Source organism: Sphingobacterium sp. UBA6320, from assembly GCF_002440335.1.
In the GTDB taxonomy this organism is placed as follows: Bacteria; Bacteroidota; Bacteroidia; order Sphingobacteriales; family Sphingobacteriaceae; genus Sphingobacterium.
On the sequence record NZ_DJTA01000002.1, the window covers coordinates 201,121 to 252,232 of the forward strand.

Annotated in this window: 35 protein-coding genes (1 of these 35 cut by a window edge); 25 read left to right on the forward strand and 10 right to left on the reverse strand. The window is 36.4% G+C overall.

Annotated elements, in window-relative coordinates:
* The 8 genes from B3P23_RS01195 to B3P23_RS01230 form a co-directional block, all read right to left on the reverse strand.
* Positions 1-686, reverse strand: the start of a protein-coding gene (locus tag B3P23_RS01195) for a bifunctional aldolase/short-chain dehydrogenase (RefSeq protein ID WP_293923844.1). It extends 1,423 nt beyond the left edge of the window; only the first 686 of its 2,109 coding nucleotides appear in the window; it begins with the start codon at positions 684-686; the stop codon falls past the left edge of the window.
* A 16-nt stretch (positions 687-702) separates the two neighbouring features.
* Positions 703-1,779, reverse strand: a complete 1,077-nt coding sequence (gene rhaT / locus B3P23_RS01200) for an L-rhamnose/proton symporter RhaT (RefSeq protein WP_293923847.1) — start codon at positions 1,777-1,779, stop codon at positions 703-705.
* Between the two features lie 188 nt (positions 1,780-1,967).
* The gene (locus B3P23_RS01205) at positions 1,968-3,710 is read right to left on the reverse strand and encodes a RagB/SusD family nutrient uptake outer membrane protein (protein WP_293923850.1); all 1,743 of its coding nucleotides are present in this window, start codon (positions 3,708-3,710) and stop codon (positions 1,968-1,970) included.
* A gap of 70 nt (positions 3,711-3,780) precedes the next feature.
* Entirely contained in the window at positions 3,781-6,792 is a 3,012-nt protein-coding gene (locus B3P23_RS01210) for a SusC/RagA family TonB-linked outer membrane protein (protein ID WP_293923853.1), read from the reverse strand.
* Positions 6,793-7,339: 547 nt separating this feature from the next.
* Positions 7,340-9,364 (reverse strand): DUF2264 domain-containing protein, encoded by a 2,025-nt coding sequence (locus B3P23_RS01215; RefSeq protein ID WP_293923856.1) that lies wholly within the window; start codon positions 9,362-9,364, stop codon positions 7,340-7,342.
* A gap of 2 nt (positions 9,365-9,366) precedes the next feature.
* A complete protein-coding gene (locus B3P23_RS01220; RefSeq protein ID WP_293923859.1) occupies positions 9,367-10,722 on the reverse strand; it encodes a BNR repeat-containing protein in 1,356 nt (451 codons plus the stop codon).
* A gap of 12 nt (positions 10,723-10,734) precedes the next feature.
* Entirely contained in the window at positions 10,735-11,973 is a 1,239-nt protein-coding gene (locus B3P23_RS01225; RefSeq protein ID WP_293923862.1) for a DUF2264 domain-containing protein, read from the reverse strand.
* Positions 11,970-13,082: a glycoside hydrolase family 88 protein gene (locus B3P23_RS01230; protein ID WP_293923865.1), complete on the reverse strand. Its 1,113-nt coding sequence runs from the start codon at positions 13,080-13,082 to the stop codon at positions 11,970-11,972. The genes B3P23_RS01225 and B3P23_RS01230 overlap by 4 nt, the downstream gene beginning before the upstream one ends.
* A 478-nt stretch (positions 13,083-13,560) precedes the next feature.
* Between B3P23_RS01230 and B3P23_RS01235 the strand changes: the two genes are divergently transcribed.
* From B3P23_RS01235 to B3P23_RS01330, 20 genes are all read left to right on the forward strand, one after another.
* Positions 13,561-17,613 (forward strand): hybrid sensor histidine kinase/response regulator transcription factor, encoded by a 4,053-nt coding sequence (locus B3P23_RS01235; RefSeq protein ID WP_293923868.1) that lies wholly within the window; start codon positions 13,561-13,563, stop codon positions 17,611-17,613.
* Positions 17,614-17,698: 85 nt separating this feature from the next.
* The gene (locus B3P23_RS01240) at positions 17,699-18,325 is read left to right on the forward strand and encodes a 3'-5' exonuclease (protein WP_248755574.1); all 627 of its coding nucleotides are present in this window, start codon (positions 17,699-17,701) and stop codon (positions 18,323-18,325) included.
* Between the two features lie 10 nt (positions 18,326-18,335).
* Positions 18,336-20,243, forward strand: coding sequence for a DUF294 nucleotidyltransferase-like domain-containing protein (locus tag B3P23_RS01245; protein ID WP_045755700.1), 1,908 nt, complete (start codon positions 18,336-18,338; stop codon positions 20,241-20,243).
* Positions 20,244-20,495: 252 nt separating this feature from the next.
* A complete protein-coding gene (locus B3P23_RS01250) occupies positions 20,496-21,128 on the forward strand; it encodes a hypothetical protein (protein ID WP_293923877.1) in 633 nt (210 codons plus the stop codon).
* Positions 21,129-21,592: 464 nt separating this feature from the next.
* Positions 21,593-23,095, forward strand: a complete 1,503-nt coding sequence (atpD, locus tag B3P23_RS01255; protein WP_045755061.1) for a F0F1 ATP synthase subunit beta — start codon at positions 21,593-21,595, stop codon at positions 23,093-23,095.
* A gap of 156 nt (positions 23,096-23,251) precedes the next feature.
* Positions 23,252-23,500 carry an ATP synthase F1 subunit epsilon gene (gene atpC / locus B3P23_RS01260; protein ID WP_045755062.1) on the forward strand — a complete coding sequence of 83 codons (249 nt, stop codon included), beginning with the start codon at positions 23,252-23,254 and terminating at the stop codon, positions 23,498-23,500.
* Between the two features lie 973 nt (positions 23,501-24,473).
* A complete protein-coding gene (ilvE, locus tag B3P23_RS01265; RefSeq protein ID WP_094773240.1) occupies positions 24,474-25,364 on the forward strand; it encodes a branched-chain-amino-acid transaminase in 891 nt (296 codons plus the stop codon).
* Positions 25,348-27,048 carry a dihydroxy-acid dehydratase gene (ilvD, locus tag B3P23_RS01270; RefSeq protein ID WP_045752792.1) on the forward strand — a complete coding sequence of 567 codons (1,701 nt, stop codon included), beginning with the start codon at positions 25,348-25,350 and terminating at the stop codon, positions 27,046-27,048. Before ilvE ends, ilvD begins: the two co-directional genes overlap by 17 nt.
* A 60-nt stretch (positions 27,049-27,108) precedes the next feature.
* Complete coding sequence (gene ilvB, locus B3P23_RS01275) at positions 27,109-28,854, forward strand: biosynthetic-type acetolactate synthase large subunit (protein ID WP_045752791.1); 1,746 nt, start codon at positions 27,109-27,111, stop codon at positions 28,852-28,854.
* Positions 28,855-28,856: 2 nt separating this feature from the next.
* A complete protein-coding gene (gene ilvN / locus B3P23_RS01280) occupies positions 28,857-29,447 on the forward strand; it encodes an acetolactate synthase small subunit (protein WP_045752790.1) in 591 nt (196 codons plus the stop codon).
* A 61-nt stretch (positions 29,448-29,508) separates the two neighbouring features.
* Positions 29,509-29,985 (forward strand): DinB family protein, encoded by a 477-nt coding sequence (locus tag B3P23_RS01285; protein WP_293923886.1) that lies wholly within the window; start codon positions 29,509-29,511, stop codon positions 29,983-29,985.
* Between the two features lie 39 nt (positions 29,986-30,024).
* Positions 30,025-31,506 (forward strand): ketol-acid reductoisomerase, encoded by a 1,482-nt coding sequence (ilvC, locus tag B3P23_RS01290; RefSeq protein WP_293923889.1) that lies wholly within the window; start codon positions 30,025-30,027, stop codon positions 31,504-31,506.
* Between the two features lie 94 nt (positions 31,507-31,600).
* Positions 31,601-32,998, forward strand: a complete 1,398-nt coding sequence (gene leuC / locus B3P23_RS01295) for a 3-isopropylmalate dehydratase large subunit (protein WP_293923892.1) — start codon at positions 31,601-31,603, stop codon at positions 32,996-32,998.
* A gap of 39 nt (positions 32,999-33,037) precedes the next feature.
* On the forward strand, positions 33,038-33,859 hold the full coding sequence (locus B3P23_RS01300; protein ID WP_281046778.1) for a methyltransferase domain-containing protein: 822 nt from the start codon (positions 33,038-33,040) through the stop codon (positions 33,857-33,859).
* 304 nt (positions 33,860-34,163) lie between these two features.
* Positions 34,164-34,748: a 3-isopropylmalate dehydratase small subunit gene (gene leuD / locus B3P23_RS01305; RefSeq protein WP_045752785.1), complete on the forward strand. Its 585-nt coding sequence runs from the start codon at positions 34,164-34,166 to the stop codon at positions 34,746-34,748.
* Entirely contained in the window at positions 34,748-36,211 is a 1,464-nt protein-coding gene (locus tag B3P23_RS01310; RefSeq protein ID WP_248755570.1) for an ATP-binding cassette domain-containing protein, read from the forward strand. The genes leuD and B3P23_RS01310 overlap by 1 nt, the downstream gene beginning before the upstream one ends.
* Before the next feature lie 135 nt (positions 36,212-36,346).
* The gene (gene leuB / locus B3P23_RS01315; protein ID WP_293923901.1) at positions 36,347-37,420 is read left to right on the forward strand and encodes a 3-isopropylmalate dehydrogenase; all 1,074 of its coding nucleotides are present in this window, start codon (positions 36,347-36,349) and stop codon (positions 37,418-37,420) included.
* Between the two features lie 35 nt (positions 37,421-37,455).
* Complete coding sequence (locus tag B3P23_RS01320; RefSeq protein ID WP_084405278.1) at positions 37,456-38,619, forward strand: 2-isopropylmalate synthase; 1,164 nt, start codon at positions 37,456-37,458, stop codon at positions 38,617-38,619.
* A 139-nt stretch (positions 38,620-38,758) separates the two neighbouring features.
* Positions 38,759-40,012, forward strand: a complete 1,254-nt coding sequence (ilvA, locus tag B3P23_RS01325; RefSeq protein WP_045752782.1) for a threonine ammonia-lyase IlvA — start codon at positions 38,759-38,761, stop codon at positions 40,010-40,012.
* 309 nt (positions 40,013-40,321) lie between these two features.
* Positions 40,322-40,840, forward strand: coding sequence for a DUF2911 domain-containing protein (locus tag B3P23_RS01330; RefSeq protein WP_045755287.1), 519 nt, complete (start codon positions 40,322-40,324; stop codon positions 40,838-40,840).
* Between the two features lie 219 nt (positions 40,841-41,059).
* Here B3P23_RS01330 and B3P23_RS01335 read toward each other — a convergent pair whose 3' ends face one another.
* Positions 41,060-43,462, reverse strand: a complete 2,403-nt coding sequence (locus B3P23_RS01335) for a S9 family peptidase (protein WP_293923905.1) — start codon at positions 43,460-43,462, stop codon at positions 41,060-41,062.
* 364 nt (positions 43,463-43,826) lie between these two features.
* Here B3P23_RS01335 and B3P23_RS01340 point away from each other — a divergent pair, with 364 nt between their 5' ends.
* The 5 genes from B3P23_RS01340 to B3P23_RS01360 all read left to right on the forward strand — a co-directional run bounded on the left by B3P23_RS01340 (position 43,827) and on the right by B3P23_RS01360 (position 49,824).
* Positions 43,827-44,060 carry a thioredoxin family protein gene (locus tag B3P23_RS01340; protein WP_021191847.1) on the forward strand — a complete coding sequence of 78 codons (234 nt, stop codon included), beginning with the start codon at positions 43,827-43,829 and terminating at the stop codon, positions 44,058-44,060.
* A gap of 30 nt (positions 44,061-44,090) precedes the next feature.
* A complete protein-coding gene (nrdI, locus tag B3P23_RS01345; protein WP_052627489.1) occupies positions 44,091-44,498 on the forward strand; it encodes a class Ib ribonucleoside-diphosphate reductase assembly flavoprotein NrdI in 408 nt (135 codons plus the stop codon).
* The gene (gene nrdE, locus B3P23_RS01350; protein ID WP_293923914.1) at positions 44,458-46,563 is read left to right on the forward strand and encodes a class 1b ribonucleoside-diphosphate reductase subunit alpha; all 2,106 of its coding nucleotides are present in this window, start codon (positions 44,458-44,460) and stop codon (positions 46,561-46,563) included. The genes nrdI and nrdE overlap by 41 nt, the downstream gene beginning before the upstream one ends.
* A 101-nt stretch (positions 46,564-46,664) precedes the next feature.
* Positions 46,665-47,651 carry a class 1b ribonucleoside-diphosphate reductase subunit beta gene (nrdF, locus tag B3P23_RS01355; RefSeq protein WP_248755567.1) on the forward strand — a complete coding sequence of 329 codons (987 nt, stop codon included), beginning with the start codon at positions 46,665-46,667 and terminating at the stop codon, positions 47,649-47,651.
* Positions 47,652-48,015: 364 nt separating this feature from the next.
* A complete protein-coding gene (locus tag B3P23_RS01360) occupies positions 48,016-49,824 on the forward strand; it encodes a M60 family metallopeptidase (RefSeq protein ID WP_293923919.1) in 1,809 nt (602 codons plus the stop codon).
* Positions 49,825-49,879: 55 nt separating this feature from the next.
* Here the strand turns inward: B3P23_RS01360 and B3P23_RS01365 are convergent, their stop codons facing one another.
* Complete coding sequence (locus B3P23_RS01365) at positions 49,880-51,055, reverse strand: glycoside hydrolase family 76 protein (protein WP_293923921.1); 1,176 nt, start codon at positions 51,053-51,055, stop codon at positions 49,880-49,882.
* Between the last annotated feature and the right edge of the window lie 57 nt (positions 51,056-51,112).

Here is a 51,112-nt window from a genome sequence, read left to right on the forward strand (position 1 = left end):
TCCAGATATGCGGCACAGGTTTCAATTATATCCAGTGAATTGATATAGCAATCGTAAGCAGTATCCCCCCAGGTAAATAAACCGTGAGATCCCAACATAATACCGCGGATATCTGGATTTGCATGAAGACAAGCCTGCAGTTGTAATCCTAAATCAAATCCGGGACGTTGCCAATCTACCCAACCAATGGCACCATTAAACAGTTCTTCCGTAATTTTCTTTCCATCTTTTGCTGCGGCTATTGCGATTGCAGCATCAGGATGTAAGTGATCAATATGTTTGAAAGGTAGAAAACCATGCAATGGCGTATCAATCGAAGGAGCCTTAGAACTTAAATCAAAAATACAGTGATTGAATAATTCCACCATTTCATCTTCATAATCGATCCCTCTATAGACATTTGCTAGATGACGTAAACGCTGCAGATATAATGCTGCAAGTCCTGATTTTTTCAAAGTACCAATATCGCCTCCAGATCCTTTTATCCACATCACTTCAACATCTTCATCTGTGAGTGGATCTTTCTCCCAGACTTTACAAGAAGTATTACCTCCTCCATAATTGGTAATTCTTAGATCTGCGCCTAAAATATTTGAACGATATAATAATAAAGCAACTTCATCGCCTTCCAATGATTTCGCTTTTTGATCGTCCCACAAGTAATTGACATGTTTGTACGTTTTCACTGCTATATATATTAAATTAATTTTCTAAAGTTCTTGCAAATCCGACGACACAGATTGAAATAATAATTGTCACTATTCCAGCTATTATGGATCGATATGTTTTTTTATTCACTCCCTTCCATTCTTTTAGTACCACCCCCCAAGCATTTGAAATCAAAATAATAAATGCCATATGAAGAATCCAAGAACTGGCACCATTACCCAAGCGACTCTCACCCATTCCATAAAAGAAAAATTGCAAGTACCAGGTCGTACCCGCTAACGCACACAACAATAAATTTTTACCTTTCGGAGCATCTGCTTTGGTATAATCTGAAAAGGTATTATTTTTAAACAACAGATAGACACACCAGATAAAATTTGTCGTAAAACCACCCCAAAGAATAATGATATAAGTAACATTATTTTGATAAAGAAACTCTCCATGGTTAGGATGATTCGTTTTCCATAATTCATTGGCGACATCGGCCAAGGGTTTACCAGACTCGATTCCAAAATTAAAACACGCACTGAGCACACCCGAAATAATAGCGACCACAATGCCTAAACCAAAATTATAATCAGATTTAGTTTCCGTGGAAAGTGACGTGAGGTCTTTTTCTTTTGATATACCAGCTTGACCACATAGACAAACACCAATGACACAGATCAATAAGCCGATCAAGATGCAGATACCAGACTGAGTAGTAAAAAAATAATCAATACCATGTTTGCCTGCCGTTTCGTTAAAGAAATAATAGATGCTCGGCATCAATGATCCAAAAACCATACTTAAACCAAGAATAATACTACTACCCAAAGAAACACCCAGGTACCGAACCCCCAAACCATAGGTTAGTCCGCCTATGCCCCACAAAAGACCAAATATAAACGTGTAACTCAAGGTGGAATAACTGGCTAATCGGATGATATTTACAAAATCTGGAATGGTTAACCAGGCAGCTATAGGTGGTACGATAATCCAAGAAAATAGCCCTCCCAAGATCCACATAGATTCCCAAGACCATCCCTTTACTTTCTTGTAGGGCACATAAAAACTTCCTGACGCAAACCCGCCAATGAAATGGAATAATACTCCGAAAACAGCATTCATATGATATATTTTAGGTATTTGACATCAACTAAATTAAAAGATTTCTGCACGTAAACTGTTATGCACTGTTATGTGCAGCTGCACCAAACTCAGCGCTAAAAGCATCAAGGCGTGTCTAACAAAAAAGGTCAATTTTCAATATGCTGAAAATTGACCTTTTTAAAGTTATCACAATGGCATAAAGCAGATTATTTATAACCTAAATTTTGTTTAAGCCCCTCTCCCTCTTTATTATTTAATTGAATTTCACTCAAAGGAATAGGAAGTAAAGCATTATAATCTTGGAAACCGCTGATGATTTTATTCGCAGGTCCTTGATCACCATTTAATCCAATACGTTCTTTAAGTTTATTCGTTCTCACTAAGGTCATCCTACGATTTTCTTCTGATATCAATTCACGGGCACGTTCATCAAGAATAAAATCAATGGTCATGTTTGATGCTATAACCCTTCCTAGAGCTGTATTTCCAGATTGACTACGAGCTTCTTTAAAAGAACGGTCTCTCAACTTATTGATATCATCAGCCGCACCAGCTAGGTTATTTTGTCTCAGACGTGCCTCTGCCCTTAATAGATACGTTTCTCCAAACCGCATAACTGGCCAATCTTTGACCAATGCGTAACCAAAATCATCCAAAGGATCATAACCACCCCATTTAGTTGGGAAAGGATACCATACTTCCAGACTGTCTGTACGAAAAGGAATCACTTTATCACCAGTTTTTATCGTCACATTTCTAACCCCTGCACCTTTAGCAACACGATAACCATCGGCATCCACACCGATTTCTGTACTCCATGGTGTTACCACAGCATTGTTGACGGTCATATTAGGTCGATTATAATTCGTAGTCCTTCGGATATTATAATTGCTATTCCGAATATCACCTTGAAGCCCTTTCCAGACCGTATACTTCATAAAATTGCTTAATCTCAAACGTCCATTACCCCTTCCACCTAGAGAATCAGCATTTACCATTCCATCCCACTTATGATAGGAAGGTTGCCATACACGACGATGCTGCGGATTATCGATGGTTCCACCATTCACTTCGCGATTAAATTCAACTTCAAAAGTCCATATGGCTTCGGTATTTCCTTGAGCGCGGCGCATATTGCCCTGTCTAAACATATCTCGAAAAGCATCCCCACCCTCATTTAAGTATTTGCCGTAACGACTGTCAATTAATTTATAGCTGCCGCTTTCAATGATGGCTGTTGCCATGGCTTCTGCTTTAGCAAAATAAGCAGGATCTCTCATGCCCATTCGAAGATAAACTTCAGCGGCCAATTGTCTTGCCATATCTTTATTGATCCGGCTTGGTGCAGCAGCTTGTCCAACATTAGCCAATTCCTTAGCCGCATATTCCAGATCTTCAACAATCACTTTGTCCACTTCTATAGTAGAATTTCGTACATAGTTGAACGTTGGAACTTTAATAGAAGTAGTCAACAAAGGCACATCGCCCCATAGCGTGACCAACATATGATAAGCATAAGCTCTAAAGAATCTTGCTTCTGCTGCTGCCTTTGGATTAGTATCTCCTACAGCTTCGATAATGCTATTTGCATTGTTAATAAACTCGTAACAGCGTTGCCATAAGTAACTTACTCCACCATTTTCTGGATTGAGATCGGCATATTGAAAAAAAGGATTTTCCACACCTTCCGTAGAACCAGCATTTGCGATATCAGTACCGATCTGCCAACACGACAAAAATCCTTGACGCCCACTGTAACCCCACAATTGACCAAAAGTCGCATGCAAACCTAAAACCCTATTTTCTATTGTTGATGGATCACTATTTCCAGCTTCGTAATTAGAATAGGGTTTCTCTTCCAGAAAATTCTTACTACAAGATGCAGAACCTAACAAAAAGATCGCAAAGACAGGTAATAACTTATTTTGAATATTTATTGATTTTTTCATCAGTATATATTGTTTTTTATCGGTGATGAAGCTATCATGAGCGTTTACTCATGATAGCTTCATGATTTCATTAAAAGGTTAAATTAACTCCAAGTACATAGGTGCGAACCATTGGATAGTTTAGGTTATCATTTGAAGATCCACGAGTGATATCTCGAGCTTCAGGATCCCAGCCAATCCAATTGGTCCATGTATATAGGTTTCGGCCACTGACATAAACCGTAGCCCCATTGATACCCAATTTATTCAAGGTATTTTGTGGCATATTGTAACTTAAGGTCACATCTTTCAACCGTGTAAAACTTGCATTTGATGGAAACCCATAACCATATACATTGGAACGATTACTCAATGAACGCCATTCGTTACTTTTATTTTCAGGAGTCCAATAGCCCAACTCTGCTGGCGTGCTTTTGCGACCCATTTCATCTGCAGCCGAACCGATCTGCGGATTATTGCGTAGTGCTCCTTGCACCGTATTGATAAAAATATTTAATGAAAATGCTTTATAGCTAAATGTATTGGTAAGTCCAGCAGTCCATTTCGGAGCAGTTTGTCCCAATACAGATCGGTCGTCCTCATTAATTAGACCATCACCATTTAGATCCGCTAATTTTACACTTCCTGCTTCTGCTTGTTCATCCCATCCTTTATTAACTCCCGCTTTTATTTCCTCTTCCTGCCAGATCCCCACTTTGGTAAAATCATAGATGATACCCAGCGGATGTCCGATCAACCACCTATTGCCCAGATCTTCTTTTCCATCACCATAAACTTCTACAATCTTATTTTTATTGCGGGAGAATACAACCGTACTGGACCAAGTAAAATCATTCTTTACAATATTTTTGGTATTCAGCGTCAGGTCTATACCTGTATTAGCAACCTTTCCAATATTAAAATACACATCTTCAAAACCCGTAAGTCTTGGAAGGCGCTGTTTTAAAAGTATATCATAAGAATTGGTCTTATACACATCGATACTTCCACTTATTCTGCTTTTAAATAATCCGAAGTCAATCCCTGTATTGAATCCCTTCGTTTTTTCCCATTGCAAATCATCATTTCCCATTCTCTTACGAATATTCAATGCCGTATTGGATAAGCCTTTCATCGCAATAGTACTGGCATCCATTAACGAAAGCGTTTCATAAATTCCAATAGCTTCATTTCCAGAAATACCGTAAGATATTCTCCATTTTAAATTGTCCACCACATCTTTAGTGCTATTCATGAACGATTCATTATGTATATTCCATGCGACAGCGGCAGATGGAAACATGCCGTATTTATTATTTCTACCAAAGATAGAGGCCCCATCTCGACGTGCAGTTACTGTAAATAAATAACGGCTATCGTAAGAGTAGTTTAATCTACCCATTTGGGAAATAGAGCGGTACAAGTCGGCTTGAGAAGACACTTTCTGTGTGGCGGCAGCACCTAGATTACCCCATTCCAAAGCATCATTAGGGAATACCTCTCCTGTAGCAATAGCCTGTTGCCAATATTTACTTTTGGAGGCATATAATCCTGTGAAATCAAGATGATGCTTACCAAAATCCTTGTTATAGGTTAATATATTCTCTACTGTATATGACTGAGATTCACTGTTGGTGATACGACCCATCCCGGCAAAATTATAAACACTCTCCCCTTCATATTCGTTGGTACGACCAGGGACATAAGTATATCCTGCATTGAACTTGTATTTCAGACCAGCCAGCGGTTTGTAAAGCTCCCCAAAATTAAGATCTGCATAACCATTTAAGGAGATATTAAATTGACGACGCTCTGGATTTAATGTCGTTGGTAAAAGTGGATTGGTCCAAAGCTGTTCCGAATACATGGGATGCTGTGTTAAAGTGCCGTCATCGTTATACATTTTGGCATAAGGGCTCATTGCAGCAGCCTGTAGAAGACTCGCGCGTCCACCATCTCTATTATGCGCTATGATATAAGATGATGTACCTACCGATAAATATTTAGTTGGTTTAAAATCTGTATTCGTTCGAAATGAATACCGTTTATAGTTATATCCTAATAAAACGCCTTTTTGATCCAGATAATCTCCAGAGACATAGTATTTGGCATTCTCACTTCCACCTGATAAGCTGACATTGTGATTCTGGATCACACCGGTCTGCATCACCGCATCCAACCAATCGATGGTCACACCATTGGTGTAATTATCAAACTCATTCCGATTGCGAACCGGACCACCATTATATAGCGGACTATTATTAATGCGGGAATATTCAGCATAACGCTTTAAAAGCTCTTCTCCCGAAACGGGCTTAAGAATATGTGCAACATTTTCTACACCGCCATAACCACTGTAGCGAATACGGGGGGTACCGGATGTACCGCGTTTTGTGGTGATCAAAATAACACCATTAGAACCATTCACACCATAAATCGCAACAGCTGATGGATCTTTTAAGATCTCGACCGACTCAATATCATTGGGATTGATATCATTAATAGAACCATCTGTACGCGATAGCGGAATTCCATCAACGACAATATAAGGTTCTGAAGATGCATTGATCGAGTTCTTACCTCGAACTTGAACAGATGGAGCATCTCCAGGTATAGAGGATGCTTGCGAAACCGAAACATTGGATACGGCACCTTGGATAGCCTGCATCACATTCGTAACCGGAATTTTTGACAATCGATCCTTTGGTACTGATGCCACAGACCCAGTAACATCCGATCTCTTTTGTGTTCCATATCCAACCACAACTAATTCCTCAAGTACATTTTCAGATGGAATAAGCGTAACATCGACAACACCCCCCTGAGGCACGATCACTTGCTTTTCCTGATATCCTACTGAAGAAATAATTAAGGTATTTCCGATATTTGCCTGAATGGTAAAACTACCGCCCGTATTTGATTGTGTACTTGCAGAACTTCCTTTTACCTTTACGGTGACATTACTTATATTTCTTCCTGTAGAAGCGTCTCGAATAGTTCCTTTTATGGAAGTTCCTTGACCATAAGTAGTCATCGCTATTAAAAATAAACTATTTAATAGCAATGTGTTTTTTGCGTATTTATTGCAATAGTGGGTTAACATAATTTACAATTGGTTTTTAGATTAGAATTACTATTTTATTCAATTTATTATAGGATCATACCATTATCCTATAATCCCCCTACAGGTTGATTTCAACTTGATCCCATCATTGTATTGTTTATATTTTTGTTTATAATTGGTTCTTATCAAACTCAAGAAAATCGCTCGATACAGTTCCATTGTTAAGAAAAAGAAACATGCTGCTGAGCTATTTTCGAATTCCTTGTTAGGTCAAAATTATAGCGGATTCGCTTATAAACGGTTTGAAATCGATTCAATAAGGTTCAAAATCTATTCAGGAGAGGAAATTTTTCACTAAAAATCAATAAAAAGTAAAAACCATTTTATGTAAAGGGTGCCTTCGCTACCTATTACATAAAATGGTTTTTAAATTTTGTTGCGGTATCTGCTAGTTCTTAATCATCAGCATGCACGCTTGCATTTAAGTTACACTATTCAAAAACTCCGCCTTTATCGTATTCAAGTCTATTTCAAATCATCTTTCACGGGACTATGATCATTTGAAAAATAATTATTTAAGGTAATATCAGAGTTGATCTTTGGCTGTCAAACTCACGGTTTGATAACGACCATTTTTCCAACTGATTTTTACTTGATCCAAGTTTAGTACCCATTTTTTTACAGGGAACAATTCTTCATTTTTCCACTGCTCACCCGATTTTTTCCATAACATCAACGTCGCGAACAAACGCTTTTGATTTGCACTGGTATTTCCAATTACATTCAAGACTTTACTGTTAGCAGTAACTGGATTTAAACCTTGAGCACTTACGATTTCAACATTTCCCCAGTTCTCAAGAGGAATAATAGCCAACTGATACTGTCCATTGTCGATGATCGTTGCTGTCCATTTTTTATATTTAATTTGATGCTCAACAATTGCCCTACCCTCATATTGAGGCAAAGCATAGTGTCCCAAACGCAGCGCAGCAGTTTTTTGACTATACACCTGATCCACACGCAAGATCCCATTAGGAAGTATCACATCTGCAAGTTGCAATCTGATCGTCGAATCCGAAGCTAATACCGCATCCCTGTAGTAAATTCCATTCTGATAGCCTTTGAATTTATAGCGGCGAAGTGTCTCCCATTTTGTCCCATCGATATGAAACATATAGTTCATCGATACTTCACCATTCTTTCCATCCGCCTGCCAAGGAAATGCGCTATTATAAGCCAGCTTATTATAATTTTCAGTTCCCTGATAATAACCCACTGTCTTACTATCACACCAAGCCCTGATCTCTGCTGCGCCAATTTCTGCATAATCAGTAATCAATATTTCAGCATCAGGAGCAAAAGAATTCAAGACATTCACTTTTGGAATCTCCCTTTCCCAAGCACCTAAATTTTCATTTGCTGTCCAAAATATATTATCATCCGGAATAAGCAATCCTAAAAATATTTTACCTAGCCAAAAAGCACTCCCTCTACAGCTATATTCCTGCACAGCAGGTTCAAAAGCTCCATAAAAACCAAGTGTAGGAATACCTTCAGATAAAAAATCAGGCTGTTTGAGAAATTGTAGCAGTGTTCCTGATGCAATTCGTCGCATCCATCCATAATTGATGCTTTTGTCCTCTAGAAAACCCATCAGAGGAAAGGGCACAGCAGCTCCCATTCGATAGGCAATACTTCTCCCCCACATAATCATCTCCCCGTCCTTACTGAACATATAAGGGTAATGACTAACCATTTCTCGCAAATGAGTCCTGAACCTCTTCGCATAATCTGGATACATCTGGTCTCCATAATAGGTAGCCCATAATGTTCCGTACATCTGATACCCCCACATACTATAATAATCATAATAGGGCTGATCATTATACCAGCCATCCCCCCTATAATCAGATAAACACTTCTCCAGCAATTCTTTTAAATAATCTTCACGTATCGGGTAACCATTACTCTTAAAAAAGCTTAAAATCATGACATTAAAAAAACGCCAATTCATATCAATAGTAGGTCCGTTGCCATAACTTAAGAGGGTATGCGCTAAAATATCCTTTTTCTCTTGGGATAATGGATCCCATAAAATTTCGGGAGCAGCCATAAGCGATACTGCCAAACCACCGAATTCAACAAGCTTTTGACTTGGTCCTCCTTTTTTGGGTAAAGGTGGTATGAAACTCGCAGATTGTGGATTCACTAGCTGCGTAATCTGATGCCGATAATAATCGGCAATCTTTAGACCTCCAATTTCATAATCTGGATTTTCCTTCATCAAAGGCAAAGCAATAAACAAGGTCCTACAAAGTCCCTCCAATCGTTCTGTTTCCGTATGAATACCATCTCTCGGATAGCTTCTTCCTGGTTGTTTAGGAAACTCCATTGGGCTATCCAGATTACTGACATAACTAAACGCGCCCTTTAAAAGATATTCGGCTGCATCTAACCAATGTTGACGGTTCATGCCGGTATAGGGACTGAGATTCAGATCTGGATTTCTAACATTAAAAACAGTATCTCTTGTCCCTTGTCCAAACATATCCATTGGATAAGATAAAACGAGTATGAAGCAGGATATCATCCTAAAGAGGTTTTTTTTCATAATTAATGTTTGATTGTATTTTTTATTGGTTTGAGACTAGGCGTCCATTCAATAACTCTAACTTTGCTTGGACCAGACTCCAAAAGTCCTTCACCATCCTTTTGATCAGTAGCTTGAACAAACAGCGATAATCTACTCTTGTTTCGCCACATTTCAGTATCATAACTGGGTTCCCATGCTCCTAATGATTCGTCATTCAAATCAAATAGTTGATAATCATCATCCGTCAACTTATTTAAGGTCAATACAGAAGCTCGACTTAATCTTTCCTTATCTCGGAACAAGAGCATAACAGCAACCTTGTCTCTTTTACCTTTGACCATTAATTGGGGTCTCGCTATAGGTATTTCTTTAGTTCCATGTCCACTCAAACTGAAAGACATTTTTCTAAAATCAAAAGAACGGACTTGCCAAGCACCTTTCCTATAATAAATAAGCTTATATTGAGGAATAGTAGAACCTTTTGCACGCCAATAAGTCGCAATAAATGGATGACCATCATCATCTGCAGCCATCGATGTTTGATTGATCAGCTCACTGTTTTGAGGAATACGCACCGCATATTCCGCGGTTGATTCGTTTATGGGTAATGTATATTGAACTCCAGCAGTAGACTCCCAAGTGAGCCCTCCATCCTTTGAACAAGCATATGCCATATCATGATTACTGGCTACATCAGGACTCTCTCGCCAAACCCACGACAAATGTATCGTTCCTTGGGTATCAACATAAGCCTGCCAATAAGCATTTCGTTTCCCTTCTCCATCGATTAAATTACGATGTAGTCTAGTCCATTTTTTATTCGTGGGATCATAACTGTTCATCACAAGATTTCCTGATCCAGAACCGCCATCACGATAAAGAAATAATAATGAACCATCAGGCATTTTGAAAAATTCAGGATAGGTAACATACTGTTCATCTTTCCCGATCATAGACTGCTCAGGTCCTAAATCTAACGTATGTGGCTGTTTCGTCCTAGCATATCGTAACTGACCATTATGATGATCCCAACAAACGTGTAAATATCCCTCTCCATCAATCATGATACTGATAATATTATGTGCATCCTGAGCTCTGCCCGAATATTCAGTAACCTGTAGCTGCCAGCTCTTCTCATTCAGCTTTCTTTTTCCCAATACAACTTTTCCCTTCTCGTTGTAATAGGCTATGTATTGAAACTTCGCATCACTGACGAGAGAGTTTTTTCGAAAAACAGCTGTATTGACCGTATTCTTGGCCCAACCGTCTCCAACATCCATAATCTGAACCTGTTGGTTTTGCGAAAAACAGAAATTTAAGGAAAGGATCATATAAAAATGAAACCATAAAATCCTATAAAATGTACTTAACCTCATGACTAATAGCTTTTATTGAATGGCCTTACTTTGATCTTTTTTCCAATCCTGTCCAGACCAAATACGCTTAGAACTCCATTCTTCTTCTTTTGAAGTCCAAAAACTATCTTGTTCAGATAGTCCAAGCGGTAAAAAAATCGTACTACATAAATATGGACTTCCTTGATTGTTATAAAAATCCCCTAATCCGGGTTGATCTCCATATAGACCAATCGTTAACCAGTTTTGATGATAAGTAGATGGACTTTCAAATGTTTTCTTCAAAACCGCAGATAAAGCCGCGCGCACTTGTCCCTCCGTCAGCTCTTTCGGCAATCGTTTTTTCAGGGCCATGTCTGCCAAATGGTGAAAGGCTGCTCCACGATAAATGACTGATCTTCCGGATGGTGGAAAAGTACCATCTGTATTAATCAACCTTTCCAATATAATGGCATATCGTTTGTTCCGTAGTTTAATTTTTGCAAACATGCTATCATAATTTTTAGTCTTTTGCTCGATGACATCCATAATTCCGGATAAAAAAGGATGAATAACATAACTATTGTAATAATCATATGCATAATGAGGACCATCCATATACATACCATCCCCAACATACCATTGCTCCAATTGTTGTAAGGCATAATCTACTCTCATGACATCCCATTCTTTACTGTACTGGGCTAGAAAAGCTTCATTCATGGCAGAAAAAAGTAACCAATTGGAAAACACCGGTCTAAATTGACGTGTCGTTTTAATAGCCTGAATCAAATGACCTTGAGTTACAGGATCCAGATGATCCCATAACCAAGGACAGCGCAAAAAAGCAACTGAAATAAATGAGGCATCCACTAATTGCTGCCCACCTAGATCAAAACGCATAAAATCATTTGCATTACTATCCAAGGCATTTTTTAATGCTTGAATAGTCCAATTGCGATATTGTTTTCTCAATACTTGCTCTTCTTCCGAACCGTCATTCAAAGCCAGCCAAGGCGATATTCCGCTTAAAACTCGACCTAATACTTCTACATATTGCACTTGAATACGATGTTCTTTATTGTCAACCGCTATAGAAGTAATTTGAGGCATATTGATCTTTAGACTGTCATGAGCCAAACTACGCATAACTGGTCTTGCCATACGATCCATCTCCTTTAACCAAAAGGCTCTTGAAGTTTCTTTCCATGCTATAGTATTTTTCTTCTGCCCATAAGTCACAGTGGCGAAGCATATCAATACCCATAATGTCCATACATTTTTCATCATCATTTGCTTAAATATCTGTACATTTCAACACCCGCCAATAAAAATGCTCCCACACCGAATGGTGATGTGGAATGGGCATCAACGACTTGACCTGGTATGGCCTTTTCTCCGATAGGCTGAATATAACCTACTTTCCCATCAGGCTGCAAAGCAATATTACTTAAATAATGCCATCCTTTTTTTGCTGCACCATCAAATTCTTCACGATTTAAAATCCCGTTGTTAATTCCCCAGAGAAGTCCATAAGTGAAGAAAGACGTTCCACTGGATTCCTTACCTGGTGCATGTTCTGGATCCAACATACTTCTCGTCCAGAAACCCTCCTTCTGTTGACACGCTACAATAGCATCAGCCATATCTTGAAAACGTTTTACATAATGTCTATAATATGCATTGTCTTTGGGCAGATCTTGTAGCACTTTTGCTAATCCCGCGAATACCCAACCATCACCCCTTGCCCAAAAGTCTTTTTTCCCATGAGCGGTCTTATGTTTTGGATAGACATATTTAGCATCCCTATAATACAGTTTTTCATCTTGATCATACATGATACTATCTGCATACTCCAAATATTCATGTAGCTTTTCTAAATAGAGCGGATTTTTAGTTAAATTGTACATCTTGGTCATCACGGGCATCACCATATATAGTCCATCGGCCCACCACCAGTAATCATGCTGTTTGGTATGAATTTGGTAATCCATCACTTCTTGAGCTCGGGCTATTTTGTAAGCTTGGGGATCGATATGATAAAGATCAATATACGTTTGAAAACAGATCTGCCAATCGCCAAACAGCACATAATCATCAGTCTCCCCATAACTATATTTCCAATTCGCTTTATCGGTTGATTTTGCACCCTTCCATTCATTAAAATTCGCCCAATCTTCCGTATATTTTAAGAAGGTTTTATTTTTAAACTCTTTATAAAATTCCATATTTCCACTGTGATAAGCCGCTTGATCCCAAAATGCCCAAACTTGAGGCTTATGGTTGGACTGCCAATAGTGATTCGCCAGATTCAATTGAGCCAAAACATCACTCTTTTTAAGATCTTGTCCAAAGACAGAATAAGTAATCAGAAGAAAATATACAATAAAGTATTTGCGCATATCTTAAGGTTTTAAGGTTAAAAAAATCCAATCAACAGCGTTTAGCAGATCTAAATATTATTGAAGATTGGTCAAATCAAATCTAGCTAAAATGCATATATCTGATGTTTAATTTGGGTTTATTCAACATACAAAATTGGATCATTTAATAGTTTGAGTAATCTACTATATAGCAATAGTGCTCGGAAAACGACATTTAACCCATTTTTTTTTAAAATAAGTGTTTATTTTACATTTATTTTAAATAACATTCTATATCTTTAAAAAAGATACCAATTTGAATCGGACTTTTGAACCAGTTAGATACTCAATTAAGACGCAAGGAATAGCAATTTAGCGCTAACCATTATTAAGGAATTAAATGATGTCTCCCTTTCTTCTTATGTTAATTAATTCACCGGCTTTATAGAGTAAGGCGATTAAAACAGCTAGAAGTGAAGGACAAATTGTAGATCTGATTAGATTAAACCAATTGATTATGAAAAATACATATCAAATCTTCTTCTTCATCATATATTTACTTTTTCATATCCAAGTTAATGGCCAACAAATGGGATTGAATCCCATTGCTAAAAATAATGAATTACCCTCCCTCACCATCAATCAAACTTGTCAGGATAAGGATGGCTATATCTGGTTTGCTTCTACACAGGGATTAAGTAGGTATGATGCGTATAATATCCTTAATTTTAAATTAAAGACCATAGAGGGCAAAACAGCAACAAATCAAAACATTAAAACATTAGTAGAATATCAAAATTACCTCATTCTAGGTACAGAGAAAGGGTTATATACGCTAGAAAAAGAAAGTTATGTGATCAAACCATTCAAAAACAAACTACAATCCACAACACGTATAACAACATTATTAATTGATAAAAAAAATAGATTATGGGTAGGATCTGACAACGGTATTGTGGTATATAACAAAGACTTATCCATCATCCAAAATTATCAGGATGATCATAATTCTATTTATAAATTACCATCAGGAACTGTTAATACCATATTTGAAGACAAAAAAGGCAATATTTGGGTAGGAATTTGGGAACAAGGCTTATTTAAGTTAGATATACATAAAAATCAATTCATTGCTTATCCAAAAGTTGGAACACGTAATAATCCCTTCAAGCTATTTGAAGATCATAACAAACAACTCTGGGTATGTACCTGGGGAGATGGAGTTTACTTATTTAATCCGGACAATAAGAAGAACTTATACCAAGAAATAGCAATTAAAAACAAGCGTCGAAACATTGGAAAGGAAGATTTATTCTATAACATCGTGCAAGATCGGCATCGCAATTATATTTGGATCCTTTCGTTTTCTGGTATATCGACCTTTCAATATATAAACGGAGCACTCAAAGAAGTCAATATGGCTCCCTATTTTGATCATACCACCAATATTTTCAATGATATATATCAAGATCGATTAGGGACATTGTGGCTTTCTATCGGTGGAAAAGGGATCTCAACGATTAGTTTTGATAAGCCCCTGATTCAAAATTACACCTTTAAAGAAATTAAAAGTAGATATAGCATCGCGCCCAATGTGAATATGTTATACCGCGATGAAAAGGGTATATTTTGGTTCAATCTGGAGCGCTTTGGCTTTGGAAGTTTAAACCCAAACGATGGTTTATTAAACACATATAGTAATGCCAATTTACGAGAATTGATATCCATTAGAGCAGCTAGCTGTGCCATTGATGTACAGCAGGAACTGTGGGTCGGTTCTGCTTATGAAGCCACTATAAATGTTTTCGAAAAGCAGCATAACAATATCAAGTTAAACCATAAGATAGATCTAAAGCGTGAAGCAAACCACTCCGGGGTTCCCATCTTCTTTTTCCAAGATAGTCAGTCGAGAACTTGGATCGCAACAAGTCAAGGTGTATTATATAGAGATGCTAGCAGCAAGAAAATAAAGCTGATCACAAAGATAAAAGATCAAGCGGTTAGCATAGCTGAAGATAAAAAATCAAATATTTGGATAGCCACCAAGGGAAGCGGCATTTATTATATCAATAAAAATGATCCAGATCAGATCTTACAACATATTGGTCAATCGACGGCAATTCTTAAAACGAATCAAATTGAATCCTTAGATATTGATAAAAATGACAACCTATGGATCGGAACCAAAGATAATCGCTTACTGTATTATCAAACTGGTATAAAGAAAATGGAGGAATTAGCAAATTCGGCTTTATTTGGAAAAAACCAACTACTGGATATCGTTTGCCTAGATAATACCGTATGGCTTTCTAGTACCAGAAATATATTTAAAATAAATGCACTCAATAAAGACATCTTAGAATTTACATCGACTGACAGTCTGCAAGTCAATATGTTTTCCAAAAGAGCATTTACGATTGATAAAAAATCAAACTCGGTGTACTTTGGAGGATATAACGGAATGGTTAGATTGGATGATAATAGTAATATTCCAAATTATAGAGCTAAAGTCCAAGTAACAGATATCAAGATTAATAATAAGTCCATTGTCCTTGAATCCAATCAAAAAAAATTTAATTTCAATCAACAGATACTGACATTAGAACCCGACGATCAAAATATAGAATTTTCTTTTTCATCACTTGGCTATACCCAGGATAATAAACTTCGCTATGCCTATAAGTTAGAAGGTATTGATCAGGATTGGGTCAATGCATCCCGAGATCGGGTATTCGCAGCATATAATAATCTAGGAAAAGGATCTTATCGATTTTTAATAAAATCGACTGATTTAAATAATAAATGGAATACGACAATTACCGAAATTAATATTTACAAAAAAGCTGCATTTTATGAGAGCAATTTAGCCTATTTTTTATATGCATGCCTACTGATCGGTATATTTTACTATTTTATTAATTTTACTTTACACCGTTTAAAATTAAGAAGTGATCTAAAAATTGCGCAAATAGAAAAAGAAAATGCACACGCACTGGCGCAATCCAAACTCAGTTATTTCACAAGTATTTCGCATGACCTGTTGACACCATTAACCATTATTTCTTGCTTAGTAGACGACGTCCAAATGACAACAAAGCATCATTTAAGCCAGTTCGAAAAAATGAGATTAAATCTAGATCGCTTAAAACGTTTATTACAACAAATTTTGGATTTCAGAAGAATAGAAAATAATTTGATGGAATTGAAAGTTAGTCAAGAACATTTGCCCGCATTTATAAATCAATTGAGCCATGTTTTTTTTAGCCCGTTAGCCGTTCGAAAAAATATTGAATTTGAAATCAATCATGGAGAATGTACAACCGATGTTTATTATGATGCGGATAAAATGGATAAAATCCTTTTCAATTTACTCTCTAATGCCTTTAAATACACACATAAAGATGGTAAAATCACCCTGTCATACTATATAAAAGAAGACAATAGACAAAAACTGCTCTATCTTTTTGTACGTGATAACGGCATGGGAATCGATAAAGATGAATTAGATAAAATATTTAAACCATTTTATACAAATAAATCATTTGTCAATCAAGAAAGCAATGGTATTGGTCTGTCAGTAACCAAAGAATTAGTAGACATTCACTTTGGGAAAATCAGTGTCGAGAGTTTACCTGACCAAGGAACTTGCTTCCAGATCATACTACCTGTTGATAAGGAATTTTACCTTAACAAAGGATATCAAATATGGGATGAGTCCTTTCCTAAAAAAGATCAACTAATCTATAAAATTAATGATGTCGAAACAGCCATCCATGAAATCACTTCTGGAGACCTCCATAAACTGCATATTTTACTGGTAGAAGATAACGAAGATCTGCAGCAGACTATGTCAAGTATTTTATCAAAGAAATACCATGTCCATGTCGCTTCTGACGGAAAACAAGGTCTTGACCTTTTAAACAAAGTCGATATTGATATTATTGTCAGTGATATTATGATGCCCGAAATGGATGGACTTAGCCTATGTAGAGCTGTCAAGCAACATACGGAAATTAACCATATTCCAGTATTATTGCTTACAGCAAAGAATAGTATAGAAGATCGAATTGAATGTTATCAAGCTGGAGCCGACGGCTATATCAGTAAGCCTTTCGATATTAAAGTACTGGAAGCCAAAATTCAGAGCTTTATCATCAATAAAAGAACGAAGCAGATCAACTTCAATAACAATACACAAATTAATATCGCAACTTTGGATTACACTCCTGTAGATGAACAGTTCTTACAACGAATGATCAAGGTTGTTGAAGAAAACTTAGGTGACGATCAATTTGATATTATTAAGCTTGGGGAGATACTCGCACTATCCAAATCGACACTATACCGTAAAACCAAAGTACTGCTTGATTTATCACCGAGTGAGTTTATAAAAAATATTCGCTTAAAACATGCCTGTCAGATGATGGAAAAAGATAAATCAATTACGGTTAGCGAAGTGGCATTTGCAACCGGATTTTCTGATCCACGTTATTTTGCGACTTGCTTCAAAGCGTCTTTTGGAATCACACCTACCGAGTTTCAAAAAAACACAACTGTACAACATGTGTAGCCGATCCGTTTTTTTTACCTGTTGGCTTTCCATATGATCGATAATTTACTTATTTTTAATAACAAATAGCATAGCGACACACTTTTTGAAAAAGTATATATTATTTCTGGATACAGAAACCTCCGATCTTCCTAAAAAATGGGATAAAAAATACAGCGATATTCAAAATTGGCCTCATGTATTGCAATTAGCATGGATCATATTTGACATGGAGATTAATGAAATCAAACGCACAAACAAATACATCTATGAACCACTGATCCCTATAAGTCGAGAATCAGAAAAAATTCATGGCTTAACACCCCATTTTTTGAGAGAGCATGGTGACAACAAAAAAAACGTACTTCGAAAATTAGCACATGATCTAAAAAAATATAACCCTTTAATTGTTGGTCATTTCTTATCATTTGATTTACAAGTCTTGTGCGCTGAATTTGTTAGAGTAAAACTGCCTATCCCATTTGAACAATTCCGCTATTTTTGTACCTTATGGCATAGCAAAAAGTATGTACGAAATCCCAATATGGTCTATATGAATCTAGCACTCCTACATGAAGCGTTATTTACAACATTGCCCGAAAATATGCATCATGCTGAAAAAGATGCCGAAATAACTGCAAAATGCTATTTTGAAATGATACGCAGAAATGAACTTTCAATAGCAGATGTTGAAAACCAACAAGCTCAATTTCTACCTATATTTCAACCTTAAATCCGCTTATATGAATAATTCTGAGGTTATTTTATCGTTATTAAAAACAACTCAACCTTTTCAACTCTTGCCCGATTCCGTGCAAAAAAGTTTAGTAGACCTAATGACGAAATATACATTTACAAAAGAAGAGCTGCTTTACCGACAGAATGTGACAGATATTGAAGGAATAGATCTCATTTATAAAGGTGAATACGAAACTTTTTTCTTAGATACTAGTGAAAATAAACATTCTATTGAGATCCATCATCATCCTTATTGCTTTGGAGGAATATCTATTCTGCTAAACCGTAAAAAGGCATTAAAATCTGTCATGGTCAAAAAAGGAACAACCATATACCGATTGCCCCGTAAAGACTTTATTGAACTCTGTCATGTCAATGAGGATTTTTTTCATTTCTTTACAAATTCATTTGGACGCAAAATGCTAGAAGAAGATTTTTCGCATTTCGTAAAATCGCCAGCACCATTTGAAGAAAGTTATTACGCAGCTGATCAGTTATATTCTCGAAAGATTGATAACATCATCTATAAAGATATTATATCCGTTCCCTACCATACGCCTATTTTCGAAGTAGCACAAAAAATGTCAAGACATAAAATTAGCTGCATCTTTATAACGGAAAAAGAAGAAATCATCGGATACGCAACAGATATAACATTACGCGACAATGTATTAGGCAAGCAAATAGAAGCTACACAACCGATCGGGTCGGTGATGGACAATCCGATTGTCAGCATCTCTCATCAAGCCTTTCTATATGAAGCCGTTCTCATGATGTTCCGAACGAAAACCAAATATCTTTTAGTCGAAAAAGAAGGTAAATATGTTGGTTTTTTAAGCCGTAATCGCTTACTAAGTGAGCAAGGGCAATCTCCCTTAGTTTTTATACAATCTGTAAAATTAGCTGAATCTATAGATGAGCTCGGAGATAAATGGAATAATGTACCTAAAATTATAAACCAATTGCTAGAGCGCGGTGTCCATGCAGAAATTGCCAACCAAGTGATCACCACAATTGCCGATACCATTTCAATCAAAGTGATTGAAAAAGTGATCCAAGAAATTGGAGAACCTCCCGCAAAATTTGTTTTTATGGTAACAGGAAGTGAAGGCAGGAAGGAACAAACACTCAAAACCGATCAAGATAATGCCATTATATATGAAGATAAAGCGAATGAACATCGTGAACTTGTTAGAAGTTATTTTTTAACTTTTGCAAAGAAAGTCTCTGATTATTTAAATAAAATTGGATTTGTATACTGTACCGGTGAATTTATGGCGAGCAATCCTAAATGGACACATTCTTTATCCCATTGGAAAAATAATTATAAAAATTGGATAGAAGATACCATGCCCGAGAATGCGATTAAATTTTCAACGTTCTTTGATTGTAGGCGACTCTATGGAGATCAAGAAATCATTGATGAACTTAAATTATTTTTAAATATAGAATTACAAAAACCAAATGAACGCTTCTTCTCCTTCATCGCAAAGAATGCTTTGCAATATCAACCACCATTAACATTTTTTAATGCCATAAAAACACAAACCATTGGAACTGCTGAATTTTTAAATATCAAAAAAGCGATGACTCCAATTGTGGATCTGGTGCGTGTATATGCATTAAAAAATAGAATTTATGAAGAAAATACTGGCGAAAGGCTTAAAAAATTGGTTAAGCTCGGGATCTTCAATCAGACACAATACGAAGAATTATATCAATCATACTATTACATGATGGCCCTGAGATTAAAAAATCAAACTAATGAGATTTTAACCTCAAAATCTGAACCCAGTAATTATATTCGAATCGATAGTCTAACTAAAATTGAAAAAGCAACTTTGAAAGAAATATTTAAGACCATTAGCAATTTTCAATTGGGTATCAAATTTAAATTTACGAGCAGCCTCTAGCTAAAAAACGATTGATCTGTACATAAAATAATCGATCAAGAACTTGTGAAAAAAGTGCTCATCTAAGCGTAATTTTTAAAACAACAAATAGGATGAACACCTAAACAATTAGGATTGCATATTCTTTATTTATCTTGCAGAAATACACATTTAATAAAAATATTTCAACATTTAAACTTAAAATCTTAACTTTTTAGTATATATTAGAAGCAATCATTAATTTTGTAAAAAATTTGTAACGTTAATTCATCTATGCATATTTTAAAATCACTAGTTATAACTGTATCTCTTCTATGCGCTCATCAGCAATTCGCTTCGGCCCAAGCTCCAGTAGCTCAACCAACAACAGCAGCTGCTAACAAATTTGGCCCTGAAGGTTTGAGTAAAGGTAGTCTTGCAAATCAGTTTGACCATTTGAACTACATTTCAAAAAATAATTATGATTTCAAGATGGTACGCAAATCAAATCTGGAGATCATCAGAAAAAATGTAGTAGATACTGTCAGCAAACTTCAAAAAGAAATTACTGCATTAAAATCTGCAAGCTCAAATTACGGATCGACAACCAAAGGATTACAAGATAGTGTTCAGATATTAAAAGACCAATTGGCTCAGGAACAAGAAAAAGCCGATAGTTTCTCTTTTTTAGGAATCAATACTACCAAATCAGCTTATAGCAGTATCGTTTGGTTAATCATTGCCGTACTCTTGATCAGTACAGTAACCTTTCTATTCTCTTACCGTAAAGCGAAAGTAAATACTGATGAATATCAAAAAACGGCAGATCAAGCACAAGAAGAGCTTGCGTTATTCCGAAAAAAGGCACTTGAAAAAGAACAAGCATTAAAACGTCAACTTCAAGATGAATTAAACAAAAGATCGTAACGATTTTTTAATACATTTAAAATAAGGGCAATTGCATCGTGCAATTGCCCTTATTTTATTCGAGATAAAGAGTGAGAATAGGATTTGTTTATAAATAATTCAATATGTTTTCGAATAATCAGCGCCATGATACAACAAATATGTAACGATCGGAGTTGTATTTGATTCAAACTCGTTCTATATTTGAATTAAAATCAGGATTTTTTATCGTTTGTCCAATGATGACAAAAAAAGATGAATAGTGTCTTTAAAATGGATAAAGCCGTCATATTAAGCTGAAATTATCTTTTTTCGAGAACATATATTATTAGAATGAATAACAAATTGACATATTTCAATAAAAAAGAATTTAATTGAAATTTCTATTTGTTTTTCAGCGACAATAAGCTTATTTTTGCTGACCAAAAAGAGGCGGTTTATATTGCCTTTATAAAATTGATTAATAAATATTTAGTCCCCATAATATGCCCAATATTGGTAAAATAGCGCAGATTATCGGCCCAGTGGTTGACGTCAACTTCGCCGACAATGAAAATCTACCTAAAATTTACGATGCCTTGATTATCGAGAGAGAAAATGGTCAACGTGTCGTTTTAGAGGTTCAACAACACTTAGGTGAGGAACGTGTTCGTACAATTTCTATGGATGCAACCGAAGGTTTGGTTCGTGGAATGAAAGTTGTCGACACAGGTGCTCCAATCAAAATGCCTATTGGTGAAGAAATTAAAGGTCGTGTATTCAACGTTGTGGGTGATGCCATTGACGGGATCAAAAATTTAGATAAAACTAATGGTCGTTCAATCCATAATGTTCCACCTAAATTTGAAGATCTATCGACTGAAACTGAAGTACTTTTCACAGGTATTAAAGTAATCGATTTATTAGAGCCATATTCTAAAGGTGGTAAAATTGGATTATTTGGTGGTGCCGGTGTAGGTAAAACTGTATTAATTCAAGAGTTAATCAACAATATCGCAAAAGGACACGGTGGTTTATCTGTATTTGCTGGTGTTGGTGAGCGTACACGTGAAGGTAATGACTTATTGCGTGAGATGTTGGAATCAGGCATTATCAAATATGGTGAGCACTTCATGGAAGAGATGGAAAAAGGTCAATGGCCTTTAGATGCTATCGATACCGAATTGATGAAAGAATCGAAATGTACTTTCGTATTCGGTCAAATGAATGAGCCTCCAGGTGCACGTGCACGTGTTGCTTTATCAGGCTTAACGATTGCTGAATATTTCCGTGATGGTGAAGAAGATGGTAAAGGTAAAGACGTATTATTCTTTATTGATAATATCTTCCGTTTTACACAAGCGGGTTCTGAAGTATCTGCTTTATTAGGCCGTATGCCTTCTGCAGTAGGTTACCAACCGACGTTAGCAACAGAGATGGGTTTAATGCAAGAGCGTATTACCTCTACTAAAAACGGATCAATTACTTCAGTTCAAGCGGTATACGTACCTGCGGATGATTTAACCGACCCTGCTCCAGCGACAACATTTGCTCACTTAGATGCAACGACTGTATTATCACGTAAAATTGCAGAGTTAGGTATTTATCCTGCAGTAGATCCATTAGATTCGACTTCTCGCATCTTAAGCCCTGCTGTTTTAGGTAACGAGCACTACGATACAGCACAGCGCGTAAAAGAAATCTTACAACGTTACAAAGAATTACAAGATATCATCGCCATCTTAGGTATGGATGAGTTATCAGAAGAAGATAAATTAACCGTACAACGCGCACGTCGTGTTCAACGTTTCTTATCACAACCTTTCCACGTGGCTGAGCAATTTACAGGTTTAAAAGGTGTATTGGTAGACATCAAAGATACAATCAAAGGGTTTAATATGATCCTTGATGGTGCTGTTGATGAGTATCCTGAGGCAGCTTTCAACTTAGTAGGTAGCATCGAAGAAGCAATCGAAAAAGGTAAAAAATTATTAGCTGAAGCAGTTTAAGTTAGTTGTTAGTATTTAGTAGCTTGTATTTAGATCTCGAAAACTTAATATGAAGGTTTTAGATGCTAATCGATAGCAAAAGTCTAAATACTCCATACTAAATACAGTGTAAAAGTCTAAGTACTTAATACGAACTACTAAATACTATTATATAAAATGAAATTATCTATAATCACTCCTGACAAAATAGTATTTGAAGGTGATGCAACTGCGGTAACTGTTCCAGGTACTGCAGGATCTTTTCAAATCTTAAAAGATCACGCTGCTATCATTTCTACTTTAGAAGATGGAAAAGTAATTATTCAGCAAGGTAAAGACGAGCAAACCTTAAGCATCAAAGGTGGTGTGGTAGAAGCTAAAAACAATGTCGTTACGATATTAGCTGAAGGAATTATTGAAGCATAACTCATCTCTTGATGATATCTAAAAGCCTCTTACTTAAAAATAAGAGGCTTTTGTATTTTTATCCACTTGTCCCAAATAGATATCCACATCTTGTTTATAAATGAATGGAAAAATTCTTTCCAGTTAAATGGTCACTTATAGACCTATCTCAAATCATAACTTGTTATACGTCGTATATCGTTTTCTTAACACTTGTCAACAAGATGTCTACAACATGTTTATAACCTCCTAGAAAATGGAAGAACTTCACACTTTATATACCTTTATCAACATGATGTTTATAAAACCAAAATAAACTGTTCTTCACCAAACATCAGGGCTCAAAGGTCTACATCAGATCATAACTGACTACACTTATTATATACATTTCTTAACAAATGCCAATAAGATGTCTATAACTTTCCATAGATTTAAAAAATACATGCTATTTTATCCACTTTTACCAATAGATATTAACATCATGGTAACAAAGCAGATAAAATATAACAGTACATTTTTATTTTTGACATGATTATAAACCAATTATTCCCATTAGTTTATAAGAATTTTACACCTAGCATTCATGACCAAAAATCTAATTATTAAGCCAATAAAAGGATTCGAAAACCGATACTCCAGCGTGTATAAAAAAATCAAATAAATTCACAATTATCCTTTTTTAAGAAGAATTTCACACAAAAATCAAAAAAAAAGTTTTCAGAACAAGTAGACCGATTTTAAATACGGTCTACTTAACGCACTTTAAAATATCAATATTATTGAAATTGTTAAAATTAAATTTTGTAAAAACCAATAATTCAAAATTATATACTTAATCAAAAAAGTCAAATATAGCTATTGCCAATTATTTTTATTCGGAGTAACTTAAAGAAATAATTTTAGCACCAAAGTTTACGGTTAAAATTACATTTACCCAAGGGAAACAAAAACAAGTTATTTTTTAATATTTACTAGAGGGGGTAGATCATAGGCTATGAAGTATTACGACGAGAACACATTAATTTACTTAGACGGATCATACGTCAAAGCTTTTGCGACAGGTCTTGACTTGTATACGCAAGCATTACACTATGGTTATGGAGCGTTCGAAGGCCTTCGGGCATATAACACCCATAATGGACCTCGTATTTTTAAGGCACTCGAACATTTCGAGCGTTTACAAAAATCTTGTGAAGCGATTAACATTCCTTATTCCTGGGACAATCGTGAGTTGATCGACCGTGCTTATGAATTACTTGCTATTAACAACTTACGTTCAGCCTATATTCGACCATTGGTATTTTCAGGATCTAATATGCACTTGACCTCATCAACCGAAGCTAGAATCATGATGGCCGCTTGGGAATGGGGACCATATTTAGGTCAGAATTTATTGAAAGTGGAAATTTCAGATATCGAACGTCCGAGTTCAAAATCATTTCCGATTTCATCTAAAATATCAGGGCAATATATTAATTCAATCCTAGCTAGCAGCAAAGCAATCCAGCATGGATTTGATGAAGCTTTATTATTGGATCAAGATGGTTATGTAGCGCAAGCTTCAAGTGAAAACTTATTCATAGAAAAAGATTTCAAAATCTACACCCCCCCTATCCAGAATATTTTCCCTGGGATAACACGAAAAAATGTCATCCTTATCTGCAAAAAATTAGGAATTGACTTAATTGAGAAACGACTAACTATTCAAGATATCCATGAAGCTGATTCAGCCTTTTTATCCGGAACGGCAGCAGAGATCATAGGAATAAAACAAGTCGATCATATTATATATAAAGAAAACTGGGAGCATACAATAGGTGCTTCTATTCAAAGAAGATATAAAAATTTAGTATTAGAGAACGAGAACTATGAAGTCATCATCTGATAAGGAAAACATATTGAATAAATACAGCCGTACATTCACACAAGATGAAACACAACCAGCAGCAAAAGCGATGCTGTATGGTATTGGTCTGACGGATGCGGACATGGAAAAAGCGCAGGTAGGTATTGCAAGCATGGGATACGATGGTAATACCTGCAATATGCATCTAAATGATTTAGCACAAGTTGTTAAAAAAGGAGTTTGGTCAAATGATTTAGTAGGTCTTACGTTTGGTACTATTGGTGTAAGTGATGGGATGAGCAACGGTACAGCAGGTATGCGCTACTCGTTGGTGAGTAGAGATGTTATCGCTGATAGTATTGAGACCATCTGTGGTGGACAATATTACGATGGATTGATTGCGATACCAGGATGCGATAAAAATATGCCTGGAGCTATTATCGCAATGGGCCGTCTGGATCGTCCAGCGATTATGGTCTATGGCGGAACTATTGCCCCAGGCCATTATAAAGGTGAAGATTTAAATATTGTTTCCGCATTTGAAGCTTTAGGGCAAAAAATATGTGGTAATATATCCGACGAAGATTATGACGGTGTGATCCGTAATACTTGCCCTGGAGCAGGTGCTTGTGGCGGAATGTATACCGCAAACACCATGGCTGCTGCCATAGAAGCATTAGGTATGAGTTTACCTTATTCATCTTCTAACCCAGCTGTTTCACAAGATAAAAAAGATGAATGTCTAGAAGCAGGTAAATATATCCGTATCTTATTAGAAAAAGATATCAAACCTTCGGATATCATGACACGTAAAGCATTTGAAAATGCCATTCGTGCGATCATCATCTTAGGAGGAAGTACCAATGCTGTGTTGCACTTTATTGCAATTGGTAAATCTATAGGAGTAGACATCACTCAAGACGATTTTCAACGCATGTCGGATGAGACACCGGTCTTAGCAGATTTTAAACCTTCCGGAAAATACTTAATGCAAGATTTACATCAATATGGTGGTATCCCTGCTGTTTTAAAGTATCTATTGAACGAAGGCTTATTGCATGGTGATTGTTTGACTGTAACAGGTAAGACACTGGCAGAGAATTTGGCAGATGTGAAATCCGTCATCGATTATGATCAGAAGATCATACATAAATTGAGTGATCCAATTAAAGCAAATGGTCACTTACAGATCCTTTATGGTAATTTAGCAGAGAAAGGTTCTGTTGCTAAAATTTCAGGAAAAGAGGGGGAGAAATTTGTCGGTCCAGCTCGTGTGTTTGATGGCGAACAAGATCTTATCGTAGGTATTTCATCAGGACGTGTTAAAAAAGGTGATGTAGTGGTTATTAAAAACGAAGGACCTGTTGGAGCACCGGGAATGCCTGAAATGTTAAAACCTACTTCGGCTATCATTGGTGCAGGATTAGGAAAATCGGTTGCATTGATCACTGATGGAAGATTCTCTGGAGGAACGCATGGTTTTGTCGTGGGACACATTACCCCTGAAGCGTACAAAGGAGGTTTAATTGGATTGGTAGAAGATGATGATATCATTGAAATCGATTCGGTCAACAATACTTTAAACTTAAAAGTAGATGAAGCAACAATTGCAGCTCGACGTGCACAATGGAAACAACCAGCACTAAAAGTAACTAAGGGAGTGCTTTACAAATACGCAAAAACCGTTTCCGACGCTTCAGATGGCTGTGTAACAGATCTATAAAGCAAAAGACCGAATAATCAACAAAAACAAAAGAATTACAAATCGAATAAATTAAAAATAATGAGTACGCTGGAAAAAACTGAAAGTAAGGAATGTACGAAGCAGCCTCAACCTATTAATCAATTGACAGGTTCGCAGGCGGTATTAGAAGCCTTATTGTGTGAAGGTGTTGATACCGTATTTGGATATCCTGGAGGAGCGATCATGCCGATCTATGATGCATTATATGATTACAATGAAAAATTGACTCATATTCTTGTCCGTCATGAGCAAGGTGGTATCCATGCAGCACAAGGCTTTGCAAGAACCTCTGGCCGTACCGGTGTTGTATTTGCGACATCTGGTCCTGGAGCAACAAATTTAGTAACTGGTTTGGCTGATGCTATGATCGATAGTAATCCTATCGTCTGTATCACTGGACAAGTATTCGCTAGTTTATTGGGTACAGATGCTTTTCAAGAAACAGACGTCATTAATATTACCGCACCTGTCACCAAATGGAGTTACCAAGTGACAGAAGCATCAGAAATTCCTACAGCAATAGCCAAAGCATTTCATATTGCTAGTACGGGTCGTCCTGGTCCCGTATTGATCGATATTACAAAAAATGCTCAAATGGAGTTATTCGATTATTTAGGATATGAAAAGTGTACACACATACGCTCATACCGTCCTTCTCCAATCGTCAGAAAAGAATATGTACAAGAAGCTGCAGCTTTAATCAATAGTGCTCAAAAACCATTTATCTTATTTGGTCAAGGTATCATCCTAGGGAGAGCTGAACAAGAATTTAAAGCTTTCTTAGAAAAGTCAGGAATACCTGCCGCGGCAACCGTAATGGGACTGAGCGCACTAGAAACAGATCATCCACAACATGTTGGAATGCTAGGTATGCATGGCAACTATGCGCCAAATGTGATGACAAATGAATGTGACGTCTTAATCGCTATTGGTATGCGTTTCGATGACCGTGTAACTGGACGTCTTGACAAATATGCGAAACAGGCAAAGGTAGTTCATCTTGATATTGACCCTGCAGAAATTGATAAAAATGTACAAACAACTGTTGCCGTTTGGGGAGATTGTAAAGAAACATTGCCACAACTGACTGAATTGATTGACAAAAAAGACCATACCGATTGGTTGGCACAATTCAGAACGTTAGAAAAAGAAGAAATTAAAGAAGTCATCCAAAACGAGCTTCATCCAACTGGTGATGTACTAACCATGGGTGAAGTGATCAATTTACTAAACGAATTGACAGAAGGTAATGCGATCATCACCACAGATGTGGGTCAACATCAAATGGTCGCATGCCGCTACTCAAAATTCAAACAATCAAAATCGAATGTCACTTCAGGCGGACTGGGAACAATGGGATTTGGTCTACCTGCAGCTATAGGGGCTTGGTATGGTGCACCTCATCGTGATGTTATTGCGATTATCGGTGATGGAGGTTTCCAAATGACATTACAAGAATTGGGCACGATTATGCAATTTGGTGCTAAAGTAAAAATCTTGATCTTAAACAATCAATTCTTGGGAATGGTACGCCAATGGCAACAGCTTTTCAATGAAAAAAGATACTCATTTGTTAATATTACAAGTCCAGATTTTGTTGCACTAGCAAAATCATACTACATCGATGGCCAAAAAGTATCTGAAAGAGATCAATTGAAAACAGCGTTAAAAACCATGTTGGATCACGATAGCGCATATTTACTAGAGGTAATGGTGGGCAAAGAGAACAATGTATTCCCTATGGTTGCCCAAGGAACTAGTGTTTCAGAAATTAGATTGAAGTAAAAATGGAAAAACAAGAATATACAATTACGATATATACGGAAAATTCTATCGGTATGATCGGTAGAATATCAACCATATTCTCAAGAAGAAAAATCAATATCGAAAGCTTAAACACTTCACCTTCCGAAGTCGAAGGCATTCACCGCTTCACAATCTTAATCGCGGAAGCTGAGGAAGTAGTCCGCAAATTGTGTCGTCAAATTGAAAAACAGGTAGAAGTACTGAAAGCCTATTATAATACGAATGATGAAGTCATCTGGCAAGAACAGGCTTTATATAAAGTCCCAACAGATATCATTACCGAAAAAGTATATGTAGAAAGACTATTGCGTCAATATGGCGCATCTGCAGTTGTAATCCGCAAAGATTACACCGTATTTGAAACTGCTGGACATCGAGAGGAAATTGATAAACTAACAGAAGAGTTGACTAAGTATAACTTAATCGAATTTGTACGCGGTGCACGTATCGCTATCATTAAAGAAAGTGCAGGATTTCATGCTAAGCTAAAAGAATTTGAGCGAAGAGAGCCTTCTGAAGAAGTTGTTGAAAACGAATATCTTGAAAAAGGAGATAATGTGTTTACCATGTAACCACACTTTGGCTTAGCTTCAATCTAGAGTAATGAAATAAATCGATTAAAAAGAGTAAAAAATGACACAACATATATTTGAATTTATCATCAATAGTCGCAAAGCCTTCATCCGCTTGATCGATGATTTAACAATAGACGAATTAAACCAAATACCAGAAGGATTCAATAATAATATCTTTTGGAATTTTGCACATATCGTTGTTTCCACTCAAACTTTGAGCTACGTTCGTACTGGCATCCTAGCAAATGCTTCAACGGTAAAGTACAATGACGATTATAAAAAAGACACAAAACCAACACGCGAGGTGACGCAAGCAGAAGTGGATGAATTTAAATCTTTAGCGCTAACAACGATCGATCAGATTCAAAGCGACTATGCAAAGGGAACTTTCAAATCCATCACACCGTATGCGACCGCAACGTATGGTTCTGAGATGAAAACAATCGAAGAAGTACTAATCGCGACATTATCGCACGATAATTTGCACTGGGGATATGCCCAAGCACAACGCAGAGTAATTAAAAATAATAAATAGAATAATCAACAAACCATCAATAAGAAATTAATAATAACAATGGCAAATTATTTCAACACACTACCACTTAGAGATCAATTACATCAATTAGGTCAAGCAGAGTTTATGAACAATAGTGAGTTCGCAGACGGTGTGGATGCTTTAAAAGGTAAAAAAATCGTAATCGTAGGCTGTGGTGCACAAGGATTAAATCAAGGTCTAAATTTAAGAGATAGCGGTTTAGATGTATCATATACATTGCGTAAAGAAGCTATTGAGCAAAAAAGAGATTCTTGGAAAAATGCTACGGACAACAATTTTAATGTTGGCACTTACGAAGAGTTGATCCCAACAGCAGATTTAGTGATCAACTTAACACCTGATAAACAACATACAGCTGTGATCAACGCCGTAATGCCTCTGATGAAAGAAGGAGCTACATTGTCATATTCTCACGGTTTCAATATTGTTGAAGAAGGCATGCAAATCCGTAAAGATATTACGGTTATCATGGTCGCACCAAAATGCCCAGGATCTGAAGTTCGTGCAGAATATGTACGTGGTTTTGGTGTTCCTACTTTAATTGCTGTTCACCCAGAAAATGATCCTCAAGGAAAGGGATGGGCTGAAGCAAAAGCATATTGCGTAGGTACAGGTGGCCATAGAGCAGGTGTATTGAAATCGTCATTTGTTGCCGAAGTAAAATCTGATTTAATGGGCGAGCAAACCATCCTATGTGGTTTATTGCAAACAGGTTCTATTTTATCTTTCGATAAAATGGTTGAACAAGGCATTGATGCGGGATATGCTTCCAAATTAGTTCAATATGGAGTAGAAGTTATCACGGAAGCATTAAAGCATGGTGGTGTAAGTGGCATGATGGATCGCTTAAGCAATCCTGCTAAAATTAAAGCTTTTGAATTATCAGAAGAATTAAAAGATATCATGCGACCATTATTCCAAAAACACCAAGATGATATTATCTCAGGTGAATTCAGTAAAACAATGATGGAAGACTGGGCTAATGGTGATGCTAATCTTTTAAAATGGAGAGCTGAAACCGGTGAGACAGCATTTGAAAAAACACCTGCAGGTGATGTTAAAATTGCAGAGCAAGAATACTTCGACAATTATACATTAATGGTTGCTTTTATCAGAGCTGGTGTTGAATTAGCTTTCGAAACGATGGTTGAAGCCGGTATTAAACCAGAATCAGCTTACTACGAGTCGTTACACGAGACTCCTTTAATCGCGAATACAATCGCTCGTAAAAAATTATTTGAAATGAACCGTGTTATTTCAGATACAGCAGAATATGGCTGTTATTTATTTGATCAAGCTTGTAAACCATTATTAGCTGATTTCATGAAGACAGTACAAACTGATTTAGTAGGTAAAAACTACAATGCTGGTAAAGACGGATCAGTAGATAACGCTCAGTTAGTGGAGATTAATGAAATTTTACGTAATCATGAAGTAGAAATTGTTGGTCGTAAATTACGTCAAGCAATGACTGCAATGAAAGCTATAAAAACTGTTTAAAATTTCGTAATTTAGACTGCAAAAATTCGGCTGTTTTTAGGAAGTTCCTAAAAACAGCCGAATTAAATTGAAAAAATTAACATTAGAGAAGAAAATGTCAAAAACATTAGTAGAAAAAATTTGGGATGCGCATGTCGTCAAACGTGAAGAAGGATTTCCAGATATTATTTATATAGACACACACCTTATCCATGAGGTAACTTCACCACAAGCATTCGACGGTTTACGAAAAAGAGGCTTACCGGTATTTCGTCCCAACCAAACTGTCGCAACTGCAGATCATAATGTTCCCACTGTAAATCAGCATCTTCCGATTAAAGAAGAATTATCACGTTACCAAGTCGATATGTTGACTAAAAACTGTGCTGAATTTGGAATTAATTTATACGGTCTCGGTCACCCCTATCAAGGCATTGTACACGTTATCGGCCCAGAACTAGGTATTACCCTTCCTGGTAAAACCATGGTATGTGGAGATAGTCACACCTCTACCCATGGTGCATTTGGCGCTATTGCTTTTGGAATAGGCACTTCTCAAGTGGAACAAGTTTTTGCAACACAATGCTTATTGCAACAAAAACCCAAAACGATGAAAATCGAAGTAAATGGTGATTTGCAAAAAGGAGTAGGCGCAAAAGATATTATCTTATACATCATTGCAAAAATCTCCGCAGCAGGTGGTACAGGCTATTTTATTGAATATGCTGGTTCTGCGATCCGTTCTTTAAGTATGGAAGCAAGAATGACTATCTGTAATATGAGTATTGAAATGGGAGCTCGAGGCGGCTTAATTGCCCCCGATCAAGCGACTTTCGATTACGTAGAAGGACGTGAATTCGCCCCTAAAGGTGAAGAATGGGATCAAGCATTGGCCTACTGGAAAACATTATATTCTGATGATGATGCACAATTTGATGCTGTATTAGAATTTGATGCAGCAGATATCGCACCGATGATCACCTATGGTACTAACCCAGGAATGGGAATGGGGATCACAGAAAATATTCCGGCTACACAAGCGCAACCAGAATCTGAACAACCATCTTATCAAAAAGCACTCAATTATATGGGCTTTGCAGATGATGCTCCAATCTTGGGAAAACCTGTAGACTATGTCTTTATTGGAAGCTGTACTAACTCTCGCATCGAAGATTTACGTGAAGTAGCTGCCTTTGTTCAAGGAAAACAAAAAGCAGAACAAGTAGAGGTATGGATCGTCCCAGGCTCTAAGCAAGTAGAAAAACAGGCCATCGAAGAAGGATTAGACAAGATTTTCGAAGCCGCAGGTTTCCAATTACGTGAACCTGGATGTTCAGCTTGTCTAGGAATGAACGAAGATAAAATTCCTGCAGGGAAATACTGTGTTTCAACTTCAAATAGAAATTTTGAAGGACGTCAAGGTCCTAATGCTCGTACCATGCTTGTATCACCTTTAACTGCCGCTGCCGCAGCTGTTACAGGTATTATTACGGATGTACGGGAATTGATATAAATTAAATATGAATAGTACTGTTCTTTAATCACTTCACTTATGTGCCAAATTTGTCAGACCGTAGCAGTCACTGAAAATAAAGTCATCCATAGAGAATCGCAGAGCTCCGCTACCACCTTTAACCAAAGAACTTTGGATCAGGATTATCGTACGTTAAAGTCTGCTTTAAAACCTGGAATGCGTATTTTGGACATTGGATGTGGAACAGGTGCCATCACCAAAGACATCGCTACAATTGTAGGGCCATCTGGTTATGTTATTGGAATTGATAATACTGCCTCATTTATTACCGAAGGAAAAAGTTTATTCAAAAACATACCCAATCTGGAATTGGTGCACTGCGATTTGTTAGATTTTGAAAGTATTGAAAAATTTGATTTAATCGTATCAGCAAGAACCTTCCAGTGGATTTCAACACTAGATAAAGCGATTGATAAATTGAAAACGTTATTAAAGCCCAATGGGCAAGTATCGATTTTAGATTATAATCATGAAGCGATAGATTGGAATCCAAAAATACCAAGAAGCATGCAACATTTTTATCACATGTTTCTCATGTGGCGAAATGATGCTGGTATGAACAATAGAATAGGCTATGATCTGGAGGAAATATTTGAAGAGCATGGATTTGATCAAATAGAAGTGTTCAATGCAGATGAACATTATGAGCGTAGTAATCCATTACATCTAGAGAAACTAAAAATATGGTCTAAGGTGGCCAACTCCAAACAGATGGTAGAAGAGGGATATTTGAGTGATCAGGAACGTTTAGATGCTATTCAAGATTATAATAATTGGGCTGATCAGGAAGCGGTAAGTATGACCATGAAACTACGAGAAGTGAGGGCAGTTTTAAAATAAAAAAACTAGTATCAATAAATTATTTGGATAAAACCATCATGAGTATATCGAGGCACGCACATAAAGATAAGTATGCTTCTCATGATAGCTTAATCACCATTAAGTAACAAACCGAGTTTATTTATACATTTGAAGACAGAGACTCGTAAATAATGAATTGGATGAAACCATCATGAGCTTAAAGCAGCTCACAAACCGAGATAAATACTCGGCTCATGATAGCTTCATCACCATTAAAAAACAAACCGAGTGAAACGAGTTCATTTATACAGTTAAGAACAGACACTCGTAAATAATTATTTGGATGAAAAAATTTGAAACATTAACAACAACGGTAGTTCCTTTACCGATTGAAAATATAGATACCGATCAGATCATTCCAGCTCGCTTTCTAAAAGCGACTACACGTGAAGGATTTGGTGATAACTTATTCCGTGACTGGCGTTACGACAGCAACAATCAACCAAAAACTGATTTTGTGATGAACGATGCTACTTATCAAGGAAAAGTATTAGTCGCAGGTAAAAATTTTGGTTGCGGTTCTAGCCGAGAACATGCCGCTTGGGCTATCCAAGATTATGGATTTGATGCGGTTATCAGTAGTTTTTTTGCCGATATCTTTAAAGGAAATGCGTTGAATAATGGCGTATTGCCTATTCAGGTTACAGATGAGTTCTTAGAAACAATCTTTGATACCGTTTTTAAAAATCCTGCTACCGAAATCATTATTAATCTTGAAAACCAAACGGTTACTTTATCTGAAACAGGAGCTCAACAATCTTTTGAAATCAATCCTTACAAAAAATCATGCCTGATCAATGGTTATGATGATATTGATTTCATCTTAAACAACAAAGCTGCAATCGAAACCTTCGAACAAACAAGATAATGATAGAACCTGTCGTCCATATTGCTAATTTAACTGTTCAATACCAATATCATGTGGTATTGCAAGACTTGAATTGGCAAATTGAACCAGGTCAACACTGGTTAATCGGTGGTAAAAGCGGGACGGGAAAGACCACTTTGGCACAAGCTATTGCGAGGCATGTCTCATATCATGGAATTGTAAATGTCAACTTTGATAACAGCTCACCTCTTCCCCCAGAAGTGTTATATGTCTCCAATTGGTACCAATTCACCAATCTAGAAGGTGATAAAAATTTTTATTATCAGCAACGATACAATAAGCATCAAACCAACGATACGTTAACAGTACAGGCCGAATTTCAACATTTTGGAAAAGAAAAACATTTGCAATTCGATGACGTAAAACCATACCTCGAAACTTTTGGATTTGAAAATGTTCAACATACACAACTCATCGAATTGTCCAGTGGAGAACATAAAAAACTACAGCTGATCAAAGCATTATGGCTGAAGCCACAGGTTTTGATTATTGATCAACCTTATACTGGCCTGGATCGCCAATCGCGACAGGAACTCAATCATGCATTTGACGGCTTAGCACAAGCGGGTGTGACCTTGATCTTAATCAGTAATGATCAAACGCTACCAACCTGTATCAATCATTTTGCGGAAATACAACAAGGGCAATTAAAGGAGGTTTCTTCACCAGCAGCATTGTCACGAGAAAAAGAGCGTGCAAGAAAACCACTTCCACATTTTTTACAAAAATCTCCCCGTATAACTTCCCAAACCATGGTAAAAATGTCCAATGTGGATGTTAGATATGGGGAAAAAGAAGTATTAAAAAAGATCAATTGGGAAGTAAAAGCGGGTGAAAAATGGTTGTTACAAGGCCATAATGGATCAGGAAAGTCGACGTTATTAAGTTTAATCAATGGAGATCATCCGCAAGCATATGCCAATGATATCGTTCTGTTCGGTAAGCAAAGAGGCTCTGGAGAAAGTATATGGGACATCAAAGCTCATTTAGGAATTATTTCACCTGAGATGCATTGGTACTTTGATCAGACAGCTAAAGTTTGGCAAAGTGTCGCTTCCGGATTTTTTGATTCTGTTGGATTATTCCGTAACCTCAGCTTTGAAAAACAACAATTATTAGATCAAATATTGGATTTTTTTGATTTAAAAGAAGATAAAAATAAATTATTAAATACCCTACCCTTAGGCAAACAGCGCCTTGCTTTATTAGCAAGGACTGTCATAAAGAATCCAGAATTGTTGATTTTGGATGAACCCTGCCAAGGTCTTGATTACGAACAAACACAACATTTCAATGCCGTAGTAGATGAATTGTGTACCTATGGCAAGACATTAATTTATGTCGGCCATTTTGAAACACAACTCCCGTCATGCCTGGAAAAGAAAATCATATTAGATAAAGGAATGGTTCAGTCCATTGAAGATATTTTACAATACGCATAGCATGAAACCATCCTCAGCACACTACTCCCAACATCATGTAGATCTGCTGATGATCGTTTCATCACAAACATAAAAAACGAGTGATATGAGTTCATGAATACCGTTGAAATCCTACACTCAAAAATAATTAATCTGATGAAAAAAAATATACTCGTTATTCCTGGTGATGGAATAGGACAAGAAGTTACAATTTGGGGTAAAAAAGTTCTTGAGACAATCGGACAAAAATATGGTCATCAATTTAGTTTCGATGAAGCCATCATGGGGCATGTTGCTATTGAAGCAACTGGAAATCCATTGCCTGACGAAACTTTAGAAAAAGCAAAGTCAAGCGATGCCATCTTATTTGGAGCAATAGGGCATGCTAAATATGACAATGATCCCTCAGCAAAAGTTCGTCCGGAGCAAGGATTGTTAAAAATCCGAAAAGAGCTTGGACTTTACGCAAACTTACGTCCAATTTTGTTATTTGATGAACTTTTAGATGCTTCAAGCCTTAAGCCAGAAGTATTAAAAGGAACAGATATATTATTTTTCCGCGAGTTAACCGGTGATGTCTATTTTGGTGAAAAGAATCGTTCTGAAGACAATAATTTCGCTTCAGATTTAATGAATTACAATCGATATGAAGTAGAGCGCATTGCGCACAAGGCTTTTGAAGCTGCCCGTACACGTTCCAAAAAATTATGCTCAGTGGATAAAGCAAATGTCTTGGAAACATCTCGCCTATGGAGAGAAGTTGTTCAAGAGATTGCAAAACAATATCCTGATGTAGAAACAGAACATATGTTCATCGACAATGCTGCCATGCAATTAGTTAAAAATCCAAAGAAATTTGATGTTGTATTGACCGCTAATTTATTTGGAGATATCCTGACAGATGAAGCTTCACAAATCGCAGGCTCTATGGGTATGCTGGCTTCTGCTTCCATCGGTGATGGTACTGGATTCTTTGAACCTATTCATGGGTCAGCACACGATATCGCAGGACAGAATAAAGCCAATCCGTTAGCATCGATCCTATCTGCTGCGTTGATGTTAGATATTAGTTTCGGTTTACAGGCCGAAGCAAAAGAAGTTACCGAAGCCGTTGCTGCAACATTAAAAGCGGGCTGGAGAACAGGCGATATCGCAAATGCAAACACACCTGCAGATAAAATATTAGGCACACAAGAAATGGGTGCACGAGTATTAGAATTTATTAAATAGACTGAACAGAGTTTCTAAAATAAAAACGTAAAGCTATGTTACACGATCCAAATCATCTATACATCTTCGATACAACTCTTCGCGATGGCGAACAAGTACCAGGATGTCAATTAACTACTCCTGAAAAAATCGATATTGCAAAAGATTTGGAGAAACTGGGAGTCGATGTTATTGAAGCTGGTTTCCCAGTTTCTAGCCCTGGAGACTTCCAATCCGTTGTTGAGTTATCAAAAGCGGTAAATGATGTTATCATCTGTGCATTAACACGTGCCAATCAGAATGATATTAAAGTCGCTGCAGAAGCCCTAAAATATGCAAAAAGACCACGTATTCATACAGGTATCGGAGCTTCTGATATGCATATCAAATATAAATTCAACTCCACGCGCGAAGAGATATTAGAACGTGCTGTGGCTGCAGTAAAATATGCAAAATCGCATGTCGAAGATGTAGAATTTTACGCCGAGGACGCAGGTCGTGCAGATTTAGTTTATTTAGCGCAGATGGTTGAAGCAGTGATTGCTGCAGGTGCTACTGTAGTCAATATTCCAGATACAAACGGATATTGTTTACCAGACCAATATGGTGCAAAAATCAAGTTTTTAAAAGAAAATGTTAAAAACATTGATCAAGCTATTATTTCTGCACATTGTCACAATGACTTAGGATTAGCAACCGCTAACTCTATTGCGGCAATCCAAAATGGTGCCCGTCAGGTGGAGTGTACCATCAATGGTATCGGTGAACGAGCAGGAAATACTTCATTGGAAGAAGTGGCAATGATTCTAAAAGTACATAATCAATCTTTCGGTAATTTAACCTCAAATATTGATAGTAAGATGTTCACTTATCTATCACGTAAAGTGAGCGAAATGATGAATATGCCCGTTCAGCCAAACAAAGCAATTGTTGGACGAAATGCATTCGCACATAGTTCTGGAATCCATCAAGATGGATTTCTAAAACACCGTGAGACTTATGAAATTATTCGTCCAGAAGATGTAGGATTAGAAGAAGCAGGTATTATCTTAACCGCTCGCTCTGGTCGCCATGCTTTAAAACATCACTTGGAACGCCTAGGCTATACCTTAGAGAAAGAAGCCCTCTCACAAACATATGAGCGCTTTCTAATTCTTGCAGATGCAAAAAAAGATATTTGCGACGATGATCTCAGAAGTTTATTCGCAGAAAGCGTTTAATAAAACAAAAACTTATTAAAGCGTCATTTTGACAAAGAATAACTTTACAAGTAAAAAGTCAAAAAACTTAATTACTTTTATTCTAAGTCGAAATGGCGTTTTTTTATAACAAACAATCACCTAATCATAATAAAACAAAATGAGTTTAGATTTTTCTAATTTACAAATCGACTCAGAAAGCACTTACCACCGTATCAAAGATGTCGTCAATCGCACTGCTTTGCAATACAATACTTATCTTTCTGAGAAATATGGCGCAGATGTCTATCTGAAAAGAGAAGATTTACAAATCGTCAGATCATACAAATTAAGAGGTGCTTATAACAAAATTATTTCCCTAAGTGAAGAGCAGCAACAACGAGGTGTCGTATGTGCCAGTGCTGGCAATCATGCACAGGGAGTAGCTTTTTCTTGCAAAAAGCTCGATATCAAAGGCGTTATCTTTATGCCTGGACCAACACCAAAACAAAAAATAACACAAACAGAAATGTGGGGAAATGGTAATATTGAAATTATATTGACCGGAGACACATTTGATGATTGTCAGAAAGCTGCCCGCATTTATACCGAAGAAAATAACATGACTTTTATCCCTCCTTTTGATGATCCCAAGATTATTGAAGGACAGGGAACAGTAGCCGTAGAAATCTTACAAGACTTGCCAGATGTTGATGCTGTTTTTATTCCGATTGGTGGCGGTGGCCTTTCTGCAGGTACGAGCTACTATTTGAAGAACAAAAATCAAAATATCAAATGCTACGGTGTAGAGCCACAAGGAGCCGCTTCCATGCAAGCTGCATTTACAGTCGGAAAACCCGTAGAACTAGAAAAGATTAATAAATTTGTTGATGGTGCTGCTGTACAAAAAGTTGGCGAACTGACATTCGAGATCAGCCGTCAGTATTTAGATGATATTCGATCCATACCTGAAGGAAAAATATGTACATGCATATTAGAACTTTACAATAAAGATGCAATCGTTGTGGAGCCTGCAGGTGCCCTATCCGTGGCAGCCTTAGAATTCCATAAAGAAGAGATTAAAGGAAAAAAAGTAGTATGTATCATTTCAGGAGGAAACAATGATATCAACCGTATGAGTGAAATTCAAGAATTATCACTCCTTTATGAAGGATACAAACATTACTTTATTGTACGTTTCCCGAACCGTCCAGGGGCTTTAAAACTATTTGTATCCGAAGTACTAAGTCCAAAAGATGACATCACCCGATTTGAATTTATCAAAAAAACGGAACGCGAACGTGGGCCAGCTTTGATCGGTATTGAATTGAATAATCCGGCAGATTATCAATCTTTGTTACAAAGAATGACGGACAATAAATTTGAATATATTGAATTAAATAAAGATCAAACATTATTTGAATATTTAGTATAAGAGCTTCAAATGCAAAATCTAAAAAAGGGAAATATGAAATAAAAGCATATTTCCCTTTTTGCATTATCCACATCCAATACCTATTTTAAACCTTATCGATCTAATTTTAATCATAATTTACAAACAAGTTTACTTGCATACACTTATTTTTTACATTTTCTAAGAATGTGACAAATCACATGATGATCACTACTTTTGATCAATAAAGATCTCGGAACGAATACCATATCCAAAAACAAATTGAGAATAGAACAGCCTATTAATAAGATAAATATATTTTTTTTACATATATTTAAACTAAAAAATATTATGAAAACAACAGCTATTCTATTCATGTTAAGCATCATCTGCACCACGGTATTTGGACAGACAGACAAAAGCAAAAGAGCAAGCCCTCCTGATAGTGTTAAAGTCACTACAAATGATGGGGTAACAATTGATATACACTATAGCCGCCCTTCTTTAAAAGGACGACAAATTGGAGTTGACATCGTTAAAATAGGAGAAGTATGGCGTACCGGAGCAAATGAAGCAACCACAGTAGCTTTTGATCACGACGTCCTTGTCGAAGGTGAAAAGTTGCCGAAAGGAAAATATAGTTTATATACGATTCCAGGAGAACAGGAAACCATTGTGATTTTCAATAAAACATGGGATCAATGGGGTACAAAATATGATAAAAATCAAGACGCCCTGCGCGTTAATGTATCCAGTGAAACTAATAATCTAACACAAGAACAATTTAAAATTGATGTTGATAAATCGGGTAAAATAGGTCTTTTATGGGGCGATTATGTACTTCCTATACAAGTCAAATCTGCGCTTTAACTGACCAAAAGAATTGATAGCAAAGGATAAACAAAACCAATTAAATTTGGCACTGGATTTTTGAAAAATTGATACAAGTATTTGCATCATCAAAATAGTCGCCATCATAATGAGAAGTCGAGCATATGCCGATAAACTTCATTGATCATGTGGAGGAGAAATCTAAAAAGGCCAGATGAATGTACAACATCTGGCCTCTTCCTTTAATTTTTAAAATTCTTAATTCTTCAAGTATTTTTCAAGAAACTGATCCTGCTCCCATAATAAATGAAAAATATTCTCCTTAGCCACATATCCATGTGCCTCTCGAGGAAGAATAACCATCCGCACAGGAGCCCCAAGATTTTTCAATGCCTGAAAATAACGTTCAGTTTGTAAGGTAAATGTCCCCGGATTATTATCTGCTCCCCCATGTACAAGCAATAAAGGTGTTTTCATTTTATCGGCGCTCACAAATGGAGACATGGTCATATACAATTGGGGATCGTCCCAGAAATTACGTTGTTCACTTTGAAATCCAAAAGGCGTCAATGTACGGTTGTAAGCACCAGAGCGCGCTATTCCGGCTGCAAATAAATTTGAATTAGATAAAAGATGTGCCGTCATAAAAGCTCCATAAGAATGGCCTCCCACAGCAACTTTCTTACGGTCAATATAGCCCAAGTTATCCACAGCATCGATCGCAGCAGCACCATTAGCGACTAATTGTTCGATAAAAGTATCATTTGGTTCTTGTGTTCCCTCTCCAACGATTGGGAATGCCGCATTATCCAATACAGCGTAACCTTTAGATACCCAGTAAATGAAAGATCCATAGCTAGGATAAGTAAATTCTTTTGGATTTGCCGTAGTCTGTCCTGCAGTATTTTTATCCTTATATTCTCTTGGATAAGCCCAAATTAATAAAGGAAGTTTCTTTTTATTTTTGAAATCATAACCAGCAGGTAGATACAATGTTCCCGAAAGATCAACACCATCCTTACGCTTGTAATTCAAAATCTCCTTATGCACTTTTTCTAAACTTTTAAATGGATTTTCCAAATGAGTCAGTGCTTTTTGCTTCCCTGATTTCATATTTTTTGTAAAATAGTTCGGAAAAACAGAAGCTGATTGCAAAGAAATCAACATGTCCCCTGTTTTGGGATCAATAAGTTGTACGATGCGTTCTTGAAGATCCGAGTTTTTAGCTATATAAAGACGTTTCTTTTTTAACGTTTTGAGATCCAATTCATCAATAAAAGGAAACTCACCTTCTTTGGTGAAACCTTTTCCAACCAACAAGGTTTTTCCATTTTGAATGTACATCGGATAAGTTCCAAAGTTATTACGATCTCTAAAGACATCTCCTGGATCATTATACACATCTTGGCTATTACGATCATTGACCAATCTCGAATTTCCAGAAGTAGGATCAACCAAAAAAGTTTTCACATTACGTGTATCGTACCATTGTGAGTTGACCAAAGCATACTGATCATTACCCCAAGTAACACCAGCAAATCGATCTTTAGTTTTTGTGATGAGCTTTGGCTGACCTGTAAAAGGAAAGTCCAATGTATATAGCGCATCGCGGTACTCTACCTGTTTACTTGGATTTCCTTCATCTAGCGCTTCAACAAAAGCCAAAGTTGCAGGCTTATCATCTCTCCAATGCAGATTGCGTCTACCCGTACGTGTCGCGGAAAATCCTTTAGGCATTACTTCAATCAAAGGAACATCACTGACCTGCGTGATTAATTTTCCTGCTAGATCGTAAATAGCTGTCTCCTGTGGAAATCTAGAATAGGGAACAATATAAGAATAGGGCTTCTTAATTGTAGTAACTATGATATATTCACCATTTGGAGAAAATGAAGTTCCTGCAAAAATAGATTTTTCCCTAAACATTTCTATTCCACCCTTTAGATCTACGATCTTTAACTCAGATTGTACCAATGTTTCAAAATTTGCTTCATCTTGTGGGTTTTTCAACAAATCTTGATAAGTTCTCAATTGCGAAACCTGGCCATCACTTGTCGAAACAATTGGTCCTGCCGGTAGATCCTTAGTTTGATCAATTAACTTGGATCTATTAGCCGGCAATGTTGAAATTAAAAGACGATCCGAATTTCTAAACCACTTAAATGGCGCATCCATAGTAGCATTTAATACATATGATGTTAATTGCGTGACCTGCATCGTGGTTAAATCCAATACAAATAATGCAGTACCTGTAGCATCTGTCTGAGTAAACGCCAATTTCTTATTATCTGGAGAAAAAGTTACATTTGACAATGCTGGATTTTCAGGCATTCCTTTAAAATCTGTAAACTCTTTATCATCAGCAATTTTCTTTAATGATATTTTATTAAAGAAATTTTCTGCACTTAAAACATTTGTGACTGGATTAATCCGAAGACCAGCTAATTTCATCTCTTCCTGCCCCAGTTCTGTCAGTGATTTATACGTAGGACGATACATAAACAAAATCCAATTACGATCACTTGATATACGCATTTGAGGAGGACGAACAAAATCAGCTAAAGCTAAAATTTCAGAAGAAGGTTGCTGGAAGGTAATATTCTCTTGTGCAGAGGCTTCCAGAGATAACAAAAATAATAAACCGTAAAATAATTTTTTCATATATATTGTAATATAATAAGCTGTCAAAATATAGTAAAAAATTAAATAAAAGCTAGAAGATGTAGTCACTTTATGACACTAATATTAGACAGAAAAAACATTCTTAAAATACATATATTTTAGAGGTTCTAAAGTTATCAACATTAATTTAATACTGATAACCAATCGAATACAAATATTGCGCATGCGCAAAGGCATATATCGCTCACTTTTTTCCACCAATGTGGAAAAGTCAAATTACAGCTTCGAATTAAATTTATGATATTTGTTAGAGTTGAGAAATTAGGCTTCTCAAACTTGTTAAAATCATTCAACTCAACTCGCCTTCTTTTGGGAAGCGCGATTTTAAATTTAAGTAAAAATCATGGCAAGAATCATCAAATTCGAGAAAAACGATTGTGCACCTTGTGCTCAAGTATCTGCATATCTAGATCAAAAAGGTATCAAATATGAGTCTATCAACCCATTTGATCAACCTGATTTAGCTGCAAAATTTAAAGTACGCACTGTTCCGACCGTTATCGTTTTGGAGAATGACGAAATTCAACACCGAATTATCGGTTTCAAGCCTGAAGAATTAGGAGCAATCGCATTATAATAATAATCTGGTATCAAATTTTTATAATCCATGATACATATTTATTACGATAGCAAAACAGGAAATGTACAACGTTTTATGGATAAGGTCACGCAAATCACAGGCTGGCAAGGACATAAAATAACCGCAGATCTTGTTGCTGAAGAATCGGGGCATCTCGTGACTTTTACAACTAATTTCGGACAAGTACCCGAAGCGACCTCAGTTTTTATGAAAGCAAATGCTTCAAAAATCTATTCGGTCACTTCGAGTGGTAACCGCAATTGGGGGCAAAACTTCGGATTAGCAGCTGACAAAATTTCAGCGGATTTTGACATCCCATTGGCTTTCAAATTTGAATTGTCTGGTACAATGGAGGATATTAACCAATTTATTGACATCATAAAGAACAACTGCGATGGTAGCAAACGAGGTAGCAAAAAACTGGATATTGCTTAACAACGAAATCATGATCAAACATGAGGACGAGTTTAGCTTACATAAAGATAAAGAGGCAGTTCGTGCCTATTTTTTAGAGTATGTAAATAAGAATACCGTATTCTTTTATACACTAAAAGAAAAAATCGATTATTTAATTGAACAAAATTACTATATCAATTTCTACGAATGGTTTACATACGAAGAAATGGAAACCGTTTATAATTTTGTTTTTGCAAAAAAATTCCGCTTTGCATCCTTTATGGCTGCATTTAAATTTTTCCAGAGCTATGCGTTAAGAGACGACTCAGGGGAGAAATTTTTGGAACGCTATGAAGACCGCGTAGTAGCAGTAGCTTTATTTTTAGCACGTCAAGAAGGTGTGGAAAAAGCGATTGCTTATGCCGAATTATTTATCAATCAAGAATATCAACCAGCAACACCAACATTCTTAAATGCAGGTAAAAAACGTTCTGGTGAATTGGTATCTTGTTTCTTAGATGAGATTGGAGACAATTTGAATGGCATTGGTTATGCTGTTGATTCAGCAATGAAGCTATCTTCTATAGGAGGAGGTGTTTCATTCAATATTTCAAAAATTCGTGCTCGAGGTGAAGCTATCAAAGGAGTGGAAGGTCGTGCTGGAGGTGTTCTTCCCATCATGAAAATCATGGAAGATACGTTTTCATACGCCAACCAATTGGGTCAACGCCCTGGTGCTGGTGCGGTATATTTGAATATATTCCATGCCGACGTTGAAGAGTTTCTAGACTGTAAAAAAATCAACGTTGATGAGAAAGTGCGTATAAAATCACTTTCTATCGGTATCATTATTCCTGATAAATTCATGGAATTAGCGGAAAAAGATGAAGCTTGTTATTTAATCTATCCACATACTGTGATGCTAGAATATGGTATACCATTGGATGAGATGGATATGGACCAGATGTACGAAGAGCTGATCACGAATCCAAATATCAAGAAGAAAAAAATAAACGCACGTCACCTTTTGGTAAAAGTGGCTCAAACACAAAAAGAGTCAGGTTACCCATATATTTTCTATAAAGAAAACACCAACCGTGTTCATGCATTGAATGGTATTGGTAAAGTAAAATTCTCTAACTTATGTACCGAAATCATGCAGGTATCAGAAGTTTCAGAAATCAATATTTATGGAGAAGAAGATCAAATCAAATACGGTATCTCCTGTAACTTAGGTTCATTGAATATTGCAACCGTAATGGACAATAAACGCGTGAAAGAATCTGTTAAATTGGCGATGCGTGCATTGACAATGGTATCTGATGTTACCGATATCAAAATGGTTCCATCCATCGCTAAAGCAAACAAAGAACTTCACTCAGTCGGGCTTGGTGCGATGAACCTACATGGTTACTTAGCGAAAAGCTTTATCATGTACGAATCGGAAGAAGCATTAGATTTTGCCAACGCATTTTTTATGATGATGAACTTCTACTCTTTGGAGGCATCTATGGAAATCGCACGTGACCGCAAAAGAACATTTGTAGGATTTGAAAAATCAGCTTATGCAGATGGATCATATTTCAACATGTATACAGAACGCGATTATTTACCAAAAACAGATAAGGTTAAAGAATTATTTGAAGGGGTACATATTCCAACAATTGAAGATTGGGAAAAATTGAAAGCAGAAGTTCAAGAGCATGGTATATATCACGCTTATCGATTGGCTATTGCACCGAACCAATCCACCTCTTATATCATGAATGCAACGGCATCAGTAATGCCAATTGTAGATATCATCGAAGTTCGTGAGTATGGAGATAGTACAACATATTATCCAATGCCTTATTTGACAAATGATAATTACTTCTACTTCAAATCAGCATACGACATGGATCAATTCAAGGTGCTTAAATTAGTATCCGTTATCCAACGTCACATAGATCAAGGGGTAAGTACAATTTTGCACACCAATTCGAAGGATAATACACGTGACCTATCTAGATATTATATTTATGCACATAAATTAGGCCTTAAGTCATTGTATTATACACGTACACGTAAATCATCTATTGAAGATTGTGTTTCTTGTTCTGCATAATTCTTCATTCAAAGATAAAACCCATAAGCTATTCAAAATCTAATACAACTTTTGAATAGCTTTATTAATAGATACATTCAATAATTCTCGCTGTAAAAATAATGAGTAAACAATATACTGCTGTAAACTGGAATACGCCAGATAATGATTATGCCTTGATGTTTTGGGAGCAAAATATTAGACAATTCTGGATTGATACCGAATATATCCCTTCAAAAGATATCGATAGTTGGAAAGGATTAAGCTGGGAAATGAAAGAATGCTATAAAAAAGCATTGGGCGGATTGACTTTGTTAGATACATTACAAAGCCATACAGGTATGCCAAAAATCATTGACCACACGGAGTCTTTACAAAATAAGGCTGTATTATCCTATATGTGTATGATGGAGGCTATTCACGCAAAATCGTATTCAACTATTTTTACAACAGTATCTACGACAAACGAAATCAATGATATTTTCGGTTGGGTAGAACAAAATAAATTTTTGCAATTCAAAGCCTCTACCATTGATTCTTACTATCGCGTATTAGATAAGGAAAATCCAACAAACGAAGAATTATTTATGACCTTAGCTGCATCTGTGCTTCTAGAGTCATTTTTATTCTATTCAGGATTCTTCTTGCCTTTATGGTTATGTGGACAAGGACAAATGGTGGCATCTGCAGACATCATCAAAAAGATCATTGCTGACGAGTCTATCCACGGTGTTTTTGTTGGATTAATGGCACAAGAAGTCTTCAAAAAAATAAAAAATCAGGAAGAGGTAAAACAAAAATTTATTACTTTGCTGAACCAGTTGTATGACAACGAAATGAAATATACAGAAGAAATCTATACAGAAGTTGGTTTAACAGCAGAAGTAAAAGAGTATGTACGTTACAACGGAAATAAGGCATTAATGAATCTTGGATTTGATCCAATTTTTGAAGTAAAACAAGTAAATCCAATTGTTTTAAACGGCTTAAACACCGAAACAACACAACATGACTTCTTCTCTAAAAAATCAACTAACTACGAAAAGTCAATGGAAATCGTACATCTTAAAGATGATGATTTTAAAATGGATGCTACAGTAAACGTATAAGGATATATTTAATCCGATATAGATTCCCTTTACTGAATAAGTAAAGGGAATTTTTATTTTAAACGAATCCATGATCTGATGGATTTGCAGAGTTAAATAATCAGATTCATGAATACATCCAATATTCATATGATAAATCGCCATAAGGAATAACGAATATCTTGTTTTACTCCAAAACAGTAAAAGACAAACATATCAACTTGAAATACAAACTTTCACACTCGTTATCAATAATTGAAGAAACAGAGCAAAAACTATAAAACGTAAAACCCCTATTACACAAACGTTTGTCTGAAATCGAAGCAATACAGAGGAAGCTCTTTTGAACTATATTTGGTGTTACCAACAAACCAATTCGACTAAGATGAATAAATTATTTACATTTTTATTATTATCTGCTATCAGTATACAATCCTATGCACAGCAGGACTATAGCCACCTATTTGCAAAAAACGATTACAGTCAAATAAAAAAGAATGTCAACGATGAAGATATTGCGCGTATCAGCAACCCAACTTTGCAGAGAGCCGCAAGACAATTAAAAGATGGATCCTATCCTCTTCAAAAACGTTTACGTGCCTATACAAACTACCTCTCTCCCATCATCTTGAGCAAACAGCTCAAAACAAGTCCATACTCTCAATATGAAAACCCAACAGGTATCTATTTCTCTGCAGGAGATGAAGCAATTGTATGGGTCGGAAAGAACAATGGAGCAACACTTGCTCTTCGTGTAACGAATTGGGATGATAAAAATTTTGAACAAAAAGATTACCAGCTCAAAGAAGGATATAATGCTTTCAAGATTGAAAATAAAGGAAATGCATACATTCAATATTTTTCAGAAGACAAAGTTTCGTCAAAAAAGATCAATATCCACATACTCGGTGGGAAAGTGAATGATGTATTTGAACGAGGTAAGCATACCAATAAAGATTGGGATGATATGCTGGCAAATGCCTCGGGTCCAATTTTAGACATTGTTGGAAAACAAGTACAACTGGCATATTCGGTCAAATCATTACAGCAAAATGCACCTCACCAAGGCGTAGAACTGATCCAGCTATATGATTCTATTATCGGTATTCAACACCAAATTATGGGATTAGCGCAAACTAAAAGAGTTCCTAAGAATAGGATATTTGGTCGTGTGATCTGGCAAGGGTTTATGCATGCCGATGGTATCGGAGCTGCATTTCACGATAATACCATGAAAGATGTCGCTAACGTCGCTAATCTTAGAAAAAATTCTTGGGGAGTAGCCCATGAATTTGGTCATGTCAATCAAGTACGACCAAATATGAAATGGGTCGGTACAACAGAAGTAACCAACAACATTTATTCGGTATGGACACAATATGTCTACAATAGTCATAGTCCAAAATTAGAAAGAGAGCGCTTAAAAGATTACGATGAACCTAAAATTGGAGGTCGAATCACCTCTTATATGGAATCTGCATTTGTACACCGTCAACCTTGGTTAACACAGGCAGGTCCAGACCGATGGGATCGTCAACGTCCACGTGATTGGGGCGGAGATCACTTCGTAAAATTAGTTCCCCTTTGGCAATTACAATTATACTTTACTGTTGCAGGAAAAGGAAATGTCTGGGAACATAAAAACTTCTACGGCGATATCTATACAAAAGCCATCAATGCTGCAGAAACTCCAGAAAAGCAAGATGCATACTATCAAATTGAATTCATCAAAAATGCATGTGATGCAGCAAAATTAGACCTCACAGATTTCTTTGAACAGTCTGGTATGCTCATACCAATAGATCTGTGGGTAGATGATTATACCTGCGCACAAATGACAATCACCGCTTCAGATATTGCTGAAATAAAACGGTATGCTGCAAAATATTCTAAACCCTCGACACCAGTATTACATTATATCACCGCAAATAGTGCTGACATCTATAAAAACAAATCACCCCTAAGTGGAAACACAGGAGCTGGTTTTGAAAAAAAGGAAGGTAAAATCATTATTCAAAATAATGCGTGGAAAAATGCAGTAGCATTTGAAACATACACAGGCGAAAAATTGGTAAAGGTAGCCTTCGTTGGTGCTGGTTCAAACGATGCGTCCAATACCATTGTACACACTCCAGCAGGCACGACACAGGTCAAAGCTGTCGGATGGGATGGAACAAGGATGAATGTATTATAGTAATTGATAAAAGAGGCTGGTTTTTATATGATCAACAAAAAATCAGCCTCTTTTGCTAGTAATTAAGCTTTGCCAATCGAGCATACATTTCTACAAATGCACATTGATCAAGTAAATCTTTTTTCTCTTTTCGATTCTTAAGCGTCCAATCGGCATAGAACAATCCCTTTTCATCGCGCATATACCGCCACGCATAGTTCAGATTTTTAGCGAATACATTGATATATTTCGGATTTTGGTCTTGTTCATATAAACTAATGAAACCCCGCATCATCACAGCATGAAACCAAAGGTTACTATTTTTCAGCAGCTTAAAGTCTTGTCCTGTGACATCTTGAAAAAAATAAGAATAACAGGCTTCAGCTATTTTTTGAGCATGAATCAAATAGTGCTTCTCTTTGGTCAATCGATATAATAAAGCGGCAGCTTGCAACATTTGACCTGAATTATACGAATATTTTGCTTTATCCAAATGACCATTTAAGCGCATATTATCCCAATAAAGTCTATCAGTAGGGTCTTCCAGGTTTTCTTTTGTCCAATGGTAAAGCCGTTTTCCTTCTAGAAAATATACACTATCTTTTGTTGCTTCAAAGAGTTTTAGTGCAAATACACTAGCAGGAGCATTGGAACAGGTATTTTTTGATTCCTTTTTTTGCTCGCACCAATAGATTCCTCCTCCTAGCAGGCTATCTTCACCACTTTTTACAAAAGTCCATATCTCCTTAGCTTTTGTAAGATATACATCCTTTTTAGTATACAAATAACTATCAGTGAAATCAATACCCAACCAAATATTATCATCATAAAAACGATCAGAGGCAGCTGCTGTGTTCAAATAAGAAGCATAACCTACTGGTAGACGTTTTTCATCACGATAGACATGAAGACCTATCAACACCTTTTTATCCAGAATTTTTTGATATTCTTTTTTTTGCTTTGGCAACTCCATCAACGCATTCACTGCCGAAAAACTACCCGAAAAAGGCCATAGATAAGCATATTTTTTCTGCTGCGCCGCTTGTTCATTATTGTTTAAATAATCAGCTTTAAAATTTTCATCAAAAGGATATTTCTCCAATAACAACCGATTATCCGAATTTCCAAAAAACTGATAAATCCGCTTCATGGTTTGTGAAGCTGCCAAATCAAATGGCACCTTTTCCTGTGCACACAACGGAATTATACACAATTGAATCATTAAAACTGCACAAAAACTAAATAATTTCATATTTGTGATGAGATCTAAAAAAGGCTGTCCCTATTTGGACTGCCCCCAAAATATTGG

Coding starts and splice junctions, on each gene's coding strand:
- leuD (WP_045752785.1), top strand. CDS start 34,164: ATGAAAAAATTTGAAACATTAACAACAACGGTAGTTCCTTTACCGATT.
- B3P23_RS01365 (WP_293923921.1), bottom strand. CDS start 51,055: ATGAAATTATTTAGTTTTTGTGCAGTTTTAATGATTCAATTGTGTATA.
- ilvB (WP_045752791.1), top strand. CDS start 27,109: ATGAGTACGCTGGAAAAAACTGAAAGTAAGGAATGTACGAAGCAGCCT.
- B3P23_RS01335 (WP_293923905.1), bottom strand. CDS start 43,462: ATGAAAAAATTATTTTACGGTTTATTATTTTTGTTATCTCTGGAAGCC.
- B3P23_RS01330 (WP_045755287.1), top strand. CDS start 40,322: ATGAAAACAACAGCTATTCTATTCATGTTAAGCATCATCTGCACCACG.
- leuB (WP_293923901.1), top strand. CDS start 36,347: ATGAAAAAAAATATACTCGTTATTCCTGGTGATGGAATAGGACAAGAA.
- ilvN (WP_045752790.1), top strand. CDS start 28,857: ATGGAAAAACAAGAATATACAATTACGATATATACGGAAAATTCTATC.
- ilvD (WP_045752792.1), top strand. CDS start 25,348: ATGAAGTCATCATCTGATAAGGAAAACATATTGAATAAATACAGCCGT.
- B3P23_RS01220 (WP_293923859.1), bottom strand. CDS start 10,722: ATGAGGTTAAGTACATTTTATAGGATTTTATGGTTTCATTTTTATATG.
- ilvA (WP_045752782.1), top strand. CDS start 38,759: ATGAGTTTAGATTTTTCTAATTTACAAATCGACTCAGAAAGCACTTAC.
- B3P23_RS01210 (WP_293923853.1), bottom strand. CDS start 6,792: ATGTTAACCCACTATTGCAATAAATACGCAAAAAACACATTGCTATTA.
- nrdI (WP_052627489.1), top strand. CDS start 44,091: ATGATACATATTTATTACGATAGCAAAACAGGAAATGTACAACGTTTT.
- B3P23_RS01245 (WP_045755700.1), top strand. CDS start 18,336: ATGAATAATTCTGAGGTTATTTTATCGTTATTAAAAACAACTCAACCT.
- B3P23_RS01340 (WP_021191847.1), top strand. CDS start 43,827: ATGGCAAGAATCATCAAATTCGAGAAAAACGATTGTGCACCTTGTGCT.
- atpC (WP_045755062.1), top strand. CDS start 23,252: ATGAAATTATCTATAATCACTCCTGACAAAATAGTATTTGAAGGTGAT.
- B3P23_RS01310 (WP_248755570.1), top strand. CDS start 34,748: ATGATAGAACCTGTCGTCCATATTGCTAATTTAACTGTTCAATACCAA.
- B3P23_RS01300 (WP_281046778.1), top strand. CDS start 33,038: ATGTGCCAAATTTGTCAGACCGTAGCAGTCACTGAAAATAAAGTCATC.
- rhaT (WP_293923847.1), bottom strand. CDS start 1,779: ATGAATGCTGTTTTCGGAGTATTATTCCATTTCATTGGCGGGTTTGCG.
- B3P23_RS01235 (WP_293923868.1), top strand. CDS start 13,561: ATGAAAAATACATATCAAATCTTCTTCTTCATCATATATTTACTTTTT.
- B3P23_RS01230 (WP_293923865.1), bottom strand. CDS start 13,082: ATGCGCAAATACTTTATTGTATATTTTCTTCTGATTACTTATTCTGTC.
- B3P23_RS01225 (WP_293923862.1), bottom strand. CDS start 11,973: ATGATGATGAAAAATGTATGGACATTATGGGTATTGATATGCTTCGCC.
- ilvC (WP_293923889.1), top strand. CDS start 30,025: ATGGCAAATTATTTCAACACACTACCACTTAGAGATCAATTACATCAA.
- nrdE (WP_293923914.1), top strand. CDS start 44,458: ATGGTAGCAAACGAGGTAGCAAAAAACTGGATATTGCTTAACAACGAA.
- atpD (WP_045755061.1), top strand. CDS start 21,593: ATGCCCAATATTGGTAAAATAGCGCAGATTATCGGCCCAGTGGTTGAC.
- B3P23_RS01320 (WP_084405278.1), top strand. CDS start 37,456: ATGTTACACGATCCAAATCATCTATACATCTTCGATACAACTCTTCGC.
- B3P23_RS01205 (WP_293923850.1), bottom strand. CDS start 3,710: ATGAAAAAATCAATAAATATTCAAAATAAGTTATTACCTGTCTTTGCG.
- ilvE (WP_094773240.1), top strand. CDS start 24,474: ATGAAGTATTACGACGAGAACACATTAATTTACTTAGACGGATCATAC.
- B3P23_RS01360 (WP_293923919.1), top strand. CDS start 48,016: ATGAATAAATTATTTACATTTTTATTATTATCTGCTATCAGTATACAA.
- B3P23_RS01250 (WP_293923877.1), top strand. CDS start 20,496: ATGCATATTTTAAAATCACTAGTTATAACTGTATCTCTTCTATGCGCT.
- B3P23_RS01215 (WP_293923856.1), bottom strand. CDS start 9,364: ATGAAAAAAAACCTCTTTAGGATGATATCCTGCTTCATACTCGTTTTA.
- nrdF (WP_248755567.1), top strand. CDS start 46,665: ATGAGTAAACAATATACTGCTGTAAACTGGAATACGCCAGATAATGAT.
- B3P23_RS01285 (WP_293923886.1), top strand. CDS start 29,509: ATGACACAACATATATTTGAATTTATCATCAATAGTCGCAAAGCCTTC.
- leuC (WP_293923892.1), top strand. CDS start 31,601: ATGTCAAAAACATTAGTAGAAAAAATTTGGGATGCGCATGTCGTCAAA.